50 protein-coding genes and 1 tRNA gene (1 of these 51 running past the window's edge) are annotated in these 56681 nt (G+C 67.5%); 22 read left to right on the top strand and 29 right to left on the bottom strand.

What is annotated here, in order from left to right:
• The 3 genes from K2X73_RS13360 to K2X73_RS13350 all read right to left on the bottom strand — a co-directional run.
• On the bottom strand, positions 1–381 hold the beginning of the coding sequence (locus K2X73_RS13360) for a GH92 family glycosyl hydrolase (protein ID WP_294111610.1). It extends 1791 nt beyond the left edge of the window; the window shows 381 of its 2172 coding nt (coding positions 1–381); its start codon is at positions 379–381; its stop codon lies off the left edge, out of view.
• Entirely contained in the window at positions 378–1187 is an 810-nt protein-coding gene (locus K2X73_RS13355) for a phytanoyl-CoA dioxygenase family protein (RefSeq protein ID WP_294111609.1), read from the bottom strand. Before K2X73_RS13355 ends, K2X73_RS13360 begins: the two co-directional genes overlap by 4 nt.
• Before the next feature lie 163 nt (positions 1188–1350).
• A tRNA-Thr gene (locus K2X73_RS13350) sits at positions 1351–1426 on the bottom strand.
• A gap of 226 nt (positions 1427–1652) precedes the next feature.
• Between K2X73_RS13350 and K2X73_RS13345 the strand changes: the two genes are divergently transcribed.
• The gene (locus tag K2X73_RS13345; RefSeq protein WP_294111615.1) at positions 1653–2855 is read left to right on the top strand and encodes a hypothetical protein; all 1203 of its coding nucleotides are present in this window, start codon (positions 1653–1655) and stop codon (positions 2853–2855) included.
• 7 nt (positions 2856–2862) lie between these two features.
• Here the strand turns inward: K2X73_RS13345 and K2X73_RS13340 are convergent, their stop codons facing one another.
• Complete coding sequence (locus tag K2X73_RS13340) at positions 2863–4941, bottom strand: amidohydrolase family protein (protein WP_294111608.1); 2079 nt, start codon at positions 4939–4941, stop codon at positions 2863–2865.
• Between the two features lie 127 nt (positions 4942–5068).
• Here K2X73_RS13340 and K2X73_RS13335 point away from each other — a divergent pair, with 127 nt between their 5' ends.
• Entirely contained in the window at positions 5069–9688 is a 4620-nt protein-coding gene (locus K2X73_RS13335) for an NAD-glutamate dehydrogenase domain-containing protein (RefSeq protein WP_294111607.1), read from the top strand.
• 85 nt (positions 9689–9773) lie between these two features.
• Here the strand turns inward: K2X73_RS13335 and K2X73_RS13330 are convergent, their stop codons facing one another.
• Genes K2X73_RS13330 through cobT form a run of 3 tightly spaced genes read right to left on the bottom strand, consistent with a single transcriptional unit; the run spans position 9774 to position 14027 of the window.
• On the bottom strand, positions 9774–11876 hold the full coding sequence (locus K2X73_RS13330; RefSeq protein ID WP_294111606.1) for a TonB-dependent siderophore receptor: 2103 nt from the start codon (positions 11874–11876) through the stop codon (positions 9774–9776).
• Positions 11877–11928: 52 nt separating this feature from the next.
• Positions 11929–12195, bottom strand: a complete 267-nt coding sequence (locus K2X73_RS13325; protein WP_294111604.1) for a ribbon-helix-helix domain-containing protein — start codon at positions 12193–12195, stop codon at positions 11929–11931.
• The gene (gene cobT / locus K2X73_RS13320; protein ID WP_294111603.1) at positions 12192–14027 is read right to left on the bottom strand and encodes a cobaltochelatase subunit CobT; all 1836 of its coding nucleotides are present in this window, start codon (positions 14025–14027) and stop codon (positions 12192–12194) included. The genes K2X73_RS13325 and cobT overlap by 4 nt, the downstream gene beginning before the upstream one ends.
• A 78-nt stretch (positions 14028–14105) precedes the next feature.
• Here cobT and K2X73_RS13315 point away from each other — a divergent pair, with 78 nt between their 5' ends.
• The gene (locus K2X73_RS13315) at positions 14106–15479 is read left to right on the top strand and encodes a glutamate--cysteine ligase (RefSeq protein WP_294111601.1); all 1374 of its coding nucleotides are present in this window, start codon (positions 14106–14108) and stop codon (positions 15477–15479) included.
• Between the two features lie 54 nt (positions 15480–15533).
• On the opposite strand, the gene K2X73_RS13310 is transcribed toward K2X73_RS13315, so the two are convergent.
• Positions 15534–16541, bottom strand: a complete 1008-nt coding sequence (locus K2X73_RS13310) for an adenosine kinase (RefSeq protein WP_294111599.1) — start codon at positions 16539–16541, stop codon at positions 15534–15536.
• Positions 16542–16607: 66 nt separating this feature from the next.
• Here K2X73_RS13310 and K2X73_RS13305 point away from each other — a divergent pair, with 66 nt between their 5' ends.
• A complete protein-coding gene (locus K2X73_RS13305; RefSeq protein ID WP_294111597.1) occupies positions 16608–16970 on the top strand; it encodes a hypothetical protein in 363 nt (120 codons plus the stop codon).
• Positions 16971–16991: 21 nt separating this feature from the next.
• On the opposite strand, the gene K2X73_RS13300 is transcribed toward K2X73_RS13305, so the two are convergent.
• The 9 genes from K2X73_RS13300 to K2X73_RS13260 all read right to left on the bottom strand — a co-directional run bounded on the left by K2X73_RS13300 (position 16992) and on the right by K2X73_RS13260 (position 24697).
• On the bottom strand, positions 16992–18374 hold the full coding sequence (locus tag K2X73_RS13300) for a UdgX family uracil-DNA binding protein (protein ID WP_294111595.1): 1383 nt from the start codon (positions 18372–18374) through the stop codon (positions 16992–16994).
• Positions 18374–19615: a putative DNA modification/repair radical SAM protein gene (locus K2X73_RS13295; RefSeq protein ID WP_294111594.1), complete on the bottom strand. Its 1242-nt coding sequence runs from the start codon at positions 19613–19615 to the stop codon at positions 18374–18376. The genes K2X73_RS13300 and K2X73_RS13295 overlap by 1 nt, the downstream gene beginning before the upstream one ends.
• Positions 19616–19695: 80 nt before the next feature.
• Positions 19696–20154 carry a hypothetical protein gene (locus K2X73_RS13290; RefSeq protein WP_294111592.1) on the bottom strand — a complete coding sequence of 153 codons (459 nt, stop codon included), beginning with the start codon at positions 20152–20154 and terminating at the stop codon, positions 19696–19698.
• A 26-nt stretch (positions 20155–20180) separates the two neighbouring features.
• A complete protein-coding gene (locus tag K2X73_RS13285; protein WP_294111590.1) occupies positions 20181–20714 on the bottom strand; it encodes a demethoxyubiquinone hydroxylase family protein in 534 nt (177 codons plus the stop codon).
• Complete coding sequence (locus tag K2X73_RS13280) at positions 20711–21181, bottom strand: disulfide bond formation protein B (RefSeq protein ID WP_294111589.1); 471 nt, start codon at positions 21179–21181, stop codon at positions 20711–20713. Before K2X73_RS13280 ends, K2X73_RS13285 begins: the two co-directional genes overlap by 4 nt.
• The gene (locus tag K2X73_RS13275; RefSeq protein WP_294111588.1) at positions 21178–22590 is read right to left on the bottom strand and encodes a S41 family peptidase; all 1413 of its coding nucleotides are present in this window, start codon (positions 22588–22590) and stop codon (positions 21178–21180) included. Before K2X73_RS13275 ends, K2X73_RS13280 begins: the two co-directional genes overlap by 4 nt.
• Positions 22591–22672: 82 nt before the next feature.
• Positions 22673–23812 carry a peptidoglycan DD-metalloendopeptidase family protein gene (locus K2X73_RS13270; RefSeq protein WP_294111587.1) on the bottom strand — a complete coding sequence of 380 codons (1140 nt, stop codon included), beginning with the start codon at positions 23810–23812 and terminating at the stop codon, positions 22673–22675.
• A gap of 4 nt (positions 23813–23816) precedes the next feature.
• The gene (locus tag K2X73_RS13265; RefSeq protein ID WP_294111586.1) at positions 23817–24239 is read right to left on the bottom strand and encodes a 23S rRNA (pseudouridine(1915)-N(3))-methyltransferase RlmH; all 423 of its coding nucleotides are present in this window, start codon (positions 24237–24239) and stop codon (positions 23817–23819) included.
• Between the two features lie 65 nt (positions 24240–24304).
• The gene (locus K2X73_RS13260) at positions 24305–24697 is read right to left on the bottom strand and encodes a helix-turn-helix domain-containing protein (RefSeq protein ID WP_294111584.1); all 393 of its coding nucleotides are present in this window, start codon (positions 24695–24697) and stop codon (positions 24305–24307) included.
• Between the two features lie 149 nt (positions 24698–24846).
• Between K2X73_RS13260 and K2X73_RS13255 the strand changes: the two genes are divergently transcribed.
• The 3 genes from K2X73_RS13255 to K2X73_RS13245 all read left to right on the top strand — a co-directional run bounded on the left by K2X73_RS13255 (position 24847) and on the right by K2X73_RS13245 (position 27394).
• Positions 24847–25503 (top strand): glutathione S-transferase family protein, encoded by a 657-nt coding sequence (locus K2X73_RS13255; RefSeq protein WP_294111583.1) that lies wholly within the window; start codon positions 24847–24849, stop codon positions 25501–25503.
• A 256-nt stretch (positions 25504–25759) separates the two neighbouring features.
• Positions 25760–26857, top strand: coding sequence for a hypothetical protein (locus K2X73_RS13250; protein ID WP_294111581.1), 1098 nt, complete (start codon positions 25760–25762; stop codon positions 26855–26857).
• A 138-nt stretch (positions 26858–26995) separates the two neighbouring features.
• On the top strand, positions 26996–27394 hold the full coding sequence (locus tag K2X73_RS13245; RefSeq protein WP_294111579.1) for a hypothetical protein: 399 nt from the start codon (positions 26996–26998) through the stop codon (positions 27392–27394).
• Positions 27395–27465: 71 nt separating this feature from the next.
• Here the strand turns inward: K2X73_RS13245 and K2X73_RS13240 are convergent, their stop codons facing one another.
• From K2X73_RS13240 to K2X73_RS13230, 3 genes are all read right to left on the bottom strand, one after another.
• Complete coding sequence (locus tag K2X73_RS13240; protein WP_294111578.1) at positions 27466–28197, bottom strand: DUF1223 domain-containing protein; 732 nt, start codon at positions 28195–28197, stop codon at positions 27466–27468.
• A 117-nt stretch (positions 28198–28314) separates the two neighbouring features.
• On the bottom strand, positions 28315–28956 hold the full coding sequence (locus K2X73_RS13235) for a DUF1109 domain-containing protein (RefSeq protein ID WP_294111576.1): 642 nt from the start codon (positions 28954–28956) through the stop codon (positions 28315–28317).
• Between the two features lie 5 nt (positions 28957–28961).
• On the bottom strand, positions 28962–29501 hold the full coding sequence (locus tag K2X73_RS13230) for a sigma-70 family RNA polymerase sigma factor (RefSeq protein ID WP_294111575.1): 540 nt from the start codon (positions 29499–29501) through the stop codon (positions 28962–28964).
• 246 nt (positions 29502–29747) lie between these two features.
• Between K2X73_RS13230 and K2X73_RS13225 the strand changes: the two genes are divergently transcribed.
• A complete protein-coding gene (locus K2X73_RS13225) occupies positions 29748–30944 on the top strand; it encodes an acetyl-CoA C-acyltransferase (protein ID WP_294111573.1) in 1197 nt (398 codons plus the stop codon).
• Positions 30945–31047: 103 nt separating this feature from the next.
• Positions 31048–31812, top strand: coding sequence for a hypothetical protein (locus K2X73_RS13220; RefSeq protein WP_294111571.1), 765 nt, complete (start codon positions 31048–31050; stop codon positions 31810–31812).
• Positions 31813–31946: 134 nt separating this feature from the next.
• Here K2X73_RS13220 and K2X73_RS13215 read toward each other — a convergent pair whose 3' ends face one another.
• The gene (locus K2X73_RS13215; protein ID WP_294111569.1) at positions 31947–33152 is read right to left on the bottom strand and encodes a bifunctional alpha/beta hydrolase/OsmC family protein; all 1206 of its coding nucleotides are present in this window, start codon (positions 33150–33152) and stop codon (positions 31947–31949) included.
• 290 nt (positions 33153–33442) lie between these two features.
• On the opposite strand from K2X73_RS13215, the gene K2X73_RS13210 reads away from it, so the two are divergent.
• Positions 33443–34381, top strand: coding sequence for an ABC transporter ATP-binding protein (locus K2X73_RS13210; RefSeq protein WP_294111567.1), 939 nt, complete (start codon positions 33443–33445; stop codon positions 34379–34381).
• Positions 34378–35148, top strand: a complete 771-nt coding sequence (locus tag K2X73_RS13205) for an ABC transporter permease (protein WP_294111565.1) — start codon at positions 34378–34380, stop codon at positions 35146–35148. The genes K2X73_RS13210 and K2X73_RS13205 overlap by 4 nt, the downstream gene beginning before the upstream one ends.
• A gap of 133 nt (positions 35149–35281) precedes the next feature.
• Here the strand turns inward: K2X73_RS13205 and K2X73_RS13200 are convergent, their stop codons facing one another.
• Entirely contained in the window at positions 35282–37120 is a 1839-nt protein-coding gene (locus K2X73_RS13200) for a CocE/NonD family hydrolase (protein ID WP_294111563.1), read from the bottom strand.
• Positions 37121–37393: 273 nt separating this feature from the next.
• Positions 37394–37783, bottom strand: coding sequence for a hypothetical protein (locus K2X73_RS13195; RefSeq protein ID WP_294111562.1), 390 nt, complete (start codon positions 37781–37783; stop codon positions 37394–37396).
• Between the two features lie 80 nt (positions 37784–37863).
• On the opposite strand from K2X73_RS13195, the gene K2X73_RS13190 reads away from it, so the two are divergent.
• The gene (locus K2X73_RS13190) at positions 37864–39645 is read left to right on the top strand and encodes a diguanylate cyclase (RefSeq protein ID WP_294111559.1); all 1782 of its coding nucleotides are present in this window, start codon (positions 37864–37866) and stop codon (positions 39643–39645) included.
• On the opposite strand, the gene K2X73_RS13185 is transcribed toward K2X73_RS13190, so the two are convergent.
• From K2X73_RS13185 to K2X73_RS13175, 3 genes are read right to left on the bottom strand one after another with little or no spacing between them, the layout of a single operon-like run.
• Positions 39627–40280, bottom strand: coding sequence for a DsbA family oxidoreductase (locus tag K2X73_RS13185; RefSeq protein WP_294111557.1), 654 nt, complete (start codon positions 40278–40280; stop codon positions 39627–39629). The genes K2X73_RS13190 and K2X73_RS13185 overlap by 19 nt on opposite strands.
• On the bottom strand, positions 40277–40969 hold the full coding sequence (locus tag K2X73_RS13180; RefSeq protein WP_294111554.1) for a hypothetical protein: 693 nt from the start codon (positions 40967–40969) through the stop codon (positions 40277–40279). Before K2X73_RS13180 ends, K2X73_RS13185 begins: the two co-directional genes overlap by 4 nt.
• Positions 40966–42150: a toxic anion resistance protein gene (locus K2X73_RS13175; protein ID WP_294111552.1), complete on the bottom strand. Its 1185-nt coding sequence runs from the start codon at positions 42148–42150 to the stop codon at positions 40966–40968. The genes K2X73_RS13180 and K2X73_RS13175 overlap by 4 nt, the downstream gene beginning before the upstream one ends.
• Positions 42151–42349: 199 nt before the next feature.
• Here K2X73_RS13175 and K2X73_RS13170 point away from each other — a divergent pair, with 199 nt between their 5' ends.
• From K2X73_RS13170 to typA, 3 genes are all read left to right on the top strand, one after another.
• The gene (locus tag K2X73_RS13170; protein WP_294111550.1) at positions 42350–42889 is read left to right on the top strand and encodes a heme NO-binding domain-containing protein; all 540 of its coding nucleotides are present in this window, start codon (positions 42350–42352) and stop codon (positions 42887–42889) included.
• Positions 42877–44883, top strand: a complete 2007-nt coding sequence (locus K2X73_RS13165) for an EAL domain-containing protein (RefSeq protein ID WP_294111548.1) — start codon at positions 42877–42879, stop codon at positions 44881–44883. Before K2X73_RS13170 ends, K2X73_RS13165 begins: the two co-directional genes overlap by 13 nt.
• A 110-nt stretch (positions 44884–44993) precedes the next feature.
• On the top strand, positions 44994–46814 hold the full coding sequence (gene typA / locus K2X73_RS13160; protein ID WP_294111547.1) for a translational GTPase TypA: 1821 nt from the start codon (positions 44994–44996) through the stop codon (positions 46812–46814).
• Between the two features lie 703 nt (positions 46815–47517).
• Here the strand turns inward: typA and K2X73_RS13155 are convergent.
• Positions 47518–48852: an AAA family ATPase gene (locus K2X73_RS13155; RefSeq protein ID WP_294111545.1), complete on the bottom strand. Its 1335-nt coding sequence runs from the start codon at positions 48850–48852 to the stop codon at positions 47518–47520.
• Positions 48853–48909: 57 nt separating this feature from the next.
• Between K2X73_RS13155 and K2X73_RS13150 the strand changes: the two genes are divergently transcribed.
• The 3 genes from K2X73_RS13150 (at position 48910) to K2X73_RS13140 (ending at position 51331) form a co-directional block, all read left to right on the top strand.
• On the top strand, positions 48910–49065 hold the full coding sequence (locus K2X73_RS13150) for a hypothetical protein (protein WP_294111542.1): 156 nt from the start codon (positions 48910–48912) through the stop codon (positions 49063–49065).
• Between the two features lie 147 nt (positions 49066–49212).
• Positions 49213–50298 (top strand): dihydropteroate synthase, encoded by a 1086-nt coding sequence (folP, locus tag K2X73_RS13145; protein WP_294111539.1) that lies wholly within the window; start codon positions 49213–49215, stop codon positions 50296–50298.
• Positions 50299–50377: 79 nt separating this feature from the next.
• Positions 50378–51331: a manganese catalase family protein gene (locus tag K2X73_RS13140; RefSeq protein WP_294111538.1), complete on the top strand. Its 954-nt coding sequence runs from the start codon at positions 50378–50380 to the stop codon at positions 51329–51331.
• A gap of 47 nt (positions 51332–51378) precedes the next feature.
• Here the strand turns inward: K2X73_RS13140 and K2X73_RS13135 are convergent, their stop codons facing one another.
• A complete protein-coding gene (locus K2X73_RS13135) occupies positions 51379–52611 on the bottom strand; it encodes a dipeptidase (protein ID WP_294111536.1) in 1233 nt (410 codons plus the stop codon).
• Between the two features lie 292 nt (positions 52612–52903).
• Between K2X73_RS13135 and yajC the strand changes: the two genes are divergently transcribed.
• The 4 genes from yajC to K2X73_RS13115 are packed head-to-tail and all read left to right on the top strand — an operon-like array spanning position 52904 to position 56189.
• Positions 52904–53239: a preprotein translocase subunit YajC gene (gene yajC, locus K2X73_RS13130; RefSeq protein WP_294111534.1), complete on the top strand. Its 336-nt coding sequence runs from the start codon at positions 52904–52906 to the stop codon at positions 53237–53239.
• Complete coding sequence (gene secD / locus K2X73_RS13125; protein WP_294111533.1) at positions 53239–54828, top strand: protein translocase subunit SecD; 1590 nt, start codon at positions 53239–53241, stop codon at positions 54826–54828. Before yajC ends, secD begins: the two co-directional genes overlap by 1 nt.
• Positions 54829–54852: 24 nt before the next feature.
• The gene (gene secF, locus K2X73_RS13120) at positions 54853–55818 is read left to right on the top strand and encodes a protein translocase subunit SecF (protein WP_294111531.1); all 966 of its coding nucleotides are present in this window, start codon (positions 54853–54855) and stop codon (positions 55816–55818) included.
• Complete coding sequence (locus K2X73_RS13115) at positions 55815–56189, top strand: MTH938/NDUFAF3 family protein (RefSeq protein WP_294111529.1); 375 nt, start codon at positions 55815–55817, stop codon at positions 56187–56189. The genes secF and K2X73_RS13115 overlap by 4 nt, the downstream gene beginning before the upstream one ends.
• Before the next feature lie 119 nt (positions 56190–56308).
• Here K2X73_RS13115 and K2X73_RS13110 read toward each other — a convergent pair.
• Positions 56309–56681: energy transducer TonB (locus tag K2X73_RS13110; RefSeq protein WP_294111527.1), on the bottom strand; the 373-nt coding region annotated here is incomplete at its 5' end.

Here is a 56681-nt window from a genome sequence, read left to right as displayed (position 1 = left end):
CCGCACGCCGTTATCGGGCAGCCGGACCGCATAATAACCGGGACGCGCGACCTCATCGGCCTTACGGCTGGCGATATCGGCGCGCCGGGTGAGGCTCGGCATCACGAGCACATCGCCAAGCTCGGGAATGCCCGATCCGCTCGCCCGGTTCTGTGAAAAGCCGAGGATTTTGGGCGCACGCAACTGATAGCCCGACGTATATTCCCACCCCGTTTCGGCATTGTCCGGCCCGGGCTGGACCATGCCGAAGGGCAGGCTCGGTCCCGGGAAAGTGTGGCCGGTGCCGTCGGTACCGATGAACGGATCGACGCGGTCGACCAGGCGCTGTGCCGCCGCCGGCACCGCCAGCAGCAGCAGGGCGAGCGCGGCGAACAGCCTCACGCCGCTTCAAACAACACGGGGTTGAGCGGCGAGGCGGCGGGCTCGCCGGGCTGGACGCCGGGCAACCAGGTGGCGAGATCATTGGCCTGCATCATATTGGCGGGCGCGGCGACCCTCATGTCGCGATCGAAATAGATCATGGTCATCACCGAACGCGGGGTTGCCGCTCGGTTGGCGCCGGCGCGGTGGAAGGTCCAGCCCAGATGGAAGCTTGCCTCGCCCAAGTCATAGGGAGCTTCGTCGAGTGGGAAGGCGCGCGCTTCCATCGCCGCGGTGATCGCCGCCTCGCTCTCGTCCGAGATCGGCAGGTCGCGCCCGAACGCCTCGCGGTGGCTGCCGGCGAAGAAAGCGAGTGGCCCCATTTCGGGTGGCACCGGCTGCAGCGGAATCCACACCGTCACCGTTTTGTCCGAGGCGAAGGGCCAATAATATTGGTCGGCATGGGCCGGCGTGATGCCGCCCGAGGGTTCCTTGTAGAGCGACTGGTCATGATACAGCCGTACGCCTTCCGCGCCGATCAGCCGCGCGGCGATGCCGGCAAGCCTTTTGCCGAACACGAAGCGCCGCACCTTTTCCGAATGGCGCCACAGGTTCATCACCTGCAGAAAAGCGCGATCATAGGTGTCACGCTCGGCGAGCGGGCGAGTTTCGGTGTTGAGCGCGAGGGTGAGGCGGGTGATCTCCGCGCCATAGTCGGCGAGCAGGTCGGCGGGGAGCACTTGCTTCAGGCGGATGAAGCCTTGCTCGCGGAAACGGTCGATGACGAGGGGGTCGAGCGGATAGGGGGCATCGAGCGGATCGGACATCGGGCTGCTCCGGCTGGCGGCTGGTTCCATCGGCAAAAGGCAATCTAACAGCTTCGCCCGCACGCTCCAGCCCTTGCGAAAGGCACCATGGAAGGAGCGCGTGATACGTCTGGTCAGTCGCGCGGTTTCGCCTACCAGTGGCGACGCTGTTGTAACAGGAAACTGGTGCCGCTTGCGTGACTCGAACACGCGACCCCATCATTACGAATGATGTGCTCTACCGGCTGAGCTAAAGCGGCGCCCGGCGCTGCGCCGGGCTGGCCCGTGCGAGCGTGAGCGGGGCGCTTATCAGCTTGGCGCGGGCGGCGCAAGCGCATCTGGCAACGCTGCTTTACCGATCATTTACCACAGCCGGGGCACAAGCAGCGGCGGGGGCAAGCCGGCCGCCGAGGACTGACGCGCATGGACAGGCTGGGGTTCGACGAAGACGAGGCGATCGACGCCGCGGGCGACGAAAGGGCGGATATGAGTGTTGACGATAATCCCAGCCCGCAGATCGGCACCGACGAGCGCCGGATGCATGTGCGTGCCTATAATCACTGGGTCGCGCTGCTGAACGGCCGGCCCTATCCGGACATCGCCGATCTGGACCCGGAGAATATCGCCGATTTCGGACCGAATTCGGTGCTGCTAGATTTCACTGGCGGGATCGAGGACCCGCAGATCCGCTATCTCGGGCATGCGCTGCGCGGCGAATGCGGGCTGCCCGGCACGATCAGCCGGATCAGCGAGGTGCCGAGCCGGTCGCTGCTGTCGCGCCTGACCGACCATTATCTGCAGATCATCGCCAATCGCGCCCCGATCGGGTTCGAGGCCGAATTTGTCGGGCTGCGTGGTTATAACACGCTGTATCGCGGCATTTTGATGCCGTTCTCGTCGACCGGGGAGACGATCGATTTCATCTATGGCGTGATCAACTGGAAGGAGATGGTCGACGCCGCGACGCAAGCCGCGCTCGAGGCCGAGGTCGCCGCCGCGATCCGCCAGACGCCGCGCGCGCCCGCCGCTACCGCCTGGGCGAGTGGCCCAAGCGCGGGGATGGCGCCGATCGAGGAAGTGGCGCCGGCACCGGGGAGCGCTCTGCCGCTCGCCGATCAACTGACGCTTGCCCAGCAAAGCGCCGCCGCGGTCCGCGCCGCAGACACCCGCAGCCGCGCCGCGCTCTACCGCGCGCTCGGCCGCGCGTATGATTTCGCCGCCGCCGCCGATGCCGACGAAGCCGCCTATGTCGCGCTGCGCGACGCGGCCGGCATCAAGGCGCAGGAGCGTGCGCCGATGACGCCGATCGTCAAGCTCGTGTTCGGCGCCGATTACGACAAGACCCGGATCACCGAATTTGCCGCGGTGCTCGCCCATGCCCGGCGGCACAATGTGCCGGTGGGGGCGCTCGCCGATTTCCTCGAAGTGAGCGAGGGCGGGATCAAGGGCGTGGTCGCGGCGGAACGCGCCGCCAAGCGGCCCGCAGGGGCGCCCCGCGACCCGCTCGCCAAGGCACGGCGTAAACTTAACGCAGCGCCCGTACTCGGCGAAGTCGCGCTGCCGGTCGAGGCCGATGACGGCGCGTTCGTCGTGCTCGTCGCGCGTAAGGGCAAGGCATTCGAGGTGATCGCCAGCCTGACCGCTGAAGACCCCGCTGCCGCGCGCGCCATCGCCCGCGCGGCTGGCTGAGCACGGCTTACTTCGGCATTCCGCTCAGCCCGCTCGCCTTACGCAGAGCATCGCCATCGAGGCGGTAGCCGTCGAGGAACACGGTATGCACTTGGCGCAGCGCGCCGATGGTCTTGGAAACATCGCCGTTCACCAGGATGATGTCGGCGGTTTTGCCCACCGCGATCGATCCGGTGCGATCGGCCATCCCGGTCATCCGCGCGGGAACGATCGTCGCGGTCTGCAATGCCTCGGGGTTGGTGAGCCCGGCTTGCTGATAGAGTTCCAGCTCGCGCACCAGTTCGAGCCCATAGCCATCGGTGCCGGCGACGATCGGCACCCCCGCCCGGTGCAGCCGCCCGACCACGCCGATCATCTTCGCGAAGCTCTTGCGGAAATCGTCGCGGGTCAGGCCGCCGAACAGAGGATAGCCGGCGATCTTCCAGCCGCGCGTCACGGCGGGCGGCGCGACATCGGCGAAGGGTGAATATTCGGGCGACAAAGCGCTGCCGTCCGACGTCATCAGCGGTTCCCACACGGTCAACGTCGGGTCGATGATCGTCTTGCGCTGGGCGAGTTCGGCGTAGAACGTCTTCATCTCGGGCGAATCGAGATCCACATCCTTGCCGTACTTTGCCGGCCCCTCCAGCCGCGCGGCGGTGTTGGCCTTGTCGACCACCTCCTGCGGCATCGCCTGCATCATGATGAAATTTATGTGGGTGATCTCGTCATAGCCCGCGCGCACCGCCTCCAGCGGGCGCATGCCGGCGGGGATATGGCCGTGGACGTGCAAGCCGAGCTTGTGCGCCTCGGCCGCGGCCGGCGCGATCCACGCCGGGTTCATCGAGGTGTAGAACTTTACCCCCCACATCCCCGCCGCCTTGATCTTGCGGACCGCCGCGATCGCTTCCTCCGCCGATGTAACGGTGAGCGCGCCTTGGGCGGCGAGGGGATCCTTGCGATCGACGATCACCGACACCTTGCCATCGGGCGCGAGCAGATCGCCCGCCGCCCGCCGTTTGAAGATGCTGAGCGATTCGTCGATCATCGACCCGGGGCTGCGATAATTGGTCATCCCCGTCGCGACATTCTGGAGCAGGTTCCAGTCGTCGCCACCGATATGGCGATGCGCGTCCCACAGTCCCGGAGAGAGCGTCTTGCCGCGCCCGTCGATCACCGTCGTCCCGGCGGGAGCCTTGAGCGAGCCGCCCTTCGCGACGGCGGCCACCTTGCCATCGGCGATCAGCACAGCCTGGTCGGGCAGGTATCGGCCGCCGACCGAATCGAACAGCAGGACATGATCGATCAGCGTTGGCGTGCGATTGTCGGGGCTTAGGAAACGGTGCGCCACGTCGCGCACCATCGCCGCGGTCGCCTCGTCCTGAATGTCCTTCAACTTCGGCCCGGCCGCCTCATAGCCTTCGGGCAGCAGCGAGATCACGCCGGCAAACCCAAAGAAGCGGTTCTGATCGTCGAGCCACATCGGTGTGGGGGCGAAGCCCAGGCCCTGAACGAAGGCCAGCTTCACGGTTTTTGGGCCGCTGGGGCCGTCGATCGTCACCGCCTTGCCGATGCTGATCGAGGCATGGCCCTGCGGCAGCAGGTCGATGCCCTTTTCCCCCGCCGCGACGAACGCGGCAATATCGGCCTCGCCCGCCAGCCAGGGACCGCCATAGCTATTATAGCGCTTACCCGCGAACGGGGCAGACCCTTCGTCCACCGCCGTTTTCCAATGCGCGATACCGGCGGCATCGACGCTGAAATTCTCGGTCGCGTCGCCCGAATCGGTGAAGCCGCGTACCGCGACCCGGGTCGGGCGCTTGTCGGGGCCGAAGCCGATCACCTCGTCGGTTTCGGTCACCCAACCGCGCAGCGTCATCGACATGCGGTACGCGGTCTGTCCATCGGGCAATGACCATGACCAGATGTCGCCATGCTTTCCCGCGACCGAGCTGATTGTGTAGTGGCGCGCGCCGGCGGGCGGCACCATCAGCTGTTCCTTGGCCGCCGGTGCTGGAGCCGGCGCCGGAGCCGGAGCGGCTTTGTGTGCCAAGAGCGCGGCAGGGGCGGCGACAAGCAGGATCGCGGCGAGCAGAGGGCGGCGCATAGGGAACTCCCAGGCAATGACAAGTCAAACTGACGTAGTTGTGCGTCCAGTACAACTGTCGTTGCGCTACGTTCCATGCGCCACTCGCGCCTTGCCCTGCCTAGCTCCCCGGGCCTAGAAGCGCGCCATGGTCAAAGCCACGCTCAAGTCGTTGTCGGAGGCGCTTGCTGTCCGGCTGGTCGAGGGGGCCCTGCCGGGCGAGTTGGAGGGCTTCGGCGATGCCGAGCGAAGCGAAGCCGCGCGCTTCGTCGCCGCGACCGCCGGTGCCCGACCGGCCGAGACGCCCCGGCTGGAACTCGAGACGATCAGCGGTGACGAGACCAACCGCCAGATGCGGCTCGCGATCGTCAACGACGACATGCCATTCCTCGTCGACTCGATCGCGGCGACGATTGGCGCGCACGACATCGACATCGATCGCATCATCCACCCGGTGCTGCCCGTCTCCCGCACCCCCGATGGCACGATCGAGTCGGTGGGTAGCGGTGCGCCGGAATCGATGATTTACATCGAGATGGAGCGCGTCGACGCGCGTCGCCGTCGTGCGCTGCTTGGCGATCTGGAGCGGGCGCTCGCCAATGTCCGTGCGGCCGTCGCCGACTGGCCGCCACTCCAGGCCGCGCTTGCGGCCGATGCCGAGCGGCTGCGTGAGAGCGAGGATGCCGCAGAGCGCGAGGGCGGCGATCTGCTCAACTGGTTCCTCGATCGCCATTTCACATTGCTTGGCCATGAAAGCTGGCGGCGCGAGGGCGGGGCGAGCGATAAGCTCGGCATCGCCCGGCTCGACCAGCCGGTACCCATTCTTGCCGAGGCTTCGCGCCAGCTCGCGCTCGATTGGTTCGCGGCGGGCAACCATGCTCCGCTGCTTGTGAAGTCGAACCTCATTTCCGCCGTCCACCGCGCGGTGCCGCTCGATCTCGTGCTGGTGCCGCTGCGCGAGGGTGGGCAGCTGACGGGTCTGTCGATCCATGCCGGGCTGTGGACCTCATCCGCATTGAATGCCGCGCCGCAAACGGTGCCGGTGCTGCGCGCGCGGCTGGCGGCGATGGAGGCCAAGTTCGGCTTCGATCCCAAGGGCCATGCCGGCAAGGCGCTGGCGCACGCGCTCACCCAATTGCCGCATGATCTGCTGATCAGCTTCGATCCCGCGTCGGTCGAGCAACTGGCGCTCACCGCGATGTCGCTCGCTGATCGGCCACGGCCGCAAATGGTGCTGGTGCGCTCGATCCTGGGGCGGCATTTGTTTGCCTTCGTCTGGTTGCCGCGCGACGATTTGACGACGGTGCGCCGCATCGCGATCGGCGATATGCTGGCCGAGGCCGCGCATGGCGCGCTGCTCAACTGGTCGATCGCGCTGGAAGACGGCGTCGTCGCGATGCTGCGCTATACCTTTGATCTGCGCGGCGAGGGGCGGTTGCCGGAAGTAGCGCCGCTCAACCTGCGGCTGCAGCGGATGGTGCGCGGCTGGGTGCCGGCGGTGGAGGCTGCGATCGCCGAGCGCGCCGATCCCGCGCGCGCCGCCCGGCTCGCCCTGCGCCATGCCAACAGCTTTCCCCAGGCCTATCGCGCCGTCGCCACGGCCGAGGAAGCCGCGCTCGATATCCTGCGGCTGACCACGCTGGAGACGCCCGAGGCACGCTCCGTGCGGCTCTATCGCGGCGATAGCGGGCTGCGGATGAAAATCTATCGCTATGGCGGCGCGCTTGCTCTGTCGGACGCGGTGCCGGTGCTCGAGAATTTCGGCTTCCGCGTGATCGAGGAGGTGCCGACCGCGCTCGCCGACGAGGCCGAGGGCTTCATCCATGATTTCGCGCTTCAACTGAGCCCCGAGGCCGCGCCCGGGTTGATCGACGGCGATTCCGCCATTCTCGAAAAGGCGATTTCTGCGGTACTCGAAGGGCAGGCCGAGAATGATCCGTTCAACCGGCTGATCGTCGATGCCGGCTTGAGCCCGCAGGCGGTGGTGCTGTTCCGCGCCTGGTTCCGCTATCTGCGGCAGGCGGGGATGGCGTACAGCCTGGTGACCGTGGTCGACGCGCTCCGCCGCGCGCCGCACGTCGCCGCGGCGCTGATCGCCCGGTTCGAGGCTGCGCATGCGCCTAGCATGGGCGATTTGGCGGCAGCGGAGGCGGAGATCGAGCGCGGGCTCGACGGAGTCAGCGCGATCGACGACGATCGCATCCTGCGCAGCATCTCGGGGGTGATCCGCGCGACATTGCGCACCAATTTCTACGCGCCGGCCGCGCGCGAGGCGATCGCCTTCAAGCTCGATAGCGCCAAGGTTCCGGGCTTGCCCGCGCCGCTCCCGTGGCGCGAGATCTGGGTCTATAGTCCGCGCGTCGAGGGCATCCATCTGCGCGCCGGCCCCGTCGCGCGCGGCGGCCTGCGCTGGTCCGATCGGCGCGACGATTTCCGCACCGAAATCCTGGGCCTGATGAAGGCGCAGCGCGTCAAGAACGCGGTGATCGTGCCGACTGGCGCCAAGGGCGGCTTCTATCCCAAAGCGCTGCCCAGCCCGATCAACCGCGACGCCTGGCTGGCGGAGGGGACCGAGGCGTACCGCATCTTCATCCGGACTTTGCTCTCGCTCACCGACAATATCGTCGAGGGCAAGGTGGTGCATCCCGAAGGCGTGCGCATCCATGACGGCGAAGATCCCTATTTCGTCGTCGCCGCCGACAAGGGTACCGCGACCTTCAGCGACGTGGCGAACGCGATCGCGCTGGAGCGCGGCTTCTGGCTGGGGGATGCCTTCGCGAGCGGCGGCAGCCAGGGCTATGACCATAAGGCGATGGGCATCACCGCCAAGGGCGGCTGGCTCTCGGTCCAGCGCCACTTCGCCGAGCGTGGCATCGATGTGCAGCGCGACAGCATCCGCGTCGTCGGCTGCGGCGACATGTCGGGCGACGTGTTCGGCAACGGGATGCTGCTGTCAAAGGCGCTGCGGCTGGTTGCGGCTTTCGACCATCGCCACATCTTCCTCGATCCCAACCCCGATCCGGCGAAAAGCTGGGAAGAGCGCGCGCGCCTGTTCGCGCTGCCGCGTTCGAGCTGGGCTGATTATGACAAGGCGCTGATTTCACCCGGCGGCGGGGTGTTCGCTCGCACCGAAAAGCTGATCCGCCTGTCGGACGAGGTTCGCGCCGCGCTCGGCATCGCGGCGACCGAGCTCGATCCGGCGGCGCTGATTTCGGCGATCCTGAAGGCGCCCGTCGATCTCATCTGGTTCGGCGGGATCGGCACCTATGTGAAGGCGGCGGCCGAGAACAACGTCCAGGTCGGCGATCCCACCAACGACCGGCTGCGCGTGAACGCCGAGGAGCTGCGCGCGGTCGCGATCGGCGAGGGCGCCAATCTGGGGGTGACGCAAGCGGGCCGCATCGCCTTCGCGGCGGGCGGCGGGCGGATCAACACCGACTTCATCGACAATTCGGCGGGCGTCGATTGCTCGGACAATGAAGTGAACATCAAGATCGCCCTGAACCGCGAGATGATCGAGGGCCGGCTGGGCTTCGACGCGCGCAACGAATTGCTCGTCGGCATGACCGACGATGTCGCGCATATCGTGCTCGAGGATAACCGGCTGCAGACGCTGGCGCTGTCGATCATGGAGCATGACGGGGCGAAGGCGCTGCCCAGCTATGTGCGGCTGATCGAGATTTTCGAAAGCGCTGGTCGGCTCGATCGCCATGTCGAAGGGCTGGGATCGAACGACGATCTGCTCCGCCGCGCGCAGGACCGGCGCGGGCTGACCCGGCCCGAGCTAGCGGTGCTGCTCGCGACCGCCAAGCTCGCGCTGCAGGACGCGATCGAGCACAGCCCGCTCGCCAATGATGCCGCGACCCGCGCCGATCTGTTCGCCGCCTTCCCGCCAGCGATGCGCGAGCAATTCGGCGCGGCGATCGACGCGCACCGGCTGCGCGGCGAGATCGTCGCAACCAAGCTTGCCAACCGGATGGTGAACCGACTGGGCGTGCTCCACCCGTTCGAATTGGCCGAGGAAGAGGGCGCGGCGCTTTCCGACATCGCGGCGATGTTCGTCGTGGTCGAGCATCTGTTCGAACTGCCTGCCCTTTGGGCCGAGATCGAGGCGGCGGCGGTGCCCGAGGCGGCACGGATCGCGCTGTTCGACGAAGTCGCGCTCGCGACGCGCTCGCATATCGCCGATCTGTTGCGGCTGTCGGCGCCCGGCAGCAGCCCGCGCGCGGTGCTCGATCAGATCGGCGCCGGCGTCGAGCAGCTCGAAGCCCAGCTCACCACGCTGCTGGAAGACGAAGCCCGCGGCCAGAGCGCGCGGATCGCCCAGCGGCTGCAAGCGGCGGGCGCGCCCGAGGCGCTGGTGCGCCAGGTGGTGCGCATTTTCGAGCTGGATGGCGCGGTCGGCCTCGCCGATCTCGGCCGACGGCTGGGGGTGACCGTCGATGGCTTGACGCGGGCCTTCACCCGCCTGGGCGAGGCGCTGGGGCTCGATTGGGCGCAGACCCAGGCGGCACGGCTCGATTCGAGCGATCCGTGGGAGCGGCTGCTGATTGCTGGCCTTGCGCGCGATTTCCAGCAGATCCGGCTCGAGTTTCTTGGCCGTGACGCGGGCAACCCGCAGGCGCGGGTTGACGCTTGGCTCGGTGAACACGCCCCGCGTGTCGCGCAATTCCGCGCGCTGGTCGACCGCGCCCGCCGCGCGACCGCGCCGAACGCGGCGATGCTTGCGCAGATCGCTGGGCAGGCGCGGGTGCTGCTCGGGCGGTAGGCAGGGACGCACGCTGCTTCGACCCACCCCCGGCCCCTCCCTGCAAGGGAGGGGTTGGGGTGGGTCGAAGCTCGGGGCAACGTCCCTACAGCCGCACCCGCAGCGTCGCACGCGCGTTGATCGGTGCCCCGGTGGTGATGCTGTTGTCAGTATGCGCGGTGGGGAAATAACCCGCGTCGAACAGATTTTCGATGTTCACCTGCGCTTCGATGTTCTTGGTGAGTTTGTAGTAAAGCGCCGCATCCACGCGCGTGTAGGCGGGCAGCGTCACCGCGTTCGAGATCGACGTCGCCCGGTCCGAAAAATAACTCACCCCGCCGCCCACGCCGAAGCGCGGCGTCACGTCATAGCGGGTGAAGGCGGAGAAGGTGTGGCGCGGCACCAGCGGTACCCGGCGCCCGGCGGGGGCGGCGGCGGTGGTTTCGGTGATCACCGCCTCGGTAAGAGCGTAAGCGAGGCTGAGGTTCCACGCCTTGGTGATTTGGCCGCGCGCCTCCAGCTCCAGCCCGCGGCTGCGCTGGGCGCCGGTCAGGACCGTCGTCCCCGGAGTCGGGCCGGGGGCGCGCGTGTTGGTGCGCTCCAGCTGATAGAGGCTCGCGGCGAGCAGCAGCCCCGCGCGCGGCTCCCATTTGGCGCCGACTTCGTAATTGTCGAAGCGTTCGGGGATCAGCGCCGCGCTTGTCACGTCGAGCGTCGTGAACTGGTCGCCCGATTGCGGCAAATAGCTGCGTGCATAGCTGAAATAGAGCGACACATTGTTGGTTGGGTGCCCGACCAGCCCAACGCGCGGCGACCAGAGCCCGTCGGCGCGCGTGAGCGTTTGCCCGTTCAATCGGTTGAGCGCGTTCAGCGTGAAACTGTCGTACCGCAGGCCGAGCAGCAGCTCGATCGGCCCCCATTTCAGCTGATCCTGCGCATAGCCGGCGAAGATCGTCGATTGATAGCGCACCGCGCGCTGGCCGGTGCCGGCACGCAGGATCGGGACGGGGATCACGACGGGATCGCTGAGGCGCACCGGCAGCGTCAGCGCGTCGGCACTCGCGCCCGGCTGGCCATCGAAAAAGCCGTTGAAGCGGCCATTGTCGCCGCGCTGATCGCCGAACTCGGCGCCGGCCAGCACGGTATGCGCGATCGGGCCGGTCGTCACCCGCCAGACGAGGTCGGTCTGGCTGAACAGATTGCGCCGGTTGTTGAAATCCTCATAGGCCTGGATCGGCACCAGCCCCGCCGCCGTCACTGGCGCGGACGGGAAGGCGTTGCGGTAGAATTTGTCATACTCGCCGTAGAGCAGTCGCCCGGTGATCTGGAGGTTATCGGAGAAGCGGTGGGTCGCCGTCACCCGCAGCACGTTCGCGGTGAAGGCGGTGCGGTTGAAGCCGGGCACGCCGAAAAAGGTGTCGCGAAACCCGCTCAGCGGCCGCCCATTCTGCGAGGGCACGCCGCGATCGACCACGCGGCGATCGGCCTGATATTCGTACCCGACGGTGACGCTCGTGCGATCGCCCAGCGCGAAGCGGACCACCGGGTTCACCGCGCTGATGTTGCCGCCATAGCGGTTGCGGTGGTTGGCGACCTCCTCATGCACCGCGTTCACCCGCGCCGTGACCCCGGGGGCGACGGCCAGGTTTAGGTCGCCGTCGAGATACCAGGCGCCGAAGCTGTCGGCGGACGCGGTCGCGCCCAGGCCGAAGCCGTCGAACGGCGTCTTGGTTACGCGGTTGATCACCCCGCCACCCCCGCCGCGCCCGAAGATCATAGCGTTCGGCCCGCGCAGTACTTCCAGCCGCTCCAGATTATAGACCGGGCGGTAATATTGAACGTCGTCGCGCAGATTATCGACGAAGAAATCGGCAGTGGTGTTCTGCCCGCGCAGCACGATTTGGTCGCGATTGCCCTCCCCTTGCGCCGCGATCGCGCCGGGCACCTGACGCAGCGCGTCGCCGATGGTGCGGATTGCCTGATCGTCGATCTGCTGCTTGGTGATCGCGGTGACCGACTGGGGCAGATCGAGCAGCTTCACCGGAGTGCGGGTCGCGGTGCTCGTCTCGTCGGTGCCATAGCCGAGCCGCTGGCCGGTGACGACGACCTCGTCCGCCACCGGCTCCGGCGTGTCCGCACCGCCGGGCGCGGCATGGGCGGCGCTGGCGAGGAGAGCGAGCGGGCTGACCGAAATGAGAATGGATCGCAACAGAGCCTCCTGATGGCGCCGTTGCTATTGCGAGCCATTCGCAGAGTCAACGCTATTGCGAGTCAGTCGCAGGACATTTTTCGTTGAACAGCCAAGTTCGCAGCGCGCTGGCAAGGTTGGGCGGCGCGGGCGCCTGGATGCGCAACGCATCGATCTGCGCGATGAGCGCCGACAGCGGTAACGCCCGCGCGGCGGCCGCAGCTTCGAGCGCGGTCCAGAAGACGGGTTCGAGGCTGATCGAGGTGGGGTGCCCCGCGATGGTTACCGAGCGCTTGACCGGCCCGATAAAGCCGCCGGGGGGCGGGGTGAGTCCGTTCACCGCCCCGGCGTGTCGAACAGCCCCGCCAGCTGCTCGATCATCGTGCCGCCCAACTGCTCGGCGTCCATGATCGTCACCGCCCGCGCGTAATAGCGGGTCACATCATGGCCGATGCCGATCGCGATCAGTTCGACCGGGGATTTACTCTCGATCCAGCCGATCACTTGGCGCAGATGGCGTTCCAGGTAGGAACCGCTGTTTACCGACAAAGTCGAGTCATCCACCGGCGCCCCGTCCGAGATCACCATCAGGATGCGCCGGTCCTCGGGGCGCGCGATCAGCCGGGCGTGTGCCCAGAGCAAAGCCTCGCCGTCGATATTCTCCTTCAGCAGCCCCTCGCGCATCATCAGCCCGAGATTGGGCTTGGCGCGGCGCCAGGGCTCGTCGGCCTGCTTGTAGATGATGTGGCGCAGATCGTTGAGCCGTCCGGGCTGAGGCGGGCGGCCCGCGTTCAGCCAGTCCTCGCGCGCTTGCCCACCTTTCCATGCGCGGGTGGTGAAGCCCAGGATTTCGGTCTTCACCCCGCAGCGCTCCAAGGTGCGCGCGAGAATGTCGGCGCTGATCGCCGCGATTGAGATCGGCCGTCCGCGCATCGACCCCGAATTGTCGATCAACAGGGTGACGACGGTGTCCTTGAACTCGGTATCGCGCTCGATCTTGTAGCTGAGCGAGTGGGTGGGGCTGGCGACGACCCGGGCGAGGCGCGCGGCGTCGAGCAGGCCCTCTTCCTGGTCGAAATCCCAGCTGCGGCTCTGCTGCGCCATCAATCGCCGCTGCAGCCGGTTGGCGAGCTTGGTCACCGCGCCCTGCAGATGGACCAATTGCTGATCGAGATAAGCGCGCAGCCGGACCAGCTCGTCGGCGTCGCACAATTCGGTCGCGCTCACCTGCTCGTCGAACGCGGTGCTCCACGCCTTGTATTCGAATTGCGGCGTCAGGTCGGCGGGGGGGCGATTGGCGCGCACCGGCATCATGCCGTCCTCGCCCTCCTCGCCGGGCTCGCCATCGGCGTCGTCGAAGCTGTCGTCCTGCTGGGCCTGGGCTTCGCCCTGGGCATCGTCGCCCTCGGCCTGCTGACTGCGCTGCTCGATCTCGCCCTGGCCCTGGTCGCCGGTCTCGTCGCTCTGATCGCCCTCGTCCTGCTCCTGCTCTTCCTGGCCCTCGTCGTCGTTGCCGCCTTCCTCGGCATCGTCAGGAGTGAGATCGCCTTCGACGAGTTCGAGGTCTTCGAGCAATTTCATCGAGAGCTTGGCGAACGCGGCCTGATCGTCGATGGCGAGCGCCAGCGCGTCGAGATCGACGCCCGCCTTCCCTTCGATCCATTCGCGCACCAGCGCCATGCCGGGTGCAGCGAGCGCGGGGGAGGGGCGACCAGCCAGCCGCTCGCGCGCGAGCAGCGCGACCGCGGTCGAGAGCGGCACCTCGTCGCGGGTGCGGGCACGGGTAATTGGGTCGCTCTTCAGCCGGGCGAGTAGCGCGGTCTCCAGATTGTCGCCGATGCCGCGATAGCCGCGCGCGCCGAGCGCCTCGACCCGCGCCGTCTCCACCGCGTCGAACACCGCGCGCGCCAGCGCTTCGGTGGGCGCGCCCTTCAGGTGCAGCGCCTGGTCGTGATGCTTGAGCCTAAGCGCGAAGCCATCGGCGAAGCCGCGTGCCTCGGCCACCTGCTCGGGCGGCAGGCTGCGCGCGGGCATCGGAATCTTCAGATGCTTGCCCGATTGGCTGGGCGCGTCGGCGGTGTAAGCGAGATCGAGTTCGGGCTCGTCGGCGAGCGCGCGAGCGGTGCCGCCAAGCACGGCCTTCAAGCGATCGAGCGGGGTTTCGGTGGCCATCGCCCGGGCTTTACCAGAAAGCCTTGTCCCCGGAACCCCTCTAGCATGGCGGCGGGCCAACGGCTAAACGCTCGCCCCATGAGCACGAAGACCGTAACGGGTAAACAAGCGGCGGTCATCGAGCACCGCGACCAGCTGATCGCGACCTTCGCCAAGGGTGAGAAGCCGCCGGCGCGCTGGCGGATCGGCACCGAGCATGAGAAATTCGTCTATCGGCTGAGCGATCATCGCGCGCCAAGCTATGACGAGCCGGGCGGCATCCGCGATCTGCTGATGGGGCTCACGCGCTTCGGCTGGCAGCCGGTGATGGAGGGCGAGCATGTGATCGCCCTGTCCGGCGCGGATGGGTCGATCAGCCTGGAGCCCGCCGGCCAGTTCGAGCTTTCAGGCGCGCCGCTCGACAATCTCCATCAGACCTGCGCCGAGACCGGGCGGCATCTGGAACAGGTGGCGAGCGTGGGCGGTGAGCTGGGGCTGGGGTTCCTAGGCCTCGGCATGTGGCCCGACAAGGCGCGCGCCGACCTGCCGATCATGCCCAAGGGGCGCTATGCGATCATGCTGCGCCATATGCCGCGCGTCGGCAGCCTTGGGCTCGACATGATGCTACGTACCTGCACGATCCAGGTGAATCTCGATTACCAGAGCGAAGCGGACATGGCGCAGAAATTCCGCGTTGGCCTCGCGCTGCAACCGCTCGCGACCGCGCTGTTCGCCAATTCACCTTTCACCGAAGGCAAGCCCAACAGCTATCTCAGCTATCGCAGCCATATCTGGTCGGACACCGATCCGGCGCGCACCGGGATGCTGCCCTTCGTGTTCGAAGACGGCTTTGGCTATGAGCGCTATGCCGAATACGCGCTCGATGTGCCGATGTACTTCGTCTATCGGGACGGGCGGTATATCGACGCGGCAGGGCAGTCGTTCCGCGACTTCCTCGACGGTCGCCTCCCCGCGCTGCCGGGCGAGAAGCCAACCGTCGATGACTGGTCCGATCACCTCTCGACCGCCTTCCCCGAGGTGCGGCTCAAGTCATTCCTGGAGATGCGCGGCGCCGATGGCGGGCCGTGGGGGCGGATCTGCGCGCTGCCGGCGCTTTGGGTGGGGCTGCTCTACGATCAGGGCGCGCTGGATGCGGCGTGGGATCTGGTGAAGGGCTGGGACATGGCCGGGCGTGAGGAATTGCGCGCGAGCGTGCCCAAGCTGGGCCTCGACGCGCCGCTCCCCGGTGGCGGGCGGCTGCGCGACATCGCCGGTGAAGTGCTCGACATCGCCCATGCCGGGCTTGCGGCACGCGCGCGGCACGATGCGGGTGGGAGCGACGAGACCGGCTTTCTCGATCCGCTGCGTGAGATCGTCCGGCGCGGGACGGTGCCGGCGGAACTGCTGCTGGAGCGCTATGAGGGTGCCTGGGGCGGCGATGTCGCGCGGATTTATGAGGAGATGCGGTTTTAAGCCCGGTGCCAAGCCGCGAAGACGCTAGGCGCCGTCGCGGCCTGGTGTGAAACCCTAAACCGCCGCTCCCAGCTTTTCCGCCGCCAACGCCTTCAGATCGACCTGCGGCCGCGCCCCGACATGGCTGATGATCTCCGCCGCGCAAATCGCGCCCAGCCGCAGCGATTGTTCGAGCGACATCCCGCGCGCCTGGCCATGCAGGAAGCCGGCGGCGAACAGATCGCCCGCGCCGGTCGTGTCGACCACCCGCTCGATCGGCTCGGCGGCGACCACCGCGCTTTCGCCGCGGGTGATCGCGAGCGCGCCCTTTTCCGAGCGCGTGACGACAAGCGTCGGCACCAGCGGCGCAATCGCGGCGAGCGCGGCCTCGAAATCATCTAGCTCGGCGAGCGCGAGCAGTTCGTTCTCGTTGGCGAACAGAATGTCGACCAGCCCGTCGCGCAGCAATGCGCGGAAATCGCCGCCATGGCGGCTGATGCAGAATACGTCGGACAAGGTGAACGCCACCCGCCGCCCGGCACCGCGCGCGATCTCGATCGCGGCGCGCATCGCCGCGCGTGGCTCCTCGGGGTCCCACAGATAGCCTTCGAGGTACAGGATCGCGCCTTGCTCGATCAGCGCGCGGTTGAGCGCTACGGCCGGCAGGAACTGCGAAGCGCCGAGGAAGGTGTTCATGGTCCGCTGGCCATCGGGCGTCACGAAGATCAGGCAACGCGCGGTCGCCGGCTCGCCGGCGCGCGCGGGTGTGTCGAACGCGACTCCGATCGAGCGGATGTCGTGCGCGAACACCTGGCCGAGCTGATCGTCGGCGACCTGGCCGATAAAGCCGCATTTGCCGCCAAGCGCGGCGATCCCCGCGACCGTATTTGCCGCGGAGCCACCGCTGGCCTCGATCCCCGGACCCATCTTGGCATAGAGCGCATCGGCCTCGGCTGGAGAGAAGACGAGCTGCATCGAGCCCTTGGTCATGCCTTCCTGGGCGATGAAGGCATCGTCGGCATGGGCGAGAATGTCGACGATCGCATTGCCGATCGCGACCACATCGAAGGTGGCTTGGCTCACTTAAGTCTCCCTAAAGGCGTTGCGCTCGCCTAATGGTGCATGGACGATGGCGCAACGGGGTGTGCGATGCGGATTTTACCGGTGATGCTGTTGCTCGGCGGCTGCGCGACTGCCGTGGTGCCGCCCCCCGCACCGCAGCGCGCGGCGCCGGTGCCCTTGCCGACGGTGAGCCGTGCCGGGCTCGAACGCGTGCTGGGCTCGACCGCGCCCCAGCTCACCGCGCTGTTCGGCAAGCCCGATGCCGACGTGACCGAAGGGCCGGGGCGCAAGCTGCAATTCGCCGGGCCGATCTGTGTGCTCGATGCCTATCTCTATCCCAAGGGCAGCACGAGCGTGGTGACGCATGTCGACGCGCGCCAGCCCGACGGCGCGCCGATCGACCGCGCGAGCTGCGTCGCCGCGCTCACCCGGCGGTCCGGCGGGAAGTAGCGCCCGAGCCTCGCGGCCGCCTCACTCCAGCAGCCCAGCCGCCGCGCGCAAATCCGCGACGAAGCGAGTATATTCCTCCTCGGCCCGCGCGCGGTCCTCGATCCGCAGCAGGAAGCTGGGGTGGACCGTGATCCAGCCGGTGCCCCCCTCGGCGAGTTCGAATGCCCGCCCGCGCTCGCGCCCGATCGTTACCGCGCGGCCGAGCAGCGATCGCGCCGCGGTCGCGCCGAGCATCACCGTCACCTTGGGGCGCAGCAGCAGGCGTTCCTGCTCGATCCACCAGCGGCACGCCTCGATCTCCCCCGTGTCGGGCTTGGCGTGGATGCGCCGCTTGCCGCGCGGCTCGAACTTGAAATGCTTGACCGCGTTGGTGACATAGGCGCGCGCTCGGTCCACCCCAGCCTCGGCCAGCGCGCGATCGAACAATTGCCCTGCTAGACCGACGAAAGGGCGCCCGGCCAGATCTTCCTGGTCGCCCGGCTGCTCGCCGACGAACATCAGCGGTGCATCTACTGGCCCTTCGCCGAACACCATCTGCGTCGCGGGCTTGTAGAGCAGGCAGCGGGTGCAGCCCTTGCCCTCGTCGCGCAACGCCTCCCACGCTGCTTGCAGATTGTCACCCGGCTGAGCGCGCGCCGCCTCGATCATTCTCGCCTCCCGCGCCTGCGCGCCCGCGATCAACTGCGGCACCAACGCGGTTTCGGGCATGTTTTTCCAATATTTCTTGGGCATCTCCTTCAGCATCGCGCCGATCTTCACGCGGGCGGGGTTGAAGATGCTGGCGTAATAGCTGCCCCATAGCGCCTCGACAGGATCGTCCTGCGGCGCGTCGCCGCGCTCGGCGCCGGGCCCTTCGCGTAAAGCCCCGTCCCAATGGAGCGAGATTTCGGGCGTCAGGATCGACCAGGTAAGCGCGGCGAAGCGGTTGACGAAGAAGCGTGCGTTTGCGCGGACGATGTGATGCTCGGGCTCGAACCAGGCGACGAAGCGAGTCTTCTCGCCCTCGGCCACTTCGCGGAAGCGCAGGAAAGCGCGCATCTTGTGGATGTCGCGCCGAACCGCCTTGGCGAGTTCCTCCGCGCGACGCACCTGCGGATCGGCCCGGTCTTCGAGCAGCTTGTTATTGTCCTGGAGGCGCAGCAGCAGCGCGTAGAGCAGGCCGAAGCGTTCGGGATCGCGGTGAAGGATGGTGTTCTGCCCCAGATCGATGAAGCCGCGCGGCACGGTGAGGTTGGCGCCCGCCGGAACCTCATGCGCTTGCGCTTCGCCCGCGAACAGATCGGCGGGCGCGCCTTCGATCTGCCACACTACCTCGCTCGGCGGCACCCGTTCGATCGCGAGCGCGCGCGCCGCTTGACGCCAGCCGTCGAAGTCGTCGGCTGCTGAGAGATGGGCGGTGCGCATCAGGCGAACAGTTCGAGCTGCGCCGCCTTCGGCGCGACCAGCGGCTTCAACTCGGCGCAATCGGTGAGTGCGCCGGGGTGCCAATCCTCGGCGACGATGAACGGGCGGAGCTTCGTGACTGACACCGTCAACCGCGCGACATCCTCCAGCCGCAACCGTCGCCACCGCCGCGCGGCGAGGATCGCGTTCACCGCCTTCACCCCCAATCCCGGCACGCGCAGCAGCAGCGCGCGATCGGCGCGGTTGATGTCGAGCGGGAAGAGCGCGCGGTGCTTCAGTGCCCAGGCGAGCTTGGGGTCGATGTCGAGCGGCAACATGCCCGCGGCGTCCGCCGCGTCGGCCACCTCGTCCGGCCGGTAATCGTAGAAGCGCATCAACCAGTCGGACTGATAAAGCCTATGCTCGCGCATCAAGGGCGGGCGCTGGAGCGGCAGCACGGCGGACGCATCCGGGATCGGGCTGAACGCCGAATAATAGACGCGGCGCAGGCCGAACGCGCCGTAAAGCCCCGCCGCCCGCGCGACGATGTCGCGATCGGTCGCTGCGTCCGCGCCGACGATCATCTGGGTCGATTGACCGGCGGGGGCAAAGCGCGGTGCCGATTTGAAGCGTTTCTTCGCGTCCTTGGTGTCGACGATCGCCGCTTTCATTCCCGCCATCGCACCCTCGATGCGCGGGGCCGATTTGTCGGGCGCGAGCCGGGCGAGGCCGGCGATGGTTGGCAGTTCGACATTGATCGAAACGCGATCGGCGTGAAGCCCGGCTTGGCGGATCAATTCGGGATCGGCGTCGGGGATCGTCTTCAGATGAATGTAGCCTCGAAAATCATGGTCTTCGCGCAGTGAGCGCGCGACTTCGACCAATTGCTCCATCGTATAATCGGATGATCGGATGATACCGGAGCTAAGAAACAGCCCTTCAATATAGTTGCGCTTATAAAAAGCGAGCGTCAGCTGCACCACTTCCTGCGCCGTGAACCGCGCCCGGCGAACGTTCGAGCTTTTGCGATTGATGCAATAATGGCAATCGAAAATGCAGCTGTTGGTCAGCAATATCTTCAGTAGGCTGATGCAGCGGCCATCCGGCGCATAGGCGTGGCAGATCCCCATGCCCTCGGTCGATCCCAGTCCCTTGCCGTCGCGCGAATGGCGCTTGGCGGTCCCTGAAGAGGCGCAACTCGCGTCATATTTGGCGGCGTCCGCCAGAATCTCGAGCTTTTCCCGGGTGCTGAGCTGCGCCATTCGTTCGATATATGTTCGCTGACAGGCGAAGTCGAGCGGGGCGCGCCGTTCACGGTGCGCTAAAGCACCAAGGCAAACGCTCAGTTCGGCGTGATCGCCGCTTCCTCGCGCGATTGCTCGGCGGCGCGTTCCTTGTTCTCCTTGCGCGCGCGGACGAATTGCTGGTTGGCGCAGCCAATGATGCCGCCGGCGCCCACCGCCGAGCAGCTGCCGATCCCGACCTGGCCCTGATCGACTACGTCGCGGCTGCGTGCCGCCCAGGCTTCATATTCGGGCTTGATCGAGCCTTCGCGCAGGTTCTTCGGGATGCGGAACTGCTCGCTGGCATTCAGCCGCACGCACACGGTGACTTCGTTGCCATTGGCGTCGACCGGGCATTTCTGCTCGCCGTAGAGATAGGTGACGCCGTTGATCGGCGCGTCGGGGGTCGAGCCTTGGTTGGCGCTCGGGCGAGGGGCGACCGGCAAGGTAGGGCCGTTGGTCTGCGCCGCGGCGATCCCCGGCGCAAGCAGCAGGGCAAGAACAGCAAGCTTCTTCATAACCGCTCCTTTGCGCGCACCGCGCTTCAAATCCGTTTCGATGCCTCGATCGCGACCCGGCAGCCGAGCCGGATCAACCCCGATAGAATGGGATAGGCCGGCGCCCGTTCCGCGCCCGCGGCGAGCGCGGTTTCGCGATGCTCGACCTCCTCGGCCTGGAATTCGCGGATCGCGTCGGCCAGCTCGGGGTCGTCATCGCCCAGCTGCGCTAGCTGTTCGGCATAATGTTTGTCGATCTCGGTCTCGATCGCGGCGGTGCAGGCCATCGCCGCCTCGGGCCCCAGCGCCGCCGTCACCGCGCCGAGCGCGAAGCCCGCGACGTTCCAGAACGGCTGGAGCGCGGTTGGCCGCACCCCGCGTTCGGCGATCATGCGATCGAAGAACTGGCGGTGCCGCGCTTCCTGGTGCGCCATCCCGGCGATCTCGCGCGCGGCCTGGCCGCGATCGCCCATCACCGCGAGCTGCCCGGCATAGATGCGTGTCGCGCCATATTCGCCCGCCTGATCGACGCGGATCATTGCATCGATCCGCCGCTTGGCGTCGCCCGGCTTCCAGCTCATGCCTGCCTCCCTTTCGCGAGCAGTGCCAATATGGTGGCCCCGCCGGCAAGCGAAAAGAGCGCGTTGAACCCCGCGAGCGAAATCGGGCCAAGCGTCCACTGCGGCGCGTCGCAGCGCACGATCGGCGCGTTGAGGATCTCGCTCAGCGCGTCGCTGCCATGGCTCGCCACCCTTGAGCAGGGGGTGATGCCCTGCCACCAATGATATTCGACCCCGGCATGGAATACGCCGATCGCCCCGCTCGTCAGGATCGCGAAGGCGGCAAGCGCGACGAGCACGCCGCGCGCCGGGCGCGGGGCGACGAACGCCAGCAGCGCCAGCACGATCGCGACATAATGCGGCCAGCGCTGCCAGTGGCACATCTCGCACGGGTAAAGCCCGCCGATGAACTGCGCGCCGAGCGCGCCGGCCATGAGCGCGGCGGGCACGGCGAGCGCGAGCGAACGGGCCGTGACGACGCCGCTCACTTGTTCGGCGCCGCTCCGGGGCCGGGCTCGACCTTCACCGGATTGGCGGGCGGCGAGAGTTCGGCACGGCCGGGATTGGGCGTGCCGAGCTTGGCGATCATCGCCACCTGGGTCGGTCCGCCGAGCCGGGCGAGCGTCTGCAGCGCGTAATAAAGCTGATAATCGTCGATATTCTTCGCCTTCAGCGCGTCGGGCGTCTCGGCGAAGCGCGGATCGGGCTTGCCGTCATCCTCGATCAGCTTGTTGTCGACCTTGGCGGTGTTGAGCAGGTGGCGGCGCAGATCGTCCTCGCGCACCACCGGGCGGTTCTTGTAATCGGCATCCGAAAGCTGCGGCACGGGCAGATCGGGATCGATCCCGCCTTCCTGCACCGATCGGCCGGAGGGGGTGTAGTAGCGCGCCGTCGTCAGCCGCACATCGGTTTTGGGGCCAAGCGGCAGCAGCGACTGGACCGAGCCCTTGCCGAAGCTGCGCTCGCCCTGGATCACCGCGCGGTGATGGTCCTGCAAGGCGCCGGCGACGATTTCCGAGGCGCTCGCGGTGCCGGCATTCACCAGCACGACCAGCGGCGCGCCGCCGGTCGCGTCGCCCGGGGTGGCGGCGTAGCGCTGAATGTCGAGCTTGTCGCGTCCGCGCTGCGAGACGATCTCGCCGTGATCGAGGAACACATCGGCGACCGAGACCGCTTCGTTGAGCAGCCCGCCGCCATTGTCGCGCAGGTCGATCACATAGCCCAGCGGATCGCGCCCGAGCTGCTTCTTGATACCCGCCACCGCGTCGCGGACGTAACGCCCGGTGCCGTCTGAGAAAGTGGTGATGTTAATCACCCCGATCTCGCCCTTTACTTCCCAATTGACCGGCTTGAGGGTGATGACCTCGCGCGTCAGGGTTAGCTGGATTGGCTTGTCTAGCCCCTTGCGCACCACGGTAATCGTCACTTTGGTGCCGGGCTTGCCCCGCATCTGCGCGACCGCTTCATCGCGCGTCAGCCCATAGACGAACTTGCCGTCGACATGGGTGATATAATCACCGGATTTTACCCCGGCACGCCAGGCGGGCGTGTCCTTTTGCGGGGTAACGACCTTGACGATCCCGTCTTCCATCGTGATCGACAGGCCGAGCCCGCCATAATTGCCCTCGGTCTGGATGCGCAGATTTTCGTAATCGGCGCCGTCCTCGTAACTGCTGTGCGGATCGAGCGCGGCGAGCATCCCCTCGATCGCGCCCTTCACCAGCACCTTGTTGTCGACCGGATCGACATATTTGGCTTTGACGAGGTTGTAGACGTCCATGAACTGGTCGAGCTCACGGTAGCTGTCGGTCTCGACCTGGGCGAGCGCGCCGGTGGTGACGGGGATGAGCGCCAGCGCGGCGACGGTCGCGGTGGCTTGCAGCAGGACACGGGACATAAGGCACTTTCATTACGCCGTTTGGCCGGTTGTAGCGCGGCTTCGCGCGTGAAGAAATGGGGAATGGCGGACGCGAAGTGCCTCACCCCAGCAGCCGTGTGAAATCGACCGGCCGGTCGCGGCGGCGCAGCTCGATCGTCACTTGCGGCGTGCCGGCGGCGGGCGCGGTGCCGAGCGCGGCGCCTTGGGTCAGCCGATCGCCCGGCTGGGTGCCCGTGGCGCCCAGCCCGGCGATCAACGTGCTCCAGCCGCCGCCATGATCGAGGATCACGACCAGGCCATAGCTGCGAAAGGCGCCGACGAAGCGCACCCGCCCCGCCGCCGGCGCGACGACGCGCGCACCGGGCGCGACTTGCAGCGTGATCCCTCGCGCGCGCGCGCCCGAATCGGCGAGCTCGCCGAGCCCCGCCACCACTTGCCCCGCCACCGGCAGGCGATACGGTGCGCCCGCCGGCCACAGCTGTTCAGCCTTGCTCTCCGGGCGGGGCAGCGGCTCGCCGAGCGCGGCGAGGCTGGCGGCGGTCGCGGCGCTGCGCCGATCGACGCTCATCTGGTCGACCAGATCGCGCGCCGCCTCACCCAGCGCGATCGCGCGGTCCGACTCGCCGAGCGCGGCGCGGCCGAGCGCGCGCGATTTCAGCCGGTGTTCGGCCTCGAGCTCGACCAGCGCGAGCCGCCGCGTCTCAAGCCGGGCGCGACTGTCGGCGAGCGCGCGGACGGCGACCGCCTCGCCCGCCTCGAGCGTGCGGGTGCGCGCGAGCTGCTCGCGCAGCACGGCGGTGCGCGCGCGCACCACCGGCGCGACCGAGCCGAGCACCGCGCGGACATGGACCAGATCCTCGACCGTGCCCGGCTGCACAAGGCTGACGACGGTTGGGCGACCAGCAAGCGATTGCAGCGCCGCGATCAGCCGGACGATCGGCCCCTGGCGCTCGGCGACCGCCTGGCGCTGCTCGCGCAGTCGGTCGCGGAGCAGCGCGATCCGGGCCTGCGCGGCGGCGATATCGGCGCGCGCCTGCTCGACCTGCGCCTTGAGCGCGGCTTCCTCCTGCGCCGCCTTGCGCGCGGCATCGCGCTCGGCGGCGGCGGCCTTGGCGAGCGTGTCGGCGCGCTCCTGCGCGGCCGCAGACTGGCGCTTTGCCGCATCGAGCCGGCGCACGAACTCCTCGGGAGCGGCCGCGCCCAAGGAGAGGCCGGCACCGATCAGCAGCAGGCGTCGCACCCGCCTATCCTTCGCGGTGATAGGGGTGGTTGGCAAGGATGCTCGTCGCCCGATAGAGCTGCTCGGCGAGCATCGCGCGCGCCAGCAGGTGCGGCCAGGTGAGCCGCCCGAACGAGAGCAGCAGATCGGCCTCGGCACGCTCGGCATCGCTGAAACCGTCCGCCGCACCGATCAGGAAGCGCGCCTCGCGCACCCCCTCGTCGCGCCAGCGGCCGAGCTGCTCGGCGAAGGCTCTGGAACCGAGCATCGCCCCGGTCTCATCGAGCAGCACGCGCTTGATGCCCGGCGCGAGCGGCGGCGCGCGCCCGCCGGTGTCGGGCAGTTCTGTGACGCGCGTCGGCCAGGCGATGCGCTGGAGATAACGCTCGACCAGCTCGGCCTCGGACGACCGCCCGATCCGCCCGCGCGCGACGATGTGGAGCAGCATGGGGCATCATCTATCAGGGAGCGCGGGGTAGGGACAGGCTTTGGCCCGCACCTGGCCGGTCGTGTTCAGTCCAGCATCCGATCGAGCAACGCCGCGAGCTGCGCTGCCGCCGCATCGTCCCCCAGCGGTGCGCCGACATGCCGGGCGATCGCGGCGCGGTACGTCGGCCACATCGCCGCGCGCAGTGCCGCTCCGGCCGCGGTGATCACCACGACTTGCCCACGCTTGTCCTGGGGGCAGGGGCGGCGCTCGACCAGCCCCGCCGTCGCCAACCGATCGAGCAGGCGCGACACATTATGCTGCTCCAACAACAGCCGATCCTCGAGCTGCAGCGGTCGCAGCCCGGCTGGGCCCGCGCGCTCCAGCTCAAGCAGCGCATCATACCATTCGAGCGGCGGCAATTTCGCGGCCTTCAAGTCGCCGCGGATCGCCTGCAACGCAGCGCGTTGGGCGCGCATCAGCCGGGTCCAGGCGCGGACAACGGCAGGAGTGGGATCCGAGGAAGGCATAATGGCAATCTAGCATTCAATGCAATTGCATCAACCTTGAACCGAGATTGTCGGCACCTATTTAAATGCACCTGCATTCAACGCTGCCGGAGAGTTCCATGACCTCGCTCAAGCTCGTTTCGTTCGATTTGTGCCCTTATGTACAGCGCGCCGCGATCGTGCTCGCCGAGAAGGGCGTGCCGTTCGAACGTATCACGATCGACCTCGCCGACAAGCCCGACTGGTTCATCGCTCTCTCGCCGCTCGGCAAAGTGCCACTGCTGCAGATGGGCGAGGCGGTGCTGTTCGAAAGCGCGCCGATCGTCGAATATCTGGATGAGGTGTACGCGCCCCGGATCCACCCCGCCGCCGCCCTCGATCGCGCGCGCCATCGCGCCTGGATCGAGTTCGGCTCGTCGATCCTCGCCGATCTCTGGACGTTGGAGACGACCAAGGACGACGCGGTGTTCGCGCAGAAGATCGCGGTGCTGAAGGGCAAGTTCGCCCGGATCGAGGCCGAGTTGGGCGCGGGGCCGTTCTTCGCGGGCGATGCCTTCAGCATCGTCGACGCGGTGTTCGCGCCCGTGTTCCGTTACTTCGACTTGTTCGACGCGATCCGCGATCTCGGCGTGTTCGATGGTCTGCCGCGCATCCGGGCATGGCGGGCGGCGCTGGCGGCACGACCATCGGTGCGGGGCGCGGTTGTGCCTGATTACGCCGATCGCCTGCGCGCCTTCCTGCGCAAGCACGACGGCGTGATCGCGCGGGGGCTGTAACACGCTTCCCGGCGCCCTCCCTCCCCGCGTCAGCTGCCGCCAAACCCGCCCGACGGACGCCCGACGTCCGAATGTATCAGTCGCGTAACGCCGCTTGCTACGGTTGCGACATCACCGCGCTACCGCTCCGCGCCAGGACGTCGAACAACGTGATGACCGGTCGGGTCGGGCGGCGAGACAAGCGGCAACGGCGCCAAGCGTGGGCAAGCATCTCGACTCTCGGTTTTCCGGCTGCGGTGAATTCGAGGAGGGATGCGTGTTACTGATAATGATGTCCGCGGCGGCAATGATGGCGATGGCGGCGGCGCCTGACAAAGACCTGTGTGCCGTCGCCTCGCAGGTCACGCAGGGGCGAGCCTGCGTGCAATCGAAAGACGGCATCGCGATTTCGGACGATGCCAACCGTGCCCGCCAGTTGTTGGGCTATGCCGATGCGGGCGCCACGCGCTTCCGCACACGCTTCAACCGCGAGCCGCTGCCATTCGCGGTCGTCGAAACCAATGACGGCAAGGTTGCCGGCGCGACGTTGGCCGGTCTGAAGGCGGCGGGATTCGGCGCGGTGCTACCCTGGCTGTCAGCCGCGGGTTTCCAGACCCAGATCGAAGCATCGGTACGCCGCGCGGTGGAGGCGCAAACCGCCGGTCTTTCCAGCGAGGCGCGGGAAGCCGTCGTGCAGCAGGCGCTTGCCCAAGTCGCGAGCAAGCCGGTGCCCGCCGGGCGAGATGCGGGGGCCGTGCCGCATGAACTGGGCCATATCTGGTATGCGGAGGCATATTGGCCGGGCCAGGTCCGCGAAGGCGGCCACTATGGCGCCCCTGGGCCCGACTGGATGGATGAAACGGCGGCGGTGCTGATGGAAACGGCGGAATTCGCCGCCGATCGGACCAAGCAGTTTGGCGAGCTTTACAACAAGCTCCGCAAGGATCGCGCGCTCGACAAGGCGCCGGACAATGAACTGGTGGACCTTCCCCGCTTCTTCGCGTCGAGCCACCCCGGCGTCGCGCGCGGCAAGGCGATGGTCAACGAGATCAAGAAGGGCTTGGGCGATACGCCGCAAGACGGAATCGTCATCCGCGCCAGCACCGGGCCCGAGGCGGAGAAGTTCGCGGCGGTGGCGGCGCAATATTATCTGCAAGCTACCTTGGTCGCCGAATATCTGATCGCGCGCACCGGCGATTCGGCAGTGTTCGCCAGGATCGGCGCCGCGTTCGGGCGCGGGGAAACAATGGGGCAGTGGCTCGCCAATTTGGAGCCCAAGGGGCAGCTCCCCCGCTCGATCGCGGCTTTGCAGGCCGATTGGCTCCGCTGGCTTGATCAGCGCTTTCCCTTGGAGGGCAGCAAGCCGGCGGCGTGATGCGCCAAGGGGGGCGTGCCTGCGTGCCAACCCCTCGGCCGCATCGCTGCCGCTGACCGACCAGGCTTCGGCGCGAAGCTAAGCCACCCCAGACCAACCGCCGCTGCGCTGGGGCAGCTAAAAACCAAGGTCAATATCATGAAGAAGATCATCATTATCGTGATCATCATTTTCGCCGGAACGTCGTCGGCGGCATTGGGGCAGCGTGCCGTTGCCGCGTCGGCCGTGCCGACCCTTGGCGCCTGGCTTGAGCGCGATAATGCCCTTGCCCAGAACGCGAATGCTGATCCGCAGGGCACCAAGCTGCAGGCATTGCATCGGGAAATCGTGAACGCGCTGGTGGCGGCGCAGGCGGGCGATGATGCCAATCAGGCGGTGGGGCGTCCTTCCACCTCATGCCGGCAGACGAGCGGCCCGTCGCAGCTCACCGCCGAGGAGATCGGCAAATGGCTGCGGGCGCGGCCCAAAGCCGACCATGGATTGCCGTTGACCGAACTGATGAAGACGTTTCTTCGCGAACGCCTGAAGTGCCAGTAAGGTAACGCGGTCGCTCGGGCCAACCAGTCTTGCGCCCCCGAAAAGGGGTGAAACGGGGGCGCAAGTTCCGGTTAGATCTTGGCGGCCGAGAGGATCGGGCCGCCCTTCCCGTTCTGCACCAGCACGGCGGTCTTCAGTCCGGCGGGCGCGGCGGGCAGGGCGAAGCTCTGCGCCTTGCCGGTCCAGGTGCCGACATTGACCAGTTGCTTGACGATGTTGCGGTGGGGGATAGTGACGCCTTCATTCTCGCCGCCACGCACCGCGACGTCGAGCGTGCGGGGATCATAGCGCACCACCCACACGGTCGCCTTGGCCGCGTTGCCAGCGCCGATCTCGACCTTGCCGCCTTCGGCCTTGATCGCCGGGCCATCCTTGCGAACATTGCGCGCGATCGCCGCGTTCAGCTCGCCCTCGCGGCTACCGAGCACCGCGTCATGGCCATTCACGATCACTTGGGGCGTCGCGACCACCGGACGGCCGGCGCTGTGGGCATAATCCCATTGGCGCGCGGTGTAGCTGGGATTGGCGAACGTGTCCTTCCAGCCGAGATCATCCCAGTAAGTGACCGCGAACGACAGCGGGATCACGTCGTTGCGGTCGGCGAGGCGGTTGACGACCTTGTCCGCCGGCGGACAACTCGAGCAGCCCTGGCTCTGATAGAGCTCGACCACCACCGGATGCGCCGGATCGCCTGCCTGCGCGACTTGGGTCTGGCCCTTGGCCTGCGGGGCCACGGGGTTGGCGGTCGCGCCCGAGCAGGCGGCGAGCGCAAGGGCAGAAGTGAGGGCGAGAAGCGAGCGCATCGGTGAAGCTCCTGAAATTAGCGAAGGCCATCGCGCCTTCTGCTAGCCATTTCGTCCCCCGTGCGGGCGGCGTTACACCGGTCCGCCGCTTTTTTATTCCTGGAAGTTGGCGCGGCGCTACCAGCGCAGCAGCCGTGGCCCCGCCAGCGCGCCGATCAGCCCCGAAAGCACGATCCCCAGCGTGTACCAGGTGACGACGAAGGTCGCGGTCACTTCGTTGCAGTGGAGCGCGTAGAGCGTGGCGGAAGCCGCCCCCGCCGTCAGCCCCAGCGCGGCGCCGGCGGTGCGCAGGCGGGTCGGCGCCAGGCGACGGAAGGCCCATAGCAGCCCCGCGAAGATCGGTAGCGAGAGCAGGCTGACCCCCGCCATGCACTTCCAGTTGCTGTGCCCCATCAGCATCGCCATGCGGTGATCGGCGGGCGCGATCGCGAGCTCCACCGCCGAGCCCGCGAGCAGCAGGCCGAAGGGCAAGGCGAGCAGCCAGGCCGAGCGCCAGGGCGGCGATTCGGGGCGGGCGGCGCGCAGCACCGCGAAAATCGCGATCACGCCCAGCGAGGCCGAATAGCCCCATTTCATCCAGAAATGGCCCTGCATCATCGCGCCCGGCAGATCGCTGCGCAGCCCCAGCGCCAGCGCGACCAGCGCGAAGGTGGCGGCGGCGCCGAGCAACAACCCGGCGAACACGCGCCGTTCGGCCATGTGCGGTGGCACCCGCGGCGTATCGGCGGCGAGCGCCTGGATCAGGTCTTCGGTGCGCATCAGCGTCATTTGCCCTTCAGCCGTGCCGCCAGCGCTTTCAGCCCGCGGTGCACGGAAACTTTCACATCGGCCTCGCTGATGCCCTGGGCTTCCGCCGCCTCGGCAACACTTTGGCCGTCGATCTTGGTCCGGCGGATCGCCTCGGCCTGCTTGGGGCTGACTCCCTCGAGCAGTGCGTCCACGTCCAGCCGAGCGCTGGCCGCTTCCTGATAGCCTTCGGCCACCAGGATTTCGGCCAGATCCTCGAACGGCACCGTCTGTTTCATGCGGCGGAAATGATCGATCATCTTGTAGCGGGCGACCGCATAGGCCCAGGCCGCGAACGGCCGGTCACGGTCATAGCTGGCGCGCCGTGTGTGAATGGCGATCAGCGTTTCCTGCACCAGATCCTCGACATCATCCGCCGCCCCCCGCAGGCGGCGCGCGAAAAAGGATCGCAGCATCGGCAAAAGCGCGGTGAGCAACGCATTCTGGGCGGCCGCGTCGCCATCCAGGCCACGCACCATCCAGGCTTTGAGCTGGTCCTCGCTCGTCCTTCGCTGCACTCCCAATGACGCCATTCGCTGCGTGCGCTCCCCCGGTTACATCCGGCCGACAAGTTTTTTTGCATATCGCGGTTGGGCGGGAATGTAACCTCCGGTGCGCTTGCTGCGGATACCCAGTGTGACCCGCCCTTGTGCCTCCCGGGGTCACCGGACGGTGGCAGCGTAATTCGCCGCCGTCCGTCAAGGGAGGTTGCCCTCGCTACCATGGTCGCTATCGCTAGCGAAAACTAGCAGGAGAGGGTCAAGATGCGCGAAGCCGCGATCGTCAGCACCGCCCGTACCGCGATCGGCAAGGCCTATCGCGGCGCGTTCAACATCACCGAAGCGCCGGTGCTCGCCGGGCATGTGATGAACGCCGCGGTGGCGCGTGCCGGGATCGACCCCGCCCGGATCGACGAAGTTTTCTGGGGCGTCGGCAACCAATGGGGCACGCAAGGCGGGAATGCCGGGCGGATGGGCGTGTTCGCCGCCGGCTTGCCGCTGTCGGTGCCGGCCTTCACGCTGGACCGGAAATGCGGCTCGGGGCTGACGGCGATCGCGCTCGCCGCGCGCTCGATCATCTGCGACGAGATCGATGTCGCGCTCGCCGGGGGCATGGAATCGATCAGCTTCACGGTGACGAAGGACGCGCCGCGCTACGTCAACCAGTCGGTCACCGCTCAGGTGCCCGCCGCCTATGCGCCGATGATCGAGACGGCGGAAATCGTCGCCGAGCGCTATGGCATCAGCCGCGAGGCGCAGGACCGTTATGGCGCGCAGAGCCAGCAGCGCGCCGCGCGCGGGCTGGAGACGGGCGCCTTCGCCGAGGAGATCGTGCCGATCACGGTGACGCGGGCGCTGCTCGACAAGGAGGGCAACCGGATCGGCGAGGAGCAGGTGACGGTCAGCCAGGACGAGGGCATCCGCCCCGGCACGAGCTATGAGGCGCTTGCCGGGCTGAAGACGGTGTGGCCGGGCGGCGCGTTCAGCGGCCCGGGCGCGAACGTCACCGCCGGCAATGCCAGCCAGCTTTCCGACGGCGCCTCGTGCCAGCTGGTGATGGACCGCGCGACCGCCGAGGCCGAGGGGCGCGAAATTCTGGGGATTTACCGGGGCTTCCAGTCCGCCGGCTGCGCGCCCGACGAGATGGGCATCGGCCCGGTGTTCGCCATTCCCAAGCTGCTCGCCCGCGCCGGGCTGTCGGTGAGCGACATCGGGCTGTGGGAGCTGAACGAAGCCTTTGCCTCGCAATGCCTTTATTGCCGCGACCATCTCGGCATCGATCCTGAGAAATACAACGTGAACGGCGGCGCGATCGCGATCGGCCATCCCTTTGGCATGACCGGCTCGCGGCTGGTCGGCCATGCGCTGATCGAGGGGCGCAAGCGCGGGGTGCGCTGGGTGGTGGTGTCGATGTGCACCGCCGGTGGCATGGGCGCGGCGGGGCTGTTCGAGATCGTCTAAGCAATTCAACCAGCACAATTAAACACCGTCCCCGGCGCGAGCGATCGACGCAAGCGTGCCAAGCCGCCTTTTACCCGCCACATCGCCCGGCTAGGCGCGCTGGGTGCGGTTTCGAGTCGAGCAGGATGAAGGCTGGTGGCGGCGGCGGGGCGCGGGGTTTCTCCTCGCGATCGCGGTCGAGGCGTTGCTGCTGCTCGCGCTGCTCACGCTCGCCTGGCCGACCCGGCCGCCGCGCTTCAAGGGGGAGGCCGCCAAGACCTTCGAGCTCGCCAATGTCGATGACGACGCCGCCCCCGCGACCCGGCAGAACAGCCGCCGCCAGCCCCGCGCGCGCGCTGCCAAGCCCGTCCGGGACACCGCCAAGCCTGCGCCGAGCCCGCCCCGGGCAACGCCATCCCCGCCCGAGCCGCTCGGGGACATTCCCGGGCTGATCCGTCTGACGCGCGAGGATTTCGCCGCCGGCGACATCGGCAAGATCAAGCGCGCGCCCGGCCCCGCCCCGGGCACGGCGCCCGACCAACTCGCCGATGCGGAAGGATCGGGCGACTCCAGGCCGATCGGCAACGCCCCCAATGGCGAGCCGCTCTACGCCGCCGAATGGTTCCGCGAGCCGCGCGACGCCGAACTTTCGCCCTACATCGCCAAGGCGCGCGGGGTGCCCGGCGGCTGGGGGTTGATCGCCTGCCAGACGGCGCCGCGCTACCGGGTGGAGAATTGCCAAATCCTGGGCGAGTCCCCGGCGGGATCGAGCCTTGGCTATCAGGTTCAGCAGGCGGCGTGGCAGTTCCAGGTGTTGCCGCCGCGCAAGGGGGGCAAGCCGCTGATCGGCGCCTGGGTGCAGATCCTGATCAAGCTGCGGCAGGGGTAAAGCCCAAATCCTCCCCGTTCACGGGGAGGGGGACCGCCGGCCTTTGGCCGGTGGTGGAGGGGGCTCCGCTATTTGCCCGCCCCCTCCACCATCGCTTCGCGATGGTCCCCCTCCCCATTTCATGGGGAGGATATTCATTCAACCAGCCGCGTCTTGATCACGGGATGGTTCTCCAGCGTGCGGTGGACCGGGCAGCGATCGGCGATCCCCAGCAGCCGCGCGCGCTGGGTGTCGCTCAGCGCGCCGACCAAGGTGATGTCGCGGGTCAGCACGTCGATCTTGGGCTTGCCCTCGCCGGTTTCGGCGCAATCCTCCGAATGGCAGCGTTGGTGTTGCAGCTCGATCGAGACGCCCTTGAGCGGAATCGCCTCGCGGTCCGCGACCAGCTTGATCGTCATCGCGGTGCAGGTGCCGAGCGCCGAGAGCAGCAGATCATAAGGGGTCGGGCCGAGATTGGCGCCACCAACCCGCAGCGGCTCGTCCGCCAGGAAGCTGTGCCCCGAACTCTCGACGATCGAGGTAAACTTGGCGTCGGTGGTCGTCACCCGCACCCGGCCCTCCTCGGGCGCGTCGGCGGCGACGGCGGGGGGGAGATAAGGCTCCACCCAGGTCGCGATCATCGCCGCGGCATAGGCGGCGGGCGCGGGCTGGGTGAGCAGATGGTCGGCGCCGTCGAGCGACACGAAGCTCTTGGGGTGCTTGGCGGCGGCGAAAATCTCGCCGGCATTTTCCAGCCCCACGGTGGCATCGGTCGGCGCGTGGAGCACGAGCAGCGCGCGCTTCAGCCGCGCGAGCCGCGCCGCCTGGTCCTGCCCCTCGACCGCGTGCAGGAAAGCGTCGCTCACCTGGAAGGGACGGCCGCCGATCGTCACCTCGGCCTGGCCCTGGGCACGCACCGCCGCGATCTGATCGCCCAATTGATGCAGCACATGCGCGGGATCGAACGGCGCGCCGATCGTCACCACCGCCGTCGCCTCGGGAATATGTTCGGCCGCCGCGATCACCGCCGCGCCGCCCAGCGAATGGCCGATCAGCACCGCCGGGGCGCCGATGTCGCCGCGTAGGAAATCGGCCGCCGCCACCAGATCCTGCACATTCGCCGCGAAATGGCTGTCGACGAAGCTGCCGCCCGATTTGCCGAGCCCGGTGAAATCGAAGGCGAGCGTCGCGATGCCATGCTCGGCGAGCGCCATGCCGATCCGCCGCGCGCCATGGCTCGCGCTGGTGCAGGTGAAGCAATGCGCGAACAGCGCGACCGCGCGCACCCGCCCCGGGGGCAGTTCCAGCCGGCCGGCCAGCCGCGTGCCTTGGGCATTGGTGAACTCGACATCGCGGCGCATGGGCTACTCTCCTATCGCCGCAAGGCTATCGGCGCCCGCCGCGCCGGTCTAGGAAGATTCGAACCCGGCGCGGACCCTGGGCCGCGTGGTCGCCCGAACCGGCGTAGGCCGCCCCGCGACACCCAACGTCCTCCCCGGCGAAGGCCGGGGTCCAGCATCGCGCGCTTCGCCATTCCGACGCCGAACGATCGACCGCGCCGCCGCTGGGCCCCGGCCTGCGCCGGGGAAGGGCGGTGGTCCTCCCCGCGCGGCGGTTCTCATCCCGCGCGGGATCGGCTAAGGCGCCGCCGGTGGAACCGATACTCGCGATCAGCGGCCTCACCAAAACCTATGCCTCGGGCCTGACCGCGCTCGACGGCGTCGACCTCACGATCGACCGGGGCGAGATTTTCGCGCTGCTCGGCCCGAACGGCGCGGGCAAGACGACGCTCATCTCGATCGTCTGCGGCATCGTCACGCCCAGCGGCGGCAGCGTGCGGGTGGCCGGGTTCGACATCGCCCGCGACTATCGCCAGGCACGCTTCCGCACCGGGCTGGTGCCGCAGGAGCTTTCGACCGACGCGTTCGAGCGGGTGATCGACACGGTGCGCTTTAGCCGCGGATTGTTCGGCCGCCGCCGCGACGATGCGGTGATCGAGCAGCTGCTGACCGATCTGTCCTTGTGGGACAAGCGCGACAGCAAGATCATGGCGCTTTCCGGGGGCATGAAGCGCCGGGTGCTGATCGCCAAGGCGCTGGCGCACGAGCCCGAACTGCTGTTCCTCGATGAGCCCACCGCCGGCGTCGATGTCGAGCTGCGGCGCGACATGTGGCGGCTGGTGCGGGGCCTGCGCGCGCGCGGCACCACGATCATCCTCACCACCCATTATATCGAGGAGGCCGAGGAGATGGCCGATCGGGTGGGGGTGATCCTGAAGGGCCGGCTGATCCTGGTCGAGGAAAAGACCGCGCTGATGAAGAAGCTCGGCAAGCGCACGCTCACGGTGTCGCTCAGCGAGCCGCTTGCCGCGGTCCCGCCCACGCTCGCCGCCTGGGGGCCGGTGCTGAAGGCCGAGGGGACCGAGCTCGAATATGTGTTCGACGCCGCCGCCAGCGAACGCCCCGGCGTCGCCGGGATGCTGCGCGCGCTGAGCGACGCCGGGATCGGCTATAAGGACTTGAACACGCAGCAAAGCTCGCTCGAGGACATCTTCGTCGGGCTGCTCCAGGGCGAGGGGGCGCGGGCATGACCGGGATCAACTGGCTCGGCATCTGGGCGGTGTATCGCTTCGAACTCGCGCGCTTCCGCCGCACGCTCGCGACGAGCCTGCTGACGCCCGTGATCACCACCTCGCTTTATTTCGTCGTGTTCGGATCGGCGATCGGCGGGCGGATCAACCTGGTCGACGGCATTCCCTATGCCGCGTTCATCGTGCCCGGGCTGATGCTGCTCTCGATGCTGACCGAGGGCATCGGCAATGCGAGCTTCGGCATTTATCTCCCCAAATGGTCGGGCACGATCTATGAGCTGCTCTCGGCGCCGATGTCGCCGGTGGAAACCGTGATCGCCTATGTCGGCGCGGCGGCGACCAAATCGATGATCCTGGGGCTGGTGATCTTCGTGACCGCGCATCTGTTCGTCGCGCTGCCGATCGCGCATCCCTTCTACATGGTGGCGTTCATGGCGCTGACCGCGATCACCTTCTGCCTGTTCGGCTTCGTGCTCGGCATCTGGGCGAATAGTTTCGAGCAGCTGCAGATCATCCCGCTGTTGGTGATCACCCCGCTCACTTTCCTGGGCGGCACCTTCTATTCGATCTCGATGCTGCCGGCGGCGTGGCAGAAGCTCGCGCTGCTCAACCCCATCGTCTATCTGATCTCGGGCTTTCGCTGGACCTTTTTCGGGCGCGGCGACGTGTCGATCGGCTGGAGCCTAGGGGTGACGGGGCTGTTCCTGCTGCTGTGCCTGGGGACGGTCGGCTGGATTTTCCGGACCGGGTGGCGGCTGAAGAGTTGAGCGATAAGCCCCTCCCCTTGGGGGAGGGGTTTGGGGTGGGGCGAGCAGCGCTGGACCGCCCCTGAACGGACCCACCCCAACCCCTCCCTGCCAGGGAGGGGCTTGGGCGAGACATGCGCCTTCCGGCGCGCTCCTACCGCACCACCGGCAGGATCACCTTCGATCCCGCGCACACCTTCTGCTCGGCGCGGACATAATCCTGGGGCTGGGCCTTGGCGATGTTGGGCACGAATTTCTGCGGGTTGCGGTCGATCACCGGGAACCAGCTCGATTGCACCTGCACCATCAGCCGGTGGCCCTTCTTGAACACATGGTCGTGCGCGCGCAGCGGCACCTCCCAGCGCGTCACCTGGTTGGGGACGAGCGGCGCGGGCCTGGTGTCGCTCGCCAGATACCGGCCGCGCCGCACCTCCATCGCGATCGGCAGCTGATAGCCGTTGAGCTGCGTCGTATAGGCGCCGAGCGGCGCGGCCTGACCGAGCTGCTCGTAATCGTCGGGGAACACGTCGATCAGCTTCACCACGAAGTCGCTGTCGGTGCCGCTCGTCGCCGCCTGGAGTTCGGCGAGCACCGCCCCCGTCACCGTCAGGTCGGCGTCGAGCGGGGCCGAGACATAGCTCAGCACATCGGGCCGCCCGGCGACGAAGCGCTGGTCGGCCGCCTCCCACCAGCGCCATTCGGGGCGCGGATAAGTGGGCGAGATCGGGCGGGCGCGGAACGGCACCGGGTTGGCCGGGTCCGACACATAGCCGCGGCACCCCTCGCCCGCCGCCGGGGCGGTGAAGCTCAGCGCGCCATCGGCGTGGAGGTAGAGCGCGGTCGGCTTGGCCTCGGCGAGCGGCCAGCGATCATAGCGCTTCCACACCCAGCTCCCCGATTGGAAGCTGTTGACCAGCCCCCCCGGCCGCTCGCCCTGGCCGTGCAGCCAATAGCGGAAGAAGGGCGCCTGGATCTCCTCGACGAAGCGGGTCGAGCTGTCGACCTTATAGTCGATCGGCCCCAGCTTGTGCTCGCCGGGGCGGCTCCAGGTGCCGTGCGCCCAGGGGCCGACGACGAGCTGCGAGAGATTGTCGGGATCGTTCTGGCGCTGCTTGGCGAAGATCTGCCAGCTGCCCCAGGGGTCTTCCTGATCCCAGAAGCCGGCGACGTTGAGCGTCGGCACGGTCGTCTTGCCCAGCGCGTCGGACCAGCGCTGGCGGGTGTAGAAGGCGTCGTGATCGGGATGCTCGATCAGCGCGCGGATCATCGCGCTCTTGCCCTGCACATAGCGCTTCTCGATATCGGCGAGCGAGCCCGCGCGCAGGAAGAAATCATAGGTGTCGATCGTGTCGTAGGTGAACTCGGCGTTGGTCTTGTCCGCCTGGAGCGAGAACACCCAATCGGTGATATAGCTCAGCCGCGCCGCGCCCCAGCGGTGGAGATCGTCATTCTGCCAATAGTCGATCCAGGCCGCCTGCGGGCTGGTCGCCTTCAAGGCCGGGTGCGGCTTGGCGAGCGGGATCGCGGCGGCGAAACCGGGATAGCTGATCCCCCACATCCCCACCCGGCCGTTATTGCCGGGCACGTTCTTCACCAGCCAGTCGATCGCGTCATAGGCGTCGGTCGCCTCGTCCGGGCCATTGGGGGTGAGCCCGGTCGACAGGGTGAAGTCGCCGTCGGACTTGAAGCGGCCGCGCATCGACTGGAAGACGAAGATGTACCCGTCCTTGACCAGCGCCTCGAAGCTCTTGGGCACGCTCGGCAGCGGGCCGCCGGGCACGCCATAGGGGGTGCGCTGGAACAGGATCGGCAGCGGACCCTTCGCGTCCCTGGGGCGCAGGATCACCGTCTGCAGCCGGGCGCCGTCGCGCATCGGCACCATCACTTCCTCGAAGGTGAAGGGCGATTGCTGCGCCGCGCTCGTCGTCTGGGTTGGCGCCGCCGCCGGGATGGCGAGCGCCAGCGCGAGCGCGGCGAAGGATGTGCGGATCATGGCGTTTCCCCCTTTGGACCCGCCGGTGATGCCCCAACTGGCAGCGCGGGGAAAGCCCAAGCCCAGGTTTGAAGAAGGCGCACGGCGCCTTCTTCAAGGCGGCTCCGGCCCGCTCCCCCACCCGGCCACCCAACGGCAGTATCATGTGGGTGGCCGGGTGGGGGAGCAACGGGTCGGCCATGCCCCCGGCATGGCCTGAACAGCGCGGGTCGCTGTTCACCCGGTGCTGGCTGGTGCGGCAAAATGCGCCCTCAGCGCATTTTCAGGCAAAGCCTATCCCACCGGGGGCGGCACCAGCCCGATCGCTTTCATCACCGCGGCCTCCGCCAGCATCGCGGCCAGCCAGTAGGCGCAGTCGCCGATCAGCCGGCCGGCCGCGACGCCGCGATACGCGCCGGACAGCGCCACCGCCGGCGCGACGAACCCCGCCCAGATCACCGCCGCGCTCGCCAGCGCCATCACCCAGGGATCGGCCTTGGGCGGGGCGAGGATCAGCGCGCCGGCGAGGATCGCGGCGAACCAGAAATGCGCGACGAGCGCGGTGAGCGCGACGCCCGGCCCGATCCGCCCGCCGCCCCCCAGCCGATGCCAGCCGAGCCCAAGCAGCAGCGCCAGCAGCGTCGCCATGCCGATCGGCAGCAGATTGAGGACGATATAGATCATCGCGCCATCCTCGCTATCACGCCGGCATCGGCACCGACAACGCCAATAGACGCTTAACCAACGCGTGCTAAACCAATGGGATGCACGCGCCACTTCGCGCCATTGACTCTCAACGCGCCGCCGGCTGGCTCCGGGCGGGAATGGTCGGCCTTGGCTATTTCGCGCTGGCCGCGGCGCTGATCCGGCTGACCAGCTTCGAAGGGGGGCTCGCGGCCCTGTGGGTCGCCTCGGGCCTGTTGACCGCCGAACTCGTGCGCTTGCCGCGCCACCGTTGGGGGCCGACGCTTACCGCCTGCACCCTGGCGAGCGTGCTCGCGACCGGCCTGGTCGGGCTCGGCTGGGCCGTCGCGGTGCCGCTCGCGCTGGTGAACATGACCGAATCGGTGGTCGCGGCGCTGCTGCTGCGGCTGTGGCGGCGGGGCGACGACGCGCTCGATTCGGTCGATGCGGTGATCGGGCTGCTGCTCGCGGCGGCCTGCGCGGCGCTGGTCACGGCGCTACCCGCCGCCGCGCTCAGCGGTCTCGCGACCGGCCGCCCGATGTTCGCCGAGGCATCCGCCTGGCTGCTTGGCCACGGGCTTGGCCAGCTGACCGTGGCGCCGTTCTTCCTGTTGCTGCTGAACGGTGAACTGGGGCTGTGGTGGCGCCAGGCGACGCTGCTGCGGCGGATGGAGGCGGCGGCGCATCTGCTGATGATCGGCGCGGTGAGCGTCATCGTTTTCGGGCAGGCGGTGCTGCCGCTGCTGTTCGTGCCGATCCTGCCGCTGATGCTGGTCACCTTCCGGCTCGAACGCGTCGGCACGACGGTCGCGATCGTCGTTCTCGGGCTGATCGGCGGCATTTTCACCGCGCTGGGACATGGCGGCACTTATGTGATCGGCGGATCGGTCGCCGATCATGTCCGGCTGTTCCAGGGCTATCTGGGGGTGACGGTGTTGACCGTGCTGCCGGTCGCCGCCGAGCTGCGGCTGCGGCGCGCGACGCTCGATCGGCCGGCGGAGAGCGAGGCGCGCTATAAGCTGATCACCGAAAGCGCGACCGATATGATCGTCACGCTCGATGCCGCTGGCGTCGTCAATTATGTCTCGCCCTCGGCGCGCGAGGTGACGGGGTTCGAGCCGGCGGTGATGATCGGCGCGACGCCGGCCGAACTGCCGTGCGGCCCCGACCGGGCGACGATGCAAAAGGCGATCGACGCGGCGCGGGCGCGGCCGGGCGAGCGCTCGGTCGTCGAATATCGCGCCGATCACGCGAGTGGCGAGCGCCGCTGGTACGAGGCGCATACCCGCGCCGCCGTCTCCGGCGGGCGGATCACTGGCTGGGTCTCCACGGTGCGCGACATTTCCGGGCGCAAGGCGCTCGAGGCCCGGCTGGCGCACGCCGCGACCACCGATCCGCTGACCGGGCTCGCCAATCGCCGCAAGTTCGATTCGATCCTCGATCGCCGGATCGAGGCGACCGATGGCGGCTGCATCGCCCTGTTCGACATCGATTTCTTCAAGCGCGTGAACGACGCCCATGGCCATGCGGTGGGCGATCTGGTGCTCGAAACCTTCGCCCGCTCGGCGCTCGCCTGCGTGCGCGCGGGCGATCATGTCGCGCGGCTGGGCGGCGAGGAATTCGGGCTTATCCTGCCCGGCGCGACGATCGAGCAGGCGGCGATGGTGTGCGAACGGGTGCGCGCCGCGGTCGCCGATGCGGTGACGACGACGCCCGGCGGCATCAGCGTGCGGGTGACGGTGAGCGCGGGTTTGGCCGAGATCACGCCCGGCGCCGAGCGCCTGCAACTGATCCGCGCCGCCGACGAAGCGCTCTACCGCGCCAAGGCCAGCGGCCGCGATCGCTATGCGGTGGCGGCTTGAGCCTGGGTTAGCTTGCGGATCACCCGATCGAAGACCTCGACCGGCTGCGCGCCCTGCACGAGATAGCGATCGTCGAAGATGATCGACGGCACCGCCGCGATGCCTTGGGCGTGCCAATATGCCTCGGCCTGGCGCACGGCATCGGCATGGGCGTCACTCGCCAGGATCGCCGCCGCCTCGGCGCGATCGAGTCCGCTTTCGCCGGCGGCGGCGACCAGTTGATCCGGGTCGCTGATATCGGCGCGATCGGTGAAATAGGCGCGGAACAGCACGTCCTTCAGCGCCGCCTGTCGGCCAGCGCCGCGCGCCCAGTCGAGCAGCCGGTGCGCATCGAAGCTATTGTAGATACGGCTGCTAGCATCGCCGTTCATGGCGAAGCCAAAGGCTGCCGCCGCGTCGCGGATACGCTGGCGGTTGTTGGCTGACTGCTCCGGCGTCGCCCCATATTTTTCGGCGACATGCTCGACGACATTCTGCCCTTCGCGCGGCATCGCCGGGTTGAGCTCGAAGGGGTGGAAAACGATCTCCGCCGTCACCGTGGGATGCTGCGCCAACGCCGCGCGCAACGCGCCGAGCCCGACCACGCACCACGGGCAGACGATGTCCGACACGAAATCGATCTTCAATCGCGTCATGCCTCGTCGCCGCGATACTTGATTTCCAGGAACCGCCCGCGCGTCGCCAGCGCGTCGAGATCGCCCTGCGCCAGTTCCTCGGTCATCGCGCCGATCTCGTCCTCGATCAGCTTCAGCCCTTCGACCAACTGCGCGTCGGGCGTCTTGCCGTTGCGCTCGACCCGGCGCAGCTCCTTGGGCACCGCCTGATAGCCTTTCACGAACTCGGGCAGCTGCTCGCCCACCAGCTTGCGCACCTCGGCGGCCGCCGGCGCCTCCTCGGGCAGGCGTTCGAGCTGGCTGGCGAGCGTGTCGAGCTTCAAGGAAATCCCGTCGAGCAGCGATACCGCCGGCGCGGGGAGCGCGGGGCGCTGGGTCGCGAGCCAGCGGTCGGTCTGCGCGGGCAGCGCCTTCAGCGGCACCGCGGCGAGCTTTTCAGGGGTGGGCGGCGCCTGGGTGGGCGTCGCCATCAGCACGAAGCTGACGACCAGCATCAGCATCACCGCCGCCACCCAGCCGAGCGGGCCGAGCAGCCCGAACAGGCTCGCCCCGATCGCCGCCGCCAGGATCAGCGCGTCGGCGACGAGCGCGCGCTGCAGCCGCCGCCCGGTCTCGCGCTGGCGCTCGCGCAGTTGCGCGCCCTGGCGCGCGCGGCCGGTACGTTCGAGCAGGTCGCGCGCGCGTTCGATCTGGCGATCGGTTTCGCTCAATTCAGCGCCTCGAGCTTGATCGCGTCGGCACCCGCATTCTGCGCGGCGCCCTCGGCGCGGGCGATATAGCCCTTCGATTTCTCGACCTCGTTCGACAGCGTGTTGACCGTGGTCTTCATGCTGTCGAGCGCCTTCAGCTTGAAGCTGTCGATCGCGTCCATCGTGTCATAGATGTTCTGGAAGGCGCGTTGCAGCGTTTCGACCGGGATGGTCGCGCTCGCCGCCTGTTCGTGGATCGTCGCGGTCTGCGATTTGAGCAGCTGCCCGGTCGAATCGATGATGTTGGCGGTGGTGGTGTTGAGCTGGGTGATCTGCTCCAGCACCAGCTTCTGGTTGGTGAGCGCCTGCGCGACCGTCACCGCCGTGCGCAGCGCCGAGACGGTGGTGGTGGAGGCGCGATCGACGCCCTTCACCAGCTCGACATTGTTCTTCTTGACCAGATCGAGCGCGAGATAGCCTTGCACCGTCACCGCCATTTGGGTGAGCAAGTCCTGCACGCGCTGGCGGACGTAGAACAGCGCCGATTCGCGGATCGCCTTGGCCTTGGCCGGGTCGGTCGCGTCGAGCTCGTTCGCCTTGTCCTCCAGCCGCGCGTCCATCGTCTTGGCCATCACGATCATCTGTTCGAGCCGGCCCATCGCCGTCCACAGATTGGCGCGTTCGGTGTCGATCGCGGCATTGTCCATCAACAGCTCGTCCTTGCCGCTTTGCAGCGACTTCAGGATCGCGGCGATGTGCTGCTGCGACGACTTATAGCTGTCGAAATAATTGCGCATCGAATTGCCGAAGGGAATCAGGCCGAAGATCTTCTTCGGCGCCATCATCTTCTTGCCGGGATCGAGATCCTCGATCGTGCGGCGCAATTGCGCGAGATCGGCGCCGACGCCCGATTCCTGGTCCATCGCGCGCACCGGGCGATCGAGGAAGCGGTTCGATTGGCTCGCCGCGTCGCGGATTTCCTTCTGACCCATCGCGCTGATCGAATCGACGCGCTTGCCGAATTCGGGCGAATTCACGTCCTGCGCCACCAGATCGGCGATGAACGCGTCGACCCGCTCCTCCAGCTTGGTGCGGGTGGCGGTGTCGACCGGTACCAGCCCGGCGGCCTTTTCGGGCGCCACGGCGGGCACCGGATCGGGCGGGGTGAGCACCAGTTGCGCGGATTGAACCTCGGTCGCCATGCTTGTTCCTCCCGGATTGACTCATGCCGTGCCGCCGGCAACGGATCAACCGTCTTGCTCATATAAGACGCTTCGCGCCCGGGGCCAACGGCTTACCCGATCCGGGCCGAAAGCGCCCGACGATTGCAATTCATTAATCGAACCTGCGGCAAAAGCGGGTCGCGCGATGTAAAAATGGTCAAGTCGAGCGGCGGGGACGATGAAAGGCATTATCTTCAACTTGCTTGAAGAAGCGGTGATCGATCAGTTCGGCGACGGGGTGTGGGACGATCTGATCGAAGCCTCTGGCGCGCGCGGGGCCTATACCTCGCTCGGCTCCTATCCCGATGCCGAGGCGGTCGCGCTGGTCGGCGCCGCCGCGACCGCGCTCGACAAGCCGGCGGCGGACATTCTGCGCTGGTTCGGCCAGACAGCGATGCCGCGCTTCGTCGATCGTTACCCTGCGCTGTTCACGCCGCACCAGAATGCGCGCGATTTCCTGCTGGCGCTGAACACCATCATCCACCCGGAAGTGCACAAGCTCTATCCCGGCGCGGTGTGCCCGCATTTCCGCTATCAATCGGCGGAGCCCGACCGGCTGCAGCTGGGCTATACCAGCCCGCGCCGGCTGTGCGCGCTCGCCGAAGGGCTGATCCTGGGCGCCGCCGCGCATTATGGCGAGACGGTCTCGGTCAGCCAGAGCGCCTGTATGCACGAGGGCGCGCGCGCCTGTGCGCTGGAGGTGCGATGGGTGTCCTGACGCCTGACGCCTTCGAGCACGCGCTCGGCGATACCCCGCAGCGGCGGCTGGACCGGCTCGAACGGCGGCTGGCGCGCGAGCGTGCCGCGCGGCTGGAAGCGGAGGCGATCGCCGAAGCCGGGCTGCGCCGCGCCTATCTGGCGCAGCAGCGGATCGAACTGCTTCAGCGCGTCGCCGCCAAGGCCAATGAAGCCGCCGACACCGGCGAGGCGCTGCGCTTCGCCGTGCGCGAGATTTGCGACGCGACCGGCTGGGTGTTCGGCAATGTCTATCTGGTCGATCCGCAGGCGCCGCACCGGCTGATACCCGCCGATGCCTGGCACGCCGACGATCCCGACGCGCTCGCCCCGTTCATCGAGGCGTCGCTGGCGCGGGGTTTCGCGCGCGGCGAGGGCCTGCCGGGGCGGGTGCTGGCAAGTGGGGCGCCGCTATGGCTCGCGGATCTGCAGGCCGACGGCAATTTCCCGCGTCGCCCGGTGGCGACGGCGGTCGGGCTCGCCTCGGCCTTCGCGTTCCCGATCCAGGTCCAGCGCGACGTGACCGGGGTGATCGAATTCTTCGCCCGGTCGCAACTGGCCGAGGACGCGGACATGCTGGCGGCGATGGGCCAGATCGGCACGCAACTCGGCCGGGTGATCGAACGCGAGCGCTTCGCCGCGCAGCTGCTGCACGACGCGCTCCACGATCCGCTGACCGCGCTGCCCAACCGGGCGTTGTTCCAAGACCGCGTGAGCCAGGCGCTCGACCGGCGCGCGCGGCGGGGCGGCGGCGAGGTGGCGGTGCTGTTCCTCGATCTCGACGGGTTCAAGCTCGTCAACGACAGTTTCGGCCACCATGCCGGCGACAGCCTGCTGCAGGCGATCGCCGCGCGGTTGCGCAGCGTGCTCGACGCGCTGCCGCAGGCCGAGGGCTGGCCCGCCTGGACGCTCGCCCGGCTGGGTGGCGACGAGTTCACAATCGTGCTCGACGAGTTCGACCAGCCGGGGCGGGCGAGCGCGGTCGCCGAGCGGCTGCTCGCGGCGCTCGGCGGTCCCTACCGCGTGGCGGGCGGCGAGGTTCACGCCACGGCGAGCATCGGCGTCGCGCTCGCCCAAAGCCAGGGGGTGACCGCGACCGACCTGTTGCGCAAGGCCGATACCGCGCTCTACGAGGCCAAGGCGCGCGGGCGCGGCCAGGTCGCGCTGTTCGACAAGGCGCTGCGCAAGCGGGCGATGGCGCGGCTGCAGACCGAGAATGATCTGCGCTGCGCGCTCGCGCGCGACGAGTTCCGCCTGCTCTACCAGCCGATCGTTGACATGAAGAGCAACCGCGTCTCGGGCTTCGAGGCGCTGCTGCGCTGGCGGCGCGGCGGTGGCGAAGTGGTGGGGCCGGGGCAGTTCATCGGCGTGGCGGAGGAGACCGGGCTGATCGTCGCGATCGGCAACTGGGTACTGCGCGAGGCCTGCGCCGCCGCCGCCACCTGGAACCGCACCCATCCCGCGCCGCCGGTGTCGATGAGCATCAATGTCTCGCCGCGCCAGTTCCTGCTGCCGGGCTTTACCGAGATCGTCCACCAGACGCTGCGCGAAACCGGGGTGCCGCCCGCGCTCGTCACGCTGGAGATCACCGAATCGATCGCGATCGCCAATCCCGACCGCGCGATCGAGATCATGCGCGATCTGCGCGGGCTGGGGGTGAAGATCGGGCTTGACGATTTCGGCACCGGCTATTCCTCGCTCGGCCACCTCCACCGCTATCCCTTCTCGACGCTGAAGCTCGACCGCAGCTTCGTTCAGGACCTGTGCGACCCGCGCAACCGCACCTCGCCGGGAATCGTCCGCGCGGTGCTCGATCTCGCGCAGACGATGAAGCTGTCGGTCGTCGCCGAGGGGATCGAGACGAGCTGCCAGCGCCGCCAGCTCCGCGAGCTGGGCTGCCAGTTCGCGCAAGGGTTCCTTTATGCCGAGCCGCTGACCCCGGAAGCGGCGAGCGCGCTGATCGCCCGGCACCGCTAGCCCGGCCGGGAACGCGCCGGCGTCGCCATCAAAACGCACCCGCCCTTTCCGCGGCGCGGCAATTGCGCTAAGGGCGCGCCCGAACGCTTCTCCCCAGGACAAATTTTCGCATGAATCTGCGCAATATCGCCATCATCGCGCACGTCGATCATGGCAAGACCACGCTTGTTGACCAGCTGTTCCGCCAATCGGGCACCTTCCGCGACAATCAGCGGGTCGAAGAACGCGCGATGGATTCCAACGATCTGGAGAAGGAGCGCGGGATCACCATTCTCGCCAAATGCACCAGCGTCGAATGGGAAGGCACGCGGATCAACATCGTCGACACGCCCGGCCACGCCGATTTCGGCGGCGAGGTGGAGCGCATCCTGAGCATGGTCGATGGCGTGATCCTGCTGGTCGACGCCGCCGAAGGGCCGATGCCGCAGACCAAGTTCGTCACCGGCAAGGCGCTCGCTTTGGGCCTGCGCCCGATCGTCGTCGTCAACAAGATCGACCGCAGCGACGCGCGCGTGCAGGAAGTGCTGAACGAGGTGTTCGACCTGTTCGTGACGCTCGAGGCCAATGACGATCAGCTCGATTTCCCCGTGCTCTACGCCTCGGGCCGCAACGGCTATGCGAGCGAGGACGCCGAGGCGCGCGAGGGTACGCTCGCGCCGTTGTTCAACCGCATCGTCGCGCATGTGCCGGCGCCGCAAGTCGATCGCGACGCGCCGTTCACTTTCCTGGTGACGCTGCTCGATCGCGACAATTTCCTGGGGCGCATCCTCACCGGCCGCGTCGCCTCGGGCGTGGTGAAGCTCAACCAGGCGATCCACGCGCTCGATCGCGACGGCCGCGTGCTCGAGACCGGCCGCGCCTCCAAGCTCCTCGCCTTCCGCGGGCTTGAGCGGGTGCCGGTGGAAGAAGCCGAGGCGGGCGACATCATCAGCCTCGCCGGCTTGACCGTCGCGACCGTCGCCAACACCATCGCCGACACCAGCGTCTCGACCCCGATCAAGGCGCAGCCGATCGACCCGCCGACGCTCTCGATGCGCTTCGCCGTCAACGACAGCCCGATGGCCGGGCGCGAGGGCAGCAAGGTGACGAGCCGCCTGATCCGCGACCGCCTGTTCCGCGAGGCCGAATCGAACGTCGCCATCCGCGTCACCGAAAGCGAGGACAAGGATTCGTTCGAGGTGGCCGGGCGCGGCGAACTCCAGCTCGGCGTGCTGATCGAGACGATGCGCCGCGAGGGGTTCGAGCTGGGCATCAGCCGCCCGCGCGTGCTGTTCCGCGACGGCGAGCAGGGCCGCGAGGAGCCCTATGAAACCGTCGTGATCGACGTGGACGAGGAATTTTCCGGCACCGTCGTCGACAAGATGAACCAGCGCAAGGCCGAGCTGACCGACATGCGCCCCTCGGGCGGTGGCAAGACGCGCATCACCTTCTCCGCCCCCTCGCGCGGGCTGATCGGCTATCACGGCGAGTTCCTGTCGGACACGCGCGGCACCGGCATCATGAACCGCATCTTCGAACGCTATGGCCCGTATAAGGGCCTGATCGAGGGGCGGAAGAACGGCGTGCTGATCTCCAACGGTTCGGGCGAGGCCAATGCCTATGCGCTCAACTCGCTGGAGGAGCGCGGCATCCTGATGGTCGGCCCCGGCGAGCCGTTGTACGAAGGCATGATCATCGGCGAGAACGCCAAGCCCGACGACCTTGAAGTCAACCCGATGAAGGCGAAGCAGCTGACCAACTTCCGCGCGAGCGGCGGCAAGGACGACGCGATCCGCCTGACCCCGCCAAGGAAGCTGACGTTGGAGCAGGCGATCGCCTATATCGACGACGACGAGATGGTCGAGGTGACGCCGAAGTCGATCCGGCTGCGCAAGAAGTTTCTTGACCCGCATGAGCGGAAGAAGGCGAAGCGGGGGGCTGAGGCGGCTTGAGGGAATAAAGTTAGCGTTATAACGATTTTGGCGATCTCAGTAAGTTGGGTTCAGACTATGCAGCCTAAGCTAACAAGGGCTCGCTCGACCTCTGACTCGAACTTTTGATAGGAAATTGATTGGCTCAGTGAACTTAGATCTTGTCGTTGGGCTACGGCTGACGCTAGTTGCGGGATATCTGCAGGCCCCCGACGCCCTCGAACTTGCGAAATAATTTGTCTTAAGGAGGACTTTGGATCGACAAGCTTTTCGGCTTCCCGAGCATTTCTAGGAAGCCCTAGGCCAGCGAGATCACCGCGATAACCCAAGGCATCGCAAACGGCCCGTAGATCAGCTAGTATCCACGCTTCTGTCTCATGTCGCGGCGCCATTATGACGCAGCGTTCCGGGATAAAACCGCAAAGCTGCTGTGCAGCGGTCCGGTAATCATCCGATCGCCTGGGCATTGCCGCTTCCAAAGCCCTCCCGCCGGTATCGGCGTGGATGTAGACGATGTGAAACGCGTCTCGATCCCGGCATATGTCAGCAGCAACCTCCTCTGCCCGCCGGCCTGACCTTGTAAAACGCACGGCAGCTGTTTGGGGGACCGTGGCGTCTTGAATACCACGGCGCAGAACGAAATCTTCCATGACTCGTGGAATAAGAACGTCGAAGTAAGCGCGATCCGTCGACCCTTCATGCAAGGCTGCCCAGCTCAAATATATCATGCGGCGTCGACAGACCGTTGTAACAGAGCTTCGATTTCAGAACGTACAAGGTGATTTTCCGGGTTAAACATATCGCCAACAGGCTGAACGCCTGTGCGCATCCGAGTCCTTATCGTTCTACCGGGAGGATTTCGACCGATGACTACAACTGTATCGGCAGCAACTATTTCCTCATCTCTAAGGCACTCCATCACTTTCGGTGAGTGAGTCGCGATGAGAATCTGAAAGGCAGGGTATTTTGGGTCCGTCGAAACTACCGCTGCATCTCTAAGAAACTTAATCAATGCAGATATCCGGCCTTCATGAACGCCGTTTTCAGGCTCTTCAAAACAAAGTGTTCCCTTCCGGTCTGGGTCATTTAGAATTGTCAGCAGTGCTAGCAGTCGTAAAGTTCCATCAGAAATTACTCGAGAGCTGAACGACATGTCATCTGCAAACCGCAAAGAAAAGGCATATTGCCTTTGTAAATTGTCGCTCGAGCTTTCAAGTCTTTTGACAGAGGGAATCAAAGATGAGAGATCAGCGGCAATGTCAGCCAAAATTCCCTCAGGTCTTTGGTGGGAAGCGGTTTCGTCTTTCAAACGGGCTAGCACGGCAGCCAGATTTGATGCGTCAGACTTCAGCAATGGTTCCTCAAAGCGGTCATTTGTCATACGCGCAGCATGAGGGTTTATTTCCAAGAAACTTATATTATATATAGCGTCGCGTAGAGCATAAAGATGAGGAAATTCAGCGGTCGTAATCGTTGATAAGGCAGTCCTTGATGCTTCTTTTAGCGATAAAGTTACAGGCCGACCTCTCTTTTGCCGGCCGTCTTGTCTAACTTCAATAGCCTCGCCGGACTCGCTGAGTCTAATAAACGGACTAACTTTTGTGTAATTTACCGATATGTTCTTAAGAATTGCTCTGGCCCGGTCCTCGGCCTTCGACAGAGGGCGACAAAATTCCTTTATCACCTGAACTCTTCGAGGTGAGCCGTCACGACCGTTTTGAAGTCCTAGCTCCAGCTCATAGCGTAGGCGCTGAGCGGGGACGTCGTAACTCGCGCCGAATGCATCTGTACCATGCTTTGGGAGTAGCGCTTCAACGGCAAAGCTCATTTTCGTGGAGGTCTCTTGGGCGGTCCGCCGAAATAGCTCTTCGGGCTCCCCGCGAAGACCTTGCATAGCATGTCGAATGTCGTGCTTAGCTAAGAGAGATAGAAATCGTAGCGCATCAAACAAGTTTGATTTGCCGCTTGCGTTAGGCCCGACAAGAGCTGTAAATGGCTGTAAATTGACTCCAAAGTCTTGAAAACTCTTAAAGCCATCTATCTCGATGCGGGTAATCATACGCTGATAGCCTAAGGTGAATGCTCCGCGTTGGCAACAGAGTCGCCGCGGGAGGGGATGGAAGTATCGACGTCCCCCCTGTCCTACACCCCCACCCGAGCGCATACTCCCGCCCCCAAGCAGGAGAGCCCCACCCACAATCGCACCCCCGTGCCGGCGAGCGAGCGGCCGCCGCAAGGCGCGCGGCGCGCGGTTTCGGGCTGGGGCGGCTGAAGGACCGCGCGGCTGTCTCGTCCGCGTCCTCGCCGAAAGCGCCGCCCGCGCGGGGGAGGGGGGCGACAAGCCGGCGCGCACCGGCGTGCGCGACGGTTGCGGCACGAACCGATTCCCTTTCGCCCGCACACCCCCTAACACACCGCGATGCTCTATCTCCGCCCGATCCGCTTCGCCGATACGCCCGTGGGCGCCGAACCCGTCGCCCGGCTCGCGGGCGGGCTGCTGTGGTTCGCCGCGCTCGAGGTGATCGCGGTCGAGGGCGGGCGGCGGCGCGAGCGGATCGTGCCGGTCGGAGAGTGGGACGCGTTCCTCGCCACGCTCCCGGGCGAGCAGGCCGAGGCGGCGGCGGCGACCTTCGCCCGGCTCACCGCCCCGCGCGCGCCGCTCACGCTCGGTGCCCGTGTGCTGCGCTTCGATCAGCCGCATGTCGCGGGCATCCTGAACGTGACGCCGGACAGTTTTTCGGACGGCGGCAAGCTCCACGACGATCCCGAAGCCGCCGCCGCGCGCGGGTTCGACATGATCGCGGCGGGGGCAAGCCTCGTCGATCTCGGCGGTGAATCGACCCGCCCCGGCGCGCCGCTGGTGTGGGAGGGCGACGAGGTGGCGCGCACCCGCCCGGTGGTCGAGCGGCTGGCGGGCGCCGCCCCGGTCTCGATCGACACGCGCAAAGGCCCGGTGATGGAGGCGGCGCTCGCGGCGGGCGCGGTGATGGTCAACGACATCTCCTCGCTCGCCTGGGATCCGCGCGCGGCCGCGATCGTCGCCGGCGCGGGCGTGCCGGTGGTGCTGATGCACTCCCCCGAGCCCGCCAAGGGCCCGCATGGCGGCCAGGGCTATCGCGACGTGCTGATCGAAGCCTATGATTTCCTGGCGGCGCGCATCGCCTTCGCGGAGCGTGCGGGGATCGACCGCGCGCGGATCATCGTCGATCCGGGCATCGGCTTCGGGAAGACCCTGGCCGACAATCTCGCGCTGCTGAACGGCCTCGCCCTGTTCCACGGGCTCGGCTGCCCGATCATGCTGGGGGCGAGCCGCAAGCGGCTGATCGGCGCGCTCGCCGGGGAGGCGCCGGTGGAGGCGCGGCTCGGCGGCTCGGTCGCGCTCGCGCTGCTGGGGGCGCAGGCGGGGGCGCAGCTGCTGCGGGTGCATGATGTCGCGGAGACGGTGCAGGCGCTGAAAGTCTGGCGCGGGCTGCGGGATGCCGCGCTGACGCCACGCTTGGGCTGAACCCCGCTTCGCCGCGCAACGGGCGCCGCTGCCAGCCGTTGGTACGGCCTTCCCCCTCCCGGAGGCTGTCCCCATGTTCATGCACAACAAGCGTTTGCAATATACCGTGCGCGTCGCCGAGCCCAACCCCGCGCTCGCCTCGCTGCTGCTCGAACAATTTGGCGGCCCCGATGGCGAGCTCGCCGCCGCGATGCGCTATTTCACGCAAGGCCTGGGCGACGAGGACCCCGGCCGGCGCGACCTGCTGCTCGACATCGCCACCGAGGAGCTGAGCCATCTGGAAGTGATCGGTTCGATCGTCGCGATGCTCAACCGCGGGGTGAAGGGGCAGCTTTCCGAAGCCGCGCTGGAGGAGGCCGATCTGTACATGGCGGTCAACGCCGGCGGCGACAGCCATACCCAGTCGATCCTCTATGGCGGCGGGCCGGCGCTCACCAACTCGTCCGGCGTGCCGTGGACCGCGGCCTATATCGACAGCCGCGGCGACCCGACCTGCGATCTGCGCTCGAACATCGCCGCCGAATCGCGCGCGAAGATCATCTATGAGCGGCTGATCAACATCACCGACGATCCCGGCATCAAGGAAGCGCTCGGCTTCCTGATGACGCGCGAGATCGCGCACCAGAAGTCGTTCGAGAAGGCGCTCTACGCGATCCGCGACAATTTCCCGCCGGGCAAGCTGCCGGGGCTCGAGCCCTACGCCAATATGTACGTCAACACCTCGCAGGGCGAGGGCGACCGGACGGGGGCGTGGAACGAGGGGCCGCAGTGGCAGCGGGTCGATGACCTGACGCAATATCTGCCGGTCGATGGCGGCTCGGGCCATGCCGAAGTCCGCCTGCCGCCCGATCAGGACGCGGCGGTCGCGGCGATGGCGGCGCGGCAGATGTCCGACCCCGATTATGATCCGCTGACCGGCGCCGATCTGGGCGCCGGGCCGGGCGCGGGCCGCACCAGCGACGAGGATCATGGCGGCGCGCAGGACATGGCCGACGCCAGGCAGATGGCGCAGGCGCATGAGGGGGTGAAGTAGCGGCGCGTGCCGCCGCTCCCTGTCCGGCGGGGGCGGCGGCGCTGCGGCTATTCCACCAGCGCCGCGGTTCCCGGCGGCATCCCCGCGCTCGCCTTGGCGGTGGCCTCCACCGCCTCGATAACCCGCAGCACGTTCCCCTGGGCGAGCCCGGCCAGTTCGGCGTCGCTCCAGCCGCGTCTCGCGAGTTCCGCGAACAGCGCGGGGTAGCCGTCGACCCCGCCCATCCCCGCCGGGGCATTGCCGGCGATGCCCTCATAATCAGCGCCGATGCCGACCGCGCCCTTGCCGCCCACCCGCGCGATCTGCTCGACATGATCGGCGACGTCGCGCGCGGTCACCACCGGCGCGGGGTGCGCGGCTTCCCAGGCGACGAGCGGGGCAGGGGCCTTGGGGCCATAGATATCGGCCTTCACCCCCACGCTCGCGGCATAGGCGGTGCGCGCCTTGTCCCACGCGGCCCAGGCGTTCGAGACATGGCCTTCATAGAAGCTCACCATCACGACCCCGCCCTTCGCGGCGAGCGCGCGGATCACTTCGTCGGGCATCGCGCGCGGCACGTTGGTGACGGCGCGCGCGCCCGAGTGCGAGGCGATCACCGGCGCGCGGCTGAGCGCGATCGCGGCGATCGCGGTCGCGTCGCTGGTGTGGGAAACGTCGACGATCATGCCGATCCGGTTCATCTCGGCGATCACCGCGCGGCCGAAATCGCTCAAGCCACCGCTGCGCGGCGCGTCGGTCGAGCTGTCCGCCCAGGCGAGGCTCTTGAAGTGGGTGAGGGTGACGTAGCGCACGCCGAGCGCGTGGTAGAGCCGCAGCGCCGCGAGATTGCCCGCGATCTGGTGCCCGCCTTCCGCCCCCATCATGCCGGTGAGCTTGCCCGCGCGCATCCCAGCGCGCAGCTCGGCGGCGGTGCCGGCGAGCGCCATTTGCGGATGCGCGGCGACGATCCGGCGCACCAGGTCGATCTGTTCGAGCGTCACCCGCACCGCTTCGTCGCCATGGAGTTCGGCGGGCACATAGACCGACCAGAATTGCCCGCCGAGATGCCCGGCGCGGGCGCGCGGCAGATCGGTCTGGAACGGATAGGGCAAGGCGGCCGTGCTCTTGGTGAGATCGGGGGGCAGCGTGCTCCCCGCCTCGCGGATCGCCCAGGCGAGATCGTTATGCCCGTCGATCACCGGGCTCGCCGCGAGCACGCGCTCGGCGCGCTGCTCCGGGGTTTGCGCGAGGGCCGGCGTGGGGGCGAGCAGGGCGAGCGCGAGCGTCCATCGGAATGTCATGCGAGTTCCCCTTCGATCGCGGGATAACGCTTCCTTCCTCGCCGTGTCACCCCTCCCTGCAAGGGAGGGGCCGGGGGGTGGGTCGAGCCAGCGCGTTCCCGTTCGGCGCGGCGTGCTTCGGAGCCACCCATCCCAATCCTTCCCTGCAAGGGAGGGGCTTGCGGGTCGCTTCGCCGTCAGCCGAATGGCGCCGGCCACCCGCCCATGTTGCAACCCCGCGCGCTAGATGATAGCGCGCGCCGCTTAACAGGGGGCGGTGCGCGCCGCCGATCCAGCCTTAGAGACTGAAACAATGTTCGCCACCCCAGCCTTTGCCCAAACCGCGGGCAGCCCTGCCGCCGGCGGTTTCGAGGTGTTCCAGACCTTCGTACCGCTGCTTTTGGTGTTCATCGCCTTTTATTTCCTGATGATCCGCCCGCAACAGGGGCGGATGAAGCAGCTGCAAAACGCCATCGCCGCGCTGAAGAAGGGCGATGAAGTCACCACCGCCGGCGGGCTGATCGGCAAGGTGACCAAGGTCGACGACAAGGTCGTCGAGCTGGAGATCGCGCAAGGCGTGCGGGTGAAGGTGATCAAGTCGACCCTCGCCGCGGTGGCGGTAAGCGGCGCCAAGCCGGCGAACGACTGATGCTCGATTTCCCGCGCTGGAAGATCGTCTCGATCCTGCTGCCGCTTATCGTGCTGGTGGCGATCGCCATTCCCAGTTTCGTGCCCGAGAGCATCCTGGCGCGCTACAATCTGCACTCGCCGCGCGTGGCCTATGGGCTTGATCTGGCGGGCGGTTCGTACCTGCTGCTCGAGGCCGAAACCTCGGACATCGCGCAGAGCCGGCTGGAGCAGATGCGCGAGACGGTGATCACCGAACTCGGCCGCGCCAATCCCAAGATCGGCATCGGCGAAGTCTCGATCGCCGGCGGCAAGGTGAGCTTTCTGCTCCGCGACGTGACGCAGGTGGACGCCGCGCGCGAAAAGCTGATGGCGCTGACGACCGGCGCCGGCTTTACCGGCCAGCGCGACTGGAACATCGAGGTGGTCGACAGCAGCCGCTTCGTGCTGACGCCGACCCAGGCCGGGCTCGACCAGGCGGTGAACCGCGCGATGGACGACGCGACCGATGTCGTCCGCCGCCGCATCGACGCGCTCGGCACCAAGGAGCCGACGATCGTCCGCCAAGGCGCCAACCGCATCGTCGTCCAGGTGCCGGGCTTGCAAGACCCCAAGGCGCTGAAGGAGCTGATCGGCAAGACCGCGAAGCTAGAATTCAAGCTGGTCGATCTGAACGCCGATCCGGCGCAGGTGCAGCAGGGCATCGCCCCGCCGGGGAGCCAGGTGCTGCCCTTCGCGAGCGGCCAGGGCGGGCTCGCGGTGAAGCGCCGCGCGATCGTCACCGGCGATCAGCTGATCGACGCGCGCCAATCGAACGATACGCAGACCAACGCACCCAACGTCGTCATCACCTTCGACACCGCCGGCGGCAAGAAGTTCGCGCGGGTGACGCAGGAAAATGTCGGCAAGCCCTTCGCGATCATCCTCGACAACAAGGTGCTGTCGGCGCCCAACATCAACGAGCCGATCCTGGGCGGCACCGCCTCGATCAGCGGCAGCTTCACCGTGCAGAGCGCTAGCGAGCTGGCGATCGCGCTGCGCTCGGGCAAGCTGCCGGTCGCGCTCAAGACGGTGGAGGAACGCACCGTCGGCCCCGATCTCGGCAAGGAATCGATCCGCGCGGGGGTGCTCGCCTCGGTGATCGCGACCGTCGCGGTGATCGTGTTCATGCTCGTCACCTATGGGCGGTTCGGCGTCTATGCGAATATCGCGGTGGTGCTGAACGTGCTCGTCATCCTGGGGGTGATGGCGATCATCGGCGGCACGCTGACGCTGCCCGGCATCGCCGGCTTCGTGCTGACGATCGGCACCGCGGTCGACGCCAACGTGCTGATCAACGAACGCATCCGCGAGGAACGCCGGCGCGGGCGAAGCGTCCTCCAGGCGGTGGAACTGGGCTATAAGGAAGCCAGCCGCACCATTTTCGAGGCGAACGTGACGCACGGCATTTCGGGCCTGATCATGTTGCTGCTCGGCTCCGGCCCGGTGAAGGGCTTCGCGGTGGTGCTGCTGATCGGCATCGCCACCTCGGTCTATACCGCGGTGCTGCTGACCCGCATGTTCGTCGCGCTGTGGCTGAAGGCCAAGCGGCCGAACGAACTGCATATCTAAGGCCCGTATTTTTAAGGAACGCCGATGCGCCTCCTGAAACTCATTCCCGACAACACCAATATTGGCTTCGTCCGGCTGCGTTATTGGGCGTTCGGGCTCACCGCGCTGCTGTCGATCGCGGCGCTCGCCAGCGTGCTCGTCTATCGGCTGAACCTGGGCGTCGATTTCGTCGGCGGGCTGATGATCGAGGAGAAGTTCGCGAGCGAACCCTCGCTCGACAAGCTGCGCGGCTCGATCGAGCGGCTCAACCTGGGCGAGGTGCGGCTGCAGCAGTTCGGCGATCCCAAGACCGTGTCGATCCGCCTGCCCGCGCCCGAAAGCAATGACAAGGCGGCGGCGCAGACCGTGGTGCGCCAGGTGCAGGCGGCGATCGACCGTGAATTTCCGGGCGCGCGCTTTTCCAAGCAGGACGTGGTTTCGGGCAAGGTCTCGAACGAGCTGATCTGGCGCGGCGCGCTCGCGGTGCTGGCGGCGGTGCTCGGCATCGGCCTGTTCGCGATCCTGCGCTTTGAATGGCAGTTCGGCGTCTCCACCGTGGTCGCGATCGTCCACGACGTGCTGATGACACTCGGCTTCTTCGCGATCACCCAATGGGAAGTCGATCTCAACATCGTCGCCGCGGTGCTGACGATCATCGGCTATTCGATCAACGACAAGATCGTGATCGACGACCGTATCCGCGAGAATATGCGCCGCTATCGCAAGATGGACATGCGCGAGATCATCGACCTGTCGGTGAACGAAACGCTGCCGCGCACGGTGATGACCTCGCTGACGATCCTGCTCGCGCTGATCTCGCTGCTGTTCTTCGGCGGGCACGTGCTGCGCGGCTTCACCGCGGCGATGGTGCTCGGCGTGTTCGTCGGCACCTATTCGTCGATCTATGTCTCGTCGTCGCTGCTGATCACGCTCGGCCTGCGCGCCGAGCCCGAACAGACCGCCAAGGCGAACCCGATCGCCGGCGCCGAGCGCGTCAGCCCGCGCGGGTGAAGCTCGCGCGCGAGGCGGCGGGCGCCGGGCCGCTGGTGAGCGGCTTCGCGCGCGGCGGCTTCCGGGTGGATGACAAGATTTTCCTGGGGCTGCTGCTCACGCCGCGCCGCGCCGATGGCTGGGTGCCGCCGGCGGTCGAGGCTTTGGACGACGCCGCGCTGGCCCCTGTGCTGGGGCTCGATCCCGCGCCCGAATTCGTGCTGCTGGGCACCGGCGCGACGCTCGCCCGCCCGCCCGCCGCGCTGACGCAAGCGCTCGCCGCGCGCGACATCGGGCTGGAAGTGATGGACAGCCGCGCCGCCGCTCGTGCCTGGGGGCTGCTGCGCGGCGAGGGGCGCTGGGTGGTCGCGGCGCTCTATCCCTGGGGTTAGGCCGCCGCCTGGCGCCTACCCACCCCCGACCCCTGCCTTGCAGGGAGGGGAGAAGGTTATGATGGCCTCTCCCTGGCAGGGAGGGGTTGGGGTGGGTCGAGGCATCGAGGCAATATCGGCTAGTCGCCCTCCTCCTTCCCCGGCCGGGCGATGAAATCCTGGCGCTCGATCATCGTCGAGCGCACCGGATCGCCGTCCTCGTCGAGCGCGGGGCGATAGCGGTAGCGCTCGCGGATCAGGCGGCAGATCAGCGCGTCGACCTCGGGATAGCCGCTCGACTGGTCGGCGCCGCAGCGGCTTACCCGGCCATCGACCTCGATCGTGTAGCGCAGCTCCATCCGCACCGTGCGCTCCTGGTCGCGCAGCCAATCGGGCAGGTCGCCATAGCGTAGCCGGCCGCGCAGCAGGCGCGGCGGGGTATCTTCGCCGTCGCCATCGCCGCCCTCGCCGCCGCCGCCGCGCCCCCGGCCGGCGCCGCCCGCGCCGGTGCCC

It is taken from the genome of Sphingomonas sp. (assembly GCF_019746665.1).
Classification (GTDB): domain Bacteria; phylum Pseudomonadota; class Alphaproteobacteria; order Sphingomonadales; family Sphingomonadaceae; genus Sphingomonas.
The sequence above is the reverse complement of the archived record's forward strand: the minus strand, read 5'-3'. Positions and strand labels throughout refer to the sequence as shown.

Bases quoted from the DNA above. Each gene is read 5' to 3' on its own strand.
- K2X73_RS13355 (WP_294111609.1), bottom strand. From the start codon at position 1,187: ATGTCCGATCCGCTCGATGCCCCCTATCCGCTCGACCCCCTCGTCATC.
- K2X73_RS13345 (WP_294111615.1), top strand. From the start codon at position 1,653: ATGAGTGTTGACGATAATCCCAGCCCGCAGATCGGCACCGACGAGCGC.
- K2X73_RS13340 (WP_294111608.1), bottom strand. From the start codon at position 4,941: ATGCGCCGCCCTCTGCTCGCCGCGATCCTGCTTGTCGCCGCCCCTGCC.
- K2X73_RS13335 (WP_294111607.1), top strand. From the start codon at position 5,069: ATGGTCAAAGCCACGCTCAAGTCGTTGTCGGAGGCGCTTGCTGTCCGG.
- cobT (WP_294111603.1), bottom strand. From the start codon at position 14,027: ATGGCCACCGAAACCCCGCTCGATCGCTTGAAGGCCGTGCTTGGCGGC.
- K2X73_RS13315 (WP_294111601.1), top strand. From the start codon at position 14,106: ATGAGCACGAAGACCGTAACGGGTAAACAAGCGGCGGTCATCGAGCAC.
- K2X73_RS13305 (WP_294111597.1), top strand. From the start codon at position 16,608: ATGCGGATTTTACCGGTGATGCTGTTGCTCGGCGGCTGCGCGACTGCC.
- K2X73_RS13300 (WP_294111595.1), bottom strand. From the start codon at position 18,374: ATGCGCACCGCCCATCTCTCAGCAGCCGACGACTTCGACGGCTGGCGT.
- K2X73_RS13295 (WP_294111594.1), bottom strand. From the start codon at position 19,615: ATGGCGCAGCTCAGCACCCGGGAAAAGCTCGAGATTCTGGCGGACGCC.
- K2X73_RS13290 (WP_294111592.1), bottom strand. From the start codon at position 20,154: ATGAAGAAGCTTGCTGTTCTTGCCCTGCTGCTTGCGCCGGGGATCGCC.
- K2X73_RS13285 (WP_294111590.1), bottom strand. From the start codon at position 20,714: ATGAGCTGGAAGCCGGGCGACGCCAAGCGGCGGATCGATGCAATGATC.
- K2X73_RS13275 (WP_294111588.1), bottom strand. From the start codon at position 22,590: ATGTCCCGTGTCCTGCTGCAAGCCACCGCGACCGTCGCCGCGCTGGCG.
- K2X73_RS13265 (WP_294111586.1), bottom strand. From the start codon at position 24,239: ATGCTGCTCCACATCGTCGCGCGCGGGCGGATCGGGCGGTCGTCCGAG.
- K2X73_RS13260 (WP_294111584.1), bottom strand. From the start codon at position 24,697: ATGCGCGCCCAACGCGCTGCGTTGCAGGCGATCCGCGGCGACTTGAAG.
- K2X73_RS13255 (WP_294111583.1), top strand. From the start codon at position 24,847: ATGACCTCGCTCAAGCTCGTTTCGTTCGATTTGTGCCCTTATGTACAG.
- K2X73_RS13245 (WP_294111579.1), top strand. From the start codon at position 26,996: ATGAAGAAGATCATCATTATCGTGATCATCATTTTCGCCGGAACGTCG.
- K2X73_RS13240 (WP_294111578.1), bottom strand. From the start codon at position 28,197: ATGCGCTCGCTTCTCGCCCTCACTTCTGCCCTTGCGCTCGCCGCCTGC.
- K2X73_RS13235 (WP_294111576.1), bottom strand. From the start codon at position 28,956: ATGCGCACCGAAGACCTGATCCAGGCGCTCGCCGCCGATACGCCGCGG.
- K2X73_RS13225 (WP_294111573.1), top strand. From the start codon at position 29,748: ATGCGCGAAGCCGCGATCGTCAGCACCGCCCGTACCGCGATCGGCAAG.
- K2X73_RS13215 (WP_294111569.1), bottom strand. From the start codon at position 33,152: ATGCGCCGCGATGTCGAGTTCACCAATGCCCAAGGCACGCGGCTGGCC.
- K2X73_RS13205 (WP_294111565.1), top strand. From the start codon at position 34,378: ATGACCGGGATCAACTGGCTCGGCATCTGGGCGGTGTATCGCTTCGAA.
- K2X73_RS13200 (WP_294111563.1), bottom strand. From the start codon at position 37,120: ATGATCCGCACATCCTTCGCCGCGCTCGCGCTGGCGCTCGCCATCCCG.
- K2X73_RS13195 (WP_294111562.1), bottom strand. From the start codon at position 37,783: ATGATCTATATCGTCCTCAATCTGCTGCCGATCGGCATGGCGACGCTG.
- K2X73_RS13190 (WP_294111559.1), top strand. From the start codon at position 37,864: ATGCACGCGCCACTTCGCGCCATTGACTCTCAACGCGCCGCCGGCTGG.
- K2X73_RS13185 (WP_294111557.1), bottom strand. From the start codon at position 40,280: ATGACGCGATTGAAGATCGATTTCGTGTCGGACATCGTCTGCCCGTGG.
- K2X73_RS13175 (WP_294111552.1), bottom strand. From the start codon at position 42,150: ATGGCGACCGAGGTTCAATCCGCGCAACTGGTGCTCACCCCGCCCGAT.
- K2X73_RS13170 (WP_294111550.1), top strand. From the start codon at position 42,350: ATGAAAGGCATTATCTTCAACTTGCTTGAAGAAGCGGTGATCGATCAG.
- K2X73_RS13165 (WP_294111548.1), top strand. From the start codon at position 42,877: ATGGGTGTCCTGACGCCTGACGCCTTCGAGCACGCGCTCGGCGATACC.
- typA (WP_294111547.1), top strand. From the start codon at position 44,994: ATGAATCTGCGCAATATCGCCATCATCGCGCACGTCGATCATGGCAAG.
- K2X73_RS13155 (WP_294111545.1), bottom strand. From the start codon at position 48,852: ATGATTACCCGCATCGAGATAGATGGCTTTAAGAGTTTTCAAGACTTT.
- K2X73_RS13150 (WP_294111542.1), top strand. From the start codon at position 48,910: ATGGAAGTATCGACGTCCCCCCTGTCCTACACCCCCACCCGAGCGCAT.
- folP (WP_294111539.1), top strand. From the start codon at position 49,213: ATGCTCTATCTCCGCCCGATCCGCTTCGCCGATACGCCCGTGGGCGCC.
- K2X73_RS13140 (WP_294111538.1), top strand. From the start codon at position 50,378: ATGCACAACAAGCGTTTGCAATATACCGTGCGCGTCGCCGAGCCCAAC.
- K2X73_RS13135 (WP_294111536.1), bottom strand. From the start codon at position 52,611: ATGACATTCCGATGGACGCTCGCGCTCGCCCTGCTCGCCCCCACGCCG.
- yajC (WP_294111534.1), top strand. From the start codon at position 52,904: ATGTTCGCCACCCCAGCCTTTGCCCAAACCGCGGGCAGCCCTGCCGCC.
- secD (WP_294111533.1), top strand. From the start codon at position 53,239: ATGCTCGATTTCCCGCGCTGGAAGATCGTCTCGATCCTGCTGCCGCTT.
- secF (WP_294111531.1), top strand. From the start codon at position 54,853: ATGCGCCTCCTGAAACTCATTCCCGACAACACCAATATTGGCTTCGTC.